This is a genomic window from Azospirillum sp. A1-3 (assembly GCF_023806445.1).
GTDB lineage: Bacteria > Pseudomonadota > Alphaproteobacteria > Azospirillales > Azospirillaceae > Azospirillum.
Genome location: NZ_JAMSLU010000005.1, coordinates 225,568 through 282,501, shown reverse-complemented (window position 1 = coordinate 282,501; position 56,934 = coordinate 225,568). Strand labels below are relative to the sequence as shown.

Annotated in this window: 50 protein-coding genes and 2 pseudogenes (1 of these 52 only partly in view); 33 read left to right on the top strand and 19 right to left on the bottom strand. The window is 67.5% G+C overall.

Features of this window, described 5'->3' with window-relative positions:
* Positions 1-588: 588 nt before the first annotated feature.
* The 3 genes from M5E06_RS25845 (at position 589) to M5E06_RS25835 (ending at position 3,900) form a co-directional block, all read left to right on the top strand.
* On the top strand, positions 589-1,929 hold the full coding sequence (locus M5E06_RS25845) for a ferredoxin reductase family protein (RefSeq protein ID WP_252140665.1): 1,341 nt from the start codon (positions 589-591) through the stop codon (positions 1,927-1,929).
* A 209-nt stretch (positions 1,930-2,138) separates the two neighbouring features.
* Positions 2,139-3,599, top strand: a complete 1,461-nt coding sequence (locus tag M5E06_RS25840; RefSeq protein WP_252140664.1) for a permease — start codon at positions 2,139-2,141, stop codon at positions 3,597-3,599.
* A gap of 52 nt (positions 3,600-3,651) precedes the next feature.
* Positions 3,652-3,900 carry a thioredoxin family protein gene (locus tag M5E06_RS25835; RefSeq protein WP_252140663.1) on the top strand — a complete coding sequence of 83 codons (249 nt, stop codon included), beginning with the start codon at positions 3,652-3,654 and terminating at the stop codon, positions 3,898-3,900.
* Between the two features lie 176 nt (positions 3,901-4,076).
* On the opposite strand, the gene M5E06_RS25830 is transcribed toward M5E06_RS25835, so the two are convergent.
* Positions 4,077-4,391 carry a DUF1330 domain-containing protein gene (locus tag M5E06_RS25830; protein ID WP_252140662.1) on the bottom strand — a complete coding sequence of 105 codons (315 nt, stop codon included), beginning with the start codon at positions 4,389-4,391 and terminating at the stop codon, positions 4,077-4,079.
* Positions 4,392-4,459: 68 nt separating this feature from the next.
* Positions 4,460-5,674 carry an MFS transporter gene (locus tag M5E06_RS25825; protein WP_252140661.1) on the bottom strand — a complete coding sequence of 405 codons (1,215 nt, stop codon included), beginning with the start codon at positions 5,672-5,674 and terminating at the stop codon, positions 4,460-4,462.
* Positions 5,675-6,069: 395 nt separating this feature from the next.
* Between M5E06_RS25825 and M5E06_RS25820 the strand changes: the two genes are divergently transcribed.
* From M5E06_RS25820 to M5E06_RS25795, 6 genes are all read left to right on the top strand, one after another.
* Positions 6,070-6,768 carry a TetR/AcrR family transcriptional regulator gene (locus tag M5E06_RS25820; RefSeq protein WP_158282010.1) on the top strand — a complete coding sequence of 233 codons (699 nt, stop codon included), beginning with the start codon at positions 6,070-6,072 and terminating at the stop codon, positions 6,766-6,768.
* Between the two features lie 184 nt (positions 6,769-6,952).
* Positions 6,953-7,630, top strand: coding sequence for an SRPBCC family protein (locus tag M5E06_RS25815; protein WP_252140660.1), 678 nt, complete (start codon positions 6,953-6,955; stop codon positions 7,628-7,630).
* A gap of 63 nt (positions 7,631-7,693) precedes the next feature.
* On the top strand, positions 7,694-9,193 hold the full coding sequence (locus M5E06_RS25810; protein WP_502802009.1) for a CoA-acylating methylmalonate-semialdehyde dehydrogenase: 1,500 nt from the start codon (positions 7,694-7,696) through the stop codon (positions 9,191-9,193).
* A 17-nt stretch (positions 9,194-9,210) separates the two neighbouring features.
* Entirely contained in the window at positions 9,211-10,080 is an 870-nt protein-coding gene (locus tag M5E06_RS25805; protein ID WP_252140658.1) for an FAD binding domain-containing protein, read from the top strand.
* A complete protein-coding gene (locus tag M5E06_RS25800) occupies positions 10,077-10,592 on the top strand; it encodes a (2Fe-2S)-binding protein (protein WP_252140657.1) in 516 nt (171 codons plus the stop codon). Before M5E06_RS25805 ends, M5E06_RS25800 begins: the two co-directional genes overlap by 4 nt.
* Positions 10,585-12,969 (top strand): xanthine dehydrogenase family protein molybdopterin-binding subunit, encoded by a 2,385-nt coding sequence (locus M5E06_RS25795; protein ID WP_252140656.1) that lies wholly within the window; start codon positions 10,585-10,587, stop codon positions 12,967-12,969. The genes M5E06_RS25800 and M5E06_RS25795 overlap by 8 nt, the downstream gene beginning before the upstream one ends.
* Positions 12,970-13,005: 36 nt before the next feature.
* On the opposite strand, the gene M5E06_RS25790 is transcribed toward M5E06_RS25795, so the two are convergent.
* Together M5E06_RS25790 and M5E06_RS25785 are read right to left on the bottom strand one after the other, a co-directional pair.
* A complete protein-coding gene (locus M5E06_RS25790; protein WP_252140655.1) occupies positions 13,006-13,626 on the bottom strand; it encodes a response regulator transcription factor in 621 nt (206 codons plus the stop codon).
* Positions 13,616-15,229 (bottom strand): MASE1 domain-containing protein, encoded by a 1,614-nt coding sequence (locus M5E06_RS25785; protein WP_252140654.1) that lies wholly within the window; start codon positions 15,227-15,229, stop codon positions 13,616-13,618. The genes M5E06_RS25790 and M5E06_RS25785 overlap by 11 nt, the downstream gene beginning before the upstream one ends.
* Before the next feature lie 167 nt (positions 15,230-15,396).
* Between M5E06_RS25785 and M5E06_RS25780 the strand changes: the two genes are divergently transcribed.
* The 12 genes from M5E06_RS25780 to M5E06_RS25725 all read left to right on the top strand — a co-directional run bounded on the left by M5E06_RS25780 (position 15,397) and on the right by M5E06_RS25725 (position 31,238).
* Entirely contained in the window at positions 15,397-16,251 is an 855-nt protein-coding gene (locus tag M5E06_RS25780) for a universal stress protein (RefSeq protein WP_252140653.1), read from the top strand.
* Positions 16,252-16,357: 106 nt separating this feature from the next.
* The gene (locus tag M5E06_RS25775; RefSeq protein ID WP_252140652.1) at positions 16,358-17,413 is read left to right on the top strand and encodes a universal stress protein; all 1,056 of its coding nucleotides are present in this window, start codon (positions 16,358-16,360) and stop codon (positions 17,411-17,413) included.
* Entirely contained in the window at positions 17,410-17,910 is a 501-nt protein-coding gene (locus M5E06_RS25770) for a PTS sugar transporter subunit IIA (RefSeq protein ID WP_252140651.1), read from the top strand. The genes M5E06_RS25775 and M5E06_RS25770 overlap by 4 nt, the downstream gene beginning before the upstream one ends.
* A 53-nt stretch (positions 17,911-17,963) precedes the next feature.
* Positions 17,964-20,933: a monovalent cation/H+ antiporter subunit A gene (locus M5E06_RS25765; protein ID WP_252140650.1), complete on the top strand. Its 2,970-nt coding sequence runs from the start codon at positions 17,964-17,966 to the stop codon at positions 20,931-20,933.
* A complete protein-coding gene (locus M5E06_RS25760) occupies positions 20,933-21,277 on the top strand; it encodes a Na+/H+ antiporter subunit C (RefSeq protein WP_252140649.1) in 345 nt (114 codons plus the stop codon). The genes M5E06_RS25765 and M5E06_RS25760 overlap by 1 nt, the downstream gene beginning before the upstream one ends.
* A complete protein-coding gene (locus M5E06_RS25755) occupies positions 21,274-22,905 on the top strand; it encodes a monovalent cation/H+ antiporter subunit D (protein ID WP_252140648.1) in 1,632 nt (543 codons plus the stop codon). The genes M5E06_RS25760 and M5E06_RS25755 overlap by 4 nt, the downstream gene beginning before the upstream one ends.
* The gene (locus M5E06_RS25750; protein WP_252140647.1) at positions 22,902-23,390 is read left to right on the top strand and encodes a Na+/H+ antiporter subunit E; all 489 of its coding nucleotides are present in this window, start codon (positions 22,902-22,904) and stop codon (positions 23,388-23,390) included. Before M5E06_RS25755 ends, M5E06_RS25750 begins: the two co-directional genes overlap by 4 nt.
* The gene (locus M5E06_RS25745) at positions 23,387-23,668 is read left to right on the top strand and encodes a K+/H+ antiporter subunit F (protein WP_085082767.1); all 282 of its coding nucleotides are present in this window, start codon (positions 23,387-23,389) and stop codon (positions 23,666-23,668) included. The genes M5E06_RS25750 and M5E06_RS25745 overlap by 4 nt, the downstream gene beginning before the upstream one ends.
* Complete coding sequence (mnhG, locus tag M5E06_RS25740; protein WP_252140646.1) at positions 23,665-24,009, top strand: monovalent cation/H(+) antiporter subunit G; 345 nt, start codon at positions 23,665-23,667, stop codon at positions 24,007-24,009. The genes M5E06_RS25745 and mnhG overlap by 4 nt, the downstream gene beginning before the upstream one ends.
* A 245-nt stretch (positions 24,010-24,254) precedes the next feature.
* Positions 24,255-24,527: a hypothetical protein gene (locus M5E06_RS25735; RefSeq protein ID WP_252140645.1), complete on the top strand. Its 273-nt coding sequence runs from the start codon at positions 24,255-24,257 to the stop codon at positions 24,525-24,527.
* Between the two features lie 31 nt (positions 24,528-24,558).
* Positions 24,559-25,761 carry a response regulator gene (locus tag M5E06_RS25730; RefSeq protein ID WP_252140644.1) on the top strand — a complete coding sequence of 401 codons (1,203 nt, stop codon included), beginning with the start codon at positions 24,559-24,561 and terminating at the stop codon, positions 25,759-25,761.
* Between the two features lie 95 nt (positions 25,762-25,856).
* Complete coding sequence (locus M5E06_RS25725; RefSeq protein WP_252140643.1) at positions 25,857-31,238, top strand: PAS domain S-box protein; 5,382 nt, start codon at positions 25,857-25,859, stop codon at positions 31,236-31,238.
* Positions 31,239-31,635: 397 nt separating this feature from the next.
* Here the strand turns inward: M5E06_RS25725 and M5E06_RS25720 are convergent, their stop codons facing one another.
* Positions 31,636-33,342, bottom strand: a complete 1,707-nt coding sequence (locus M5E06_RS25720) for a methyl-accepting chemotaxis protein (RefSeq protein WP_252140642.1) — start codon at positions 33,340-33,342, stop codon at positions 31,636-31,638.
* Between the two features lie 274 nt (positions 33,343-33,616).
* On the opposite strand from M5E06_RS25720, the pseudogene M5E06_RS25715 reads away from it, so the two are divergent.
* Positions 33,617-33,801: pseudogene (locus M5E06_RS25715) on the top strand (transposase); the annotation flags it as partial.
* 288 nt (positions 33,802-34,089) lie between these two features.
* Here the strand turns inward: M5E06_RS25715 and M5E06_RS25710 are convergent.
* On the bottom strand, positions 34,090-34,842 hold the full coding sequence (locus M5E06_RS25710) for an SDR family NAD(P)-dependent oxidoreductase (RefSeq protein ID WP_252140641.1): 753 nt from the start codon (positions 34,840-34,842) through the stop codon (positions 34,090-34,092).
* Between the two features lie 282 nt (positions 34,843-35,124).
* On the opposite strand from M5E06_RS25710, the gene M5E06_RS25705 reads away from it, so the two are divergent.
* Together M5E06_RS25705 and M5E06_RS25700 are read left to right on the top strand one after the other, a co-directional pair.
* On the top strand, positions 35,125-36,138 hold the full coding sequence (locus tag M5E06_RS25705; protein WP_252140640.1) for an AAA family ATPase: 1,014 nt from the start codon (positions 35,125-35,127) through the stop codon (positions 36,136-36,138).
* Positions 36,128-37,003 (top strand): ParB/RepB/Spo0J family partition protein, encoded by an 876-nt coding sequence (locus M5E06_RS25700; protein WP_252140639.1) that lies wholly within the window; start codon positions 36,128-36,130, stop codon positions 37,001-37,003. Before M5E06_RS25705 ends, M5E06_RS25700 begins: the two co-directional genes overlap by 11 nt.
* A gap of 75 nt (positions 37,004-37,078) precedes the next feature.
* Here M5E06_RS25700 and M5E06_RS25695 read toward each other — a convergent pair whose 3' ends face one another.
* Genes M5E06_RS25695 through napE form a run of 6 tightly spaced genes read right to left on the bottom strand, consistent with a single transcriptional unit; the run spans position 37,079 to position 41,882 of the window.
* Entirely contained in the window at positions 37,079-37,750 is a 672-nt protein-coding gene (locus tag M5E06_RS25695) for a cytochrome c3 family protein (RefSeq protein WP_252140638.1), read from the bottom strand.
* Positions 37,747-38,232 (bottom strand): nitrate reductase cytochrome c-type subunit, encoded by a 486-nt coding sequence (locus M5E06_RS25690; RefSeq protein WP_252140637.1) that lies wholly within the window; start codon positions 38,230-38,232, stop codon positions 37,747-37,749. The genes M5E06_RS25695 and M5E06_RS25690 overlap by 4 nt, the downstream gene beginning before the upstream one ends.
* A gap of 15 nt (positions 38,233-38,247) precedes the next feature.
* On the bottom strand, positions 38,248-40,740 hold the full coding sequence (napA, locus tag M5E06_RS25685; RefSeq protein ID WP_252141032.1) for a periplasmic nitrate reductase subunit alpha: 2,493 nt from the start codon (positions 40,738-40,740) through the stop codon (positions 38,248-38,250).
* A 55-nt stretch (positions 40,741-40,795) separates the two neighbouring features.
* A complete protein-coding gene (locus M5E06_RS25680; RefSeq protein ID WP_252140636.1) occupies positions 40,796-41,107 on the bottom strand; it encodes a chaperone NapD in 312 nt (103 codons plus the stop codon).
* Entirely contained in the window at positions 41,094-41,639 is a 546-nt protein-coding gene (gene napF / locus M5E06_RS25675; RefSeq protein ID WP_252140635.1) for a ferredoxin-type protein NapF, read from the bottom strand. Before napF ends, M5E06_RS25680 begins: the two co-directional genes overlap by 14 nt.
* A gap of 15 nt (positions 41,640-41,654) precedes the next feature.
* Positions 41,655-41,882, bottom strand: coding sequence for a periplasmic nitrate reductase, NapE protein (gene napE, locus M5E06_RS25670; protein ID WP_252140634.1), 228 nt, complete (start codon positions 41,880-41,882; stop codon positions 41,655-41,657).
* A gap of 320 nt (positions 41,883-42,202) precedes the next feature.
* Between napE and M5E06_RS25665 the strand changes: the two genes are divergently transcribed.
* From M5E06_RS25665 to M5E06_RS36095, 8 genes and pseudogenes are all read left to right on the top strand, one after another.
* Positions 42,203-44,536 (top strand): NosR/NirI family protein, encoded by a 2,334-nt coding sequence (locus tag M5E06_RS25665; RefSeq protein WP_252140633.1) that lies wholly within the window; start codon positions 42,203-42,205, stop codon positions 44,534-44,536.
* An 86-nt stretch (positions 44,537-44,622) separates the two neighbouring features.
* Positions 44,623-46,572, top strand: a complete 1,950-nt coding sequence (nosZ, locus tag M5E06_RS25660; protein ID WP_252140632.1) for a TAT-dependent nitrous-oxide reductase — start codon at positions 44,623-44,625, stop codon at positions 46,570-46,572.
* A 76-nt stretch (positions 46,573-46,648) separates the two neighbouring features.
* Positions 46,649-48,013: a nitrous oxide reductase family maturation protein NosD gene (locus tag M5E06_RS25655; protein WP_252140631.1), complete on the top strand. Its 1,365-nt coding sequence runs from the start codon at positions 46,649-46,651 to the stop codon at positions 48,011-48,013.
* On the top strand, positions 48,010-48,936 hold the full coding sequence (locus M5E06_RS25650; RefSeq protein ID WP_252140630.1) for an ABC transporter ATP-binding protein: 927 nt from the start codon (positions 48,010-48,012) through the stop codon (positions 48,934-48,936). Before M5E06_RS25655 ends, M5E06_RS25650 begins: the two co-directional genes overlap by 4 nt.
* On the top strand, positions 48,933-49,757 hold the full coding sequence (locus tag M5E06_RS25645) for an ABC transporter permease (protein WP_109075753.1): 825 nt from the start codon (positions 48,933-48,935) through the stop codon (positions 49,755-49,757). The genes M5E06_RS25650 and M5E06_RS25645 overlap by 4 nt, the downstream gene beginning before the upstream one ends.
* A complete protein-coding gene (locus tag M5E06_RS25640) occupies positions 49,757-50,290 on the top strand; it encodes a nitrous oxide reductase accessory protein NosL (protein ID WP_252140629.1) in 534 nt (177 codons plus the stop codon). The genes M5E06_RS25645 and M5E06_RS25640 overlap by 1 nt, the downstream gene beginning before the upstream one ends.
* Complete coding sequence (locus tag M5E06_RS25635; protein WP_252140628.1) at positions 50,290-51,312, top strand: FAD:protein FMN transferase; 1,023 nt, start codon at positions 50,290-50,292, stop codon at positions 51,310-51,312. Before M5E06_RS25640 ends, M5E06_RS25635 begins: the two co-directional genes overlap by 1 nt.
* A gap of 18 nt (positions 51,313-51,330) precedes the next feature.
* Positions 51,331-51,477 (top strand): annotated as a pseudogene (locus M5E06_RS36095) (twin-arginine translocase TatA/TatE family subunit); the annotation flags it as partial.
* 199 nt (positions 51,478-51,676) lie between these two features.
* Here the strand turns inward: M5E06_RS36095 and ubiV are convergent.
* The 4 genes from ubiV to M5E06_RS25610 form a co-directional block, all read right to left on the bottom strand.
* Entirely contained in the window at positions 51,677-52,573 is an 897-nt protein-coding gene (gene ubiV / locus M5E06_RS25625; RefSeq protein ID WP_252140627.1) for a ubiquinone anaerobic biosynthesis protein UbiV, read from the bottom strand.
* A gap of 13 nt (positions 52,574-52,586) precedes the next feature.
* Positions 52,587-53,585, bottom strand: a complete 999-nt coding sequence (gene ubiU, locus M5E06_RS25620) for a ubiquinone anaerobic biosynthesis protein UbiU (protein WP_252140626.1) — start codon at positions 53,583-53,585, stop codon at positions 52,587-52,589.
* Between the two features lie 6 nt (positions 53,586-53,591).
* Positions 53,592-54,269 carry a ubiquinone anaerobic biosynthesis accessory factor UbiT gene (gene ubiT, locus M5E06_RS25615; RefSeq protein WP_252140625.1) on the bottom strand — a complete coding sequence of 226 codons (678 nt, stop codon included), beginning with the start codon at positions 54,267-54,269 and terminating at the stop codon, positions 53,592-53,594.
* A 101-nt stretch (positions 54,270-54,370) separates the two neighbouring features.
* Complete coding sequence (locus M5E06_RS25610) at positions 54,371-54,817, bottom strand: hemerythrin domain-containing protein (RefSeq protein WP_252140624.1); 447 nt, start codon at positions 54,815-54,817, stop codon at positions 54,371-54,373.
* A 263-nt stretch (positions 54,818-55,080) separates the two neighbouring features.
* Here M5E06_RS25610 and M5E06_RS25605 point away from each other — a divergent pair, with 263 nt between their 5' ends.
* Positions 55,081-55,233 carry a hypothetical protein gene (locus M5E06_RS25605; RefSeq protein ID WP_252140623.1) on the top strand — a complete coding sequence of 51 codons (153 nt, stop codon included), beginning with the start codon at positions 55,081-55,083 and terminating at the stop codon, positions 55,231-55,233.
* 10 nt (positions 55,234-55,243) lie between these two features.
* Here M5E06_RS25605 and M5E06_RS25600 read toward each other — a convergent pair whose 3' ends face one another.
* From M5E06_RS25600 to M5E06_RS25590, 3 genes are all read right to left on the bottom strand, one after another.
* A complete protein-coding gene (locus M5E06_RS25600; RefSeq protein ID WP_252140622.1) occupies positions 55,244-56,146 on the bottom strand; it encodes an SDR family oxidoreductase in 903 nt (300 codons plus the stop codon).
* Positions 56,147-56,256: 110 nt separating this feature from the next.
* Complete coding sequence (locus M5E06_RS25595; RefSeq protein ID WP_252140621.1) at positions 56,257-56,769, bottom strand: DUF2249 domain-containing protein; 513 nt, start codon at positions 56,767-56,769, stop codon at positions 56,257-56,259.
* A gap of 109 nt (positions 56,770-56,878) precedes the next feature.
* Positions 56,879-56,934 carry the final stretch of a hemerythrin domain-containing protein gene (locus tag M5E06_RS25590; RefSeq protein ID WP_252140620.1) on the bottom strand. It continues 448 nt past the right edge of the window, so the window shows 56 of its 504 coding nt (coding positions 449-504); the start codon falls outside the window, past its right edge; the stop codon is at positions 56,879-56,881.

Genomic DNA, 56,934 nt, shown 5'->3' with positions numbered 1-56,934 from the left:
GACAGCCGGCAGCTCGCTCAACGTCGAGTCGACTCAAGGCGCCGGGCGACCGATTGGCGCGGCGGCGTGAAACTACCGAACACCGGACCGGTTCCCCTGCCACCCCCGAGGGGTTAAGCCCCTGGGTGTCGGCACCGGATCAATCATCACCATCGATGCAATCCTGACAAATGCAGTGTCCGCATCCGTAAAGGACAGCGCAAAGAAAGGCCGACCGCAGCGGAGCTGTCTCGCATTGTGCAGATGCCGCTGCCCTTTACGACGAATGGTGGGTTTCATTGCCTTGACGTGGATCAAGGACACGGCATGAGTTGCGCCTATCATCCGTTCGCTTGGCGGTGCGTCCGAGCACATCGGGGTCCATCGCCGTAACACACGCGATGCAGAATCGCATTTGAGACGTCCAAAGCTGTTGCCGCCCGCCACGCACCGTTGCTTTCGATGAATCCCGTTCTGTGATCACGAGCTTCGAACGTCTCCTGGGTTTGAATGGCTGCATTGTCGCAAATCGGCTTGCCGCCTGCCCCCCTTCGGAGAAGCATCGACACAAGACCGCTTCATCGGCGGTGCGACACGGAGAAGGTCGCCATGCGCACGATCAAGATTTCCCTGTGGGGCCTGCTGGCATTGCTGACCGTACTGTGGCTCGCGGCCGAGCCCTCGGTGTTCCAGTGGGCCGGCTACTTTACGCTCCGCGGCAGCATGGTCCAGTACAGTGGTGTGATTGCCATGGGCTGCATGAGCGTGGCCATGATCCTGGCGCTGCGTCCCCGCTGGCCCGAAAAATGGTTCGGCGGTTTGGACAAGATGTACCGCCTGCACAAGTGGCTGGGCATTGCCGCCCTCGTGGTCGCGGTCATCCATTGGTTCTGGGCGCAGGGAACCAAGTGGGCGGTGGGCTGGGGCTGGCTGGTCCGGCCGCAACGGGGGCCACGACCGGTGCCGGAGAGCCCGATCGCGCAACTGTTCATGGACCTGCGCGGCTCCGCTGAAGGCATCGGCGAGTGGGCGTTCTACGCCGCCGTTCTGCTGATCGCGCTGGCGCTGCTCAAGCGCTTTCCTTACTGGCTGTTCTACAAGACGCACCGCCTGCTGGCGGTCACCTACTTGGTGCTGGTGTTCCACGCCGTCGTGCTGACCAAGCTCGATTACTGGACCGCGCCCGTTGGCTGGGTGATGGCGCCGCTGCTCGCCGGCGGAACCTGGGCCGCCATCGTGGTTCTGCTCCGGCGGGTCGCCGCCGACCGGCGGGTTCCGGGCCGGATCGCGGCCATCCATTACTACCCGGGTGTGCGCGTGCTGGAGGCCGCGATCGAGGTGCCGCGGGGCTGGCCGAGGCACAAGGCGGGCCAGTTCGCTTTCGCCACCTCGAATGCCGCGGAGGGTGCCCATCCCTACACGATTGCCTCCGCCTGGAACGACACCGACCGCCGCATCACCTTCGTGGTCAAGGAACTGGGCGACCACACCCAGCGGCTGCGGGAGACGCTGCAGGTCGGACAGGCCGTGACGGTCGAGGGGCCGTACGGCTGTTTCACCTTCGATGACTCCTGCCCAAGCCAGATCTGGGTGGGCGGCGGCATCGGTGTCACGCCCTTCATCGCCCGCATGAAGTTCCTGGCGGCGAGCCCCGAGCGACCGCCGCAGACGATCCACTTCTTCCACACCACGCACGACTACGACGAGGGGGCGATCGCCAAGCTCACCGCCGACGCCGCGGCGGCGGGCGTGCGCCTGCATGTCCTGGTCGATGCCCGCGACGGCCGCCTGGACGGGGAACGCATCCGCGCGGCGGTGCCGGAATGGCGAGACGCCAGCGTCTGGTTCTGCGGCCCAGCGGGCTTCGGGCAGGCGCTGCGGCACGACTTCGCGACCCAGGGCATGCCGGTGGACCGGCGCTTCCACCAGGAACTCTTCGCGATGCGGTGACCTCCCAGCCACCAGTCACGGCTTCCTGCGAAATCGTCCGGAGCTTCTGATTGCCGTTTCGGAATTCGCCGGCAGGATCTGCCAGGACTCAGACCCGTCATCCGAAATAACCATCCTGATTGCCCCCCGTGATTGACGTGCATCAGGGCGGTTACCGCTCCACCACGGCATGCTGATTTTCGGACCTTGCCACACGGAAGGAAGGTACCATGGAGACATCCGCCCTTCCTGTTCAGATCGTTCAGAGTGGACTTGGCAGCCTGGCCGCCTATCTGGCCGCTCATGTGCTGTTGTGCCTCGTTCCGGCATTCTTCATCGCAGGCGGTCTGGCCGCACTGATACCCAAATCGGCAATCACGCGCTATCTGGGGCGCGGCGCGCCGAAGGCCGTCGCCTACCCGGCGGCGGCGGCGGCGGGAAGCCTGCTGGCCGTCTGTTCGTGCACCATCGTCCCGTTGTTCGCCGGCATCTACAAGAAGGGGGCCGGGCTGGGGCCGGCCGTCACCTTCCTGTTCTTCGCGCCTGCCGCCAACATCCTGGCGCTGACCTACACGGGCGCGGCGCTGGGCGCCGAGTTCGCGGTGGCGCGCCTCGTGCTGTCTCTGGCCTTCGGCGTGGGCATCGGGATGATCATGGCGCTGATCTTCAGCGAGGACGACCGCGCCCACGCCGGCGAGGCCGACAGCAGCTTCGCCGGGAGCGATCGCCTGCAACCCGCCTCCCTCCTGCTGATGGTGCTGTTGGTGGCGCTGCTCATCGCCGGGACACTGAAGGTCGGCTTCCTGCTCGACAGCTACGCCAGCGTCACATTGCCGATCCATGGCATGGACGCGTTCGACGCGACGCTGCACCGGCTGGTGCCCTTCGACCCCGCGAAAGGCGAGGAGGGAATTGGCGCGCAGGGGGCGATCCTCGTCCTGCTGCTCGGTATCATTGCGGCCGTGGCGCCGCGCGGCCTGGGACGGGTGGACGAGGGCTTCAACCGCTGGACTTGGGCGGCATTGGCGCTGGTCATGCTGACCCTGGCGGTCGCCGCGATGGGCATGCAGCCGCACGCCAATGGCGTCACGCTCCACATGACCGGCAAGCTGGTCGGTGTCCTGGCGACAATGGCAGCGATCGCCTGGATCGCGCATCGCTCCATCGATCGGTTCGAGGTGCAGCAATGGCTGTGGGAAAGCTGGCGCTTTGTCCGGCAGATCTTCCCGCTGCTGATTGTCGGCGTCTTCGCGGTGGGCGTGCTGCGCGTCTTCATCCGGCCGGAGTGGGTGGAAACGATGGCCGGTACCAACAGCGTGCTCGCCAATCTGGTGGGCGTCGTCTTCGGCGTGTTCATGTATTTCCCGACCCTGGTCGAGGTGCCGGTCGCGCAGATGTTCCTGTCGCTCGGCATGCACCCGGGGCCGCTGCTCGCCTACCTGATGGCGGATCCCGAGCTGAGCCTGCAGAGCATCCTGATCACCGCCACCATCATCGGTCGCACGAAGGCCTGGGCCTATGTGGGGCTGGTCGCGCTGTTCAGCACAACGGCGGGCCTGACCTTCGGAGCGTGGAAGGACGGAGCCAGTTTGTGGCTGCTCGGTGGATGGCTTGTCCTTTTCCTTGTGGCCCTTGCCGCAGCCCTCTACGCCATCCATCGCCGGAGCGGTCCGATGGCGAAGGCCGCCTGACCGAGCAAACCGCGTCTATCGCCAATCATCTACCGGGAAGGAGGATCGAGCCATGCACGTCAAAGTCCTTGGGCCGGGATGCGCCCGCTGCAAACGCCTGGAGGAACTGACACGGGAGGCGGCGCAGGAGACCGGCATCCCCGTCGAGATCGAGCACGTCACCGACCCGACCCGATTCATCGACTACTCGGTCATCACCACGCCGGGTCTCGTTGTCGAGGAGCAGGTCAAGATGTCCGGCCGGCTGCCGCGCCGGGAAGAGATCGTGGCGTGGCTGAAGGAAGCCGCCGGCAGCCAATGAAGAAGTCCAACGCCGAAGCCCTTCGGATTGCCGTTTCGGAACTCGCCATCGGTGTCGTGGACGGCCGATGGCGGGACCGGCAGCCTGCCGCTGCACCCTGGTCGACCACGCCGGTTACAAACAAATTCCCAACATCCGCCAGAACCAGTTCGCTGGACACGGGTTCACGCAGAGTGTCACTCGGCCTGTTCGGAGGGTGATGGCTCCAAGCCTTCGACGAGCACCAGATGGAAGTCGGCTGCGCCCTCGCGGTGGCGCCGCGCGTCCTGGTATTCAGACGACTGATAGCAAGCCTGCGCAGCCTCCATCGAATCGAACTCAATGATGACGCCGCGGGGCCGCTCGACGCCTTCCAGCCAGTGCAGCCGGCCGCCACGGGCCAGCGCCCGGCCACCGTGCTTGGCGAAGGCCTCTCCCGCGCCCTTGGCGTAGAGCGCGTAGCGATCGGGGTCGTGAACCTGGACCTGGGCGACCCAGTAGGTCTTGGGCATGTGATGTTTCCGCCTCAAAAGGGGTTCCGTCGACGCCGGCCCGAAGGCCGGTGTCACGCAAAGGGGACTCACGCCTCGGCAGCGCTGGTCCGGGTTCCGTTGTCCAGGGCTCCGTTGCCGGCGTTGGCCGATTGCGCGGTCTTGGCGACCAGCGTTTCCGGCATGAAGAACAGGATGACCACGCCCATGAAGAAGATGATGGAGCAGGCACCGATGCCGAAGCCCAGGCCATAGGTCTTGGCCATGGCCCCGATCGTCACCGGGGTGACCACCGCGCCGATGCCGCGCCCGATGTTGAAGGCGAAGCCGCTGCCCATGGCGCGGATGTGCACGGGAAACAGTTCCGCGAAGTAGGAGCCGAACAGGCCGAACACGCCGCCGAAGCTGAGCCCCATGATCGGGCTGATCCAGAACAGCAGGACGCCGTCGGGGATGAGCACGTAGAGCGGCACGATGATCGAGTCGGCGAGGAAGGCCAGCATCAGCGCCTTGCGCCGGCCGATCCGGTCGGCCAGGGCGGCGAACAGGAAATAGCCGAGAAACGCGCCGGTGAAGATGACGATGCTGAACACGCTCATGTATTCGATGCTGAGGCCGCGCACCGTCACCAGATAGGTCGGGATCCACGCGCTGACGCCCCAGAAGCCACCCATCTGGCACGCGGCGGCGATGGTGGCGCCGATGGTCAGGCTGGCGACGCCGGGCTGGAAGAGCTGGCCCAGGTTGATGCGGGGCTTGTCCTGGCGGACCATGGGCTTCTCATCGGCCGGCACCACCACCCAGAACAGCAGGCCGACCACGATGGCGGTGCCGGTCAGGGCGAAGAGCATGCGCCAGCCGACCTCGGTCAGCAGGAAGCGGCCCATGACCGAGGCCAGGATGCCACCCAGCGCGAAGGTGCTGAGCATGAAGCCGGCGGCGCGCGCCCGGTATTTGGGCGCCCAATGGTCGGCGATCAGGGCGACGATCGGCCCCCACAGCCCGCCCATGCCGATGCCCTGGAGGAAGCGCAGGACCATCAGCTGTTCCCAGGAGGTGCACCAGTAGACCGCCAGGGTGAACACGCCGAACTCGATCAGCGAGATCACCGCCGCGTTCTTGCGGCCGAAATTCTCGGCGATCCAGCCGAACAGCACGCCTCCCAGCGCGGTGCCGACCATGGTGGCCGAGGCGAGAAGGCCGGCGTCGGTCAGGGAGATGTTCAGGGACGCAATGATGACGGGCATGCAGATCGCCAGGATCTGCAAGTCCAGGCTATCATAGAGATAGGCCAGAAACGTCATGATCAGGACTTTCCAGCGGTGCTGGCTGCCACTCGCGCTTGCATGCATGTGCGGACCTCCCGTGTCTGATTCGGCTTTGGTTTTTTTGAGCAACGTTCACCCGACCCGCGATGCGGCGCGCTCACGACCGGGGGCGCCCATCAGCGGGATTCCCACCAGCCGGTGGGTTGACGTTCATGCACTGGAAGCGGAGAATTGACGATCCGCTTTTGACCATCTGGTAAATTGTTAGGATGACCCCGGCGGCCTGTCAATAAAGATGTGTGGGCCAACGAATGGAATGTTGGGGCCAGACTGTTGGGGCCACCCCACGGCGGCCACCGCAAGGTAGGGTTTGACGCCACCGGCGTCATCGCCTAAGCAGGACCATCCGCTCACAGCCACGCCGGGCCCTCGTGTCGCCCTCCTCGCCGCCTTCCTCCAAGACTCCCGCCGACGCCCCCCGCACCGCCGCACCGCGCCGGCGCCAGCGCCTGTCGACCGAGGAGCGGGAGCGCCAGATCATCGAGGGCGCCATCCAGTTCTTTTCCGAACATGGATTGGCCGGACAGATGCGGGAACTGGCGACGACGATCGGCGTCAGCCATCCGTTGGTGTTCCACTACTTCCCCAGCAAGAAGGCGCTGATCGAGCGGGTCTACGCCGAGGTCTATCTCGGGCGCTGGAAGCCGGAATGGGAGCATCGGGTCAAGGACCGCAGCGAACCGTTCGAGGAGCGGGTGACGCGGGTCTACATCGACTACGCCCGCACCATCCTGACCAAGGAGTGGGTGCGTATCCTGATCCATTCCGCCCTGGCCGACGGCTACATCAACGACAACTACCTGACCCTGGTCGGCGAACGGCTGCTGCGGCCGATCATCGGCGAAACCCGCATCGAACTCGGCCTCGACGACGATCGCGAGCCGACCGAGGCCGAGAACGAGCTGATCTGGGGCCTGCACGGCGGCATCTTCTACATCGGCGTGCGCCACTGGATCTACGGGCACAAATTCCCGGAGAACCTGCCCCAGGTCGTCACCGACCGGGTGCGGGCCTTCGTGCTCGCCGCCCGCGAGATCTTCCCGCGCGAAGCCGGCAAGCCGGCCGGCTGACCGCCCTCCCCGTCCTTCCGTCCTGACCGTTCCAGCGCCGGCGGCGCGGCCTGCCGGGCCGCCCTCGCGACCGCACGCGCGATTGATTATTGACCAAGCGGAAAATAGCTTGACCCGTATTGACCATGTGGTAAATACTGCCCGGCAAGCAAGGGCACCCGCCCCATAAGATCGGAGGAAGCCAGTGGAACTCACCGGCGAACAGAGGATTGCCGCGCCGCGCCTGCGCGTGTGGGAATCGCTGAACGACCCGCAGGTCCTGAAGCACTGCATTCCAGGCTGCGAGGACGTCATCCGCCACAGCGACACCGCGTTCGAGGCCAGGGTGCTGACCAAGGTCGGCCCGCTGCGCGCCCGCTTCTCCGGTCAGGTGGAGATGTGCGACATCGACGCGCCGGCGGGCTGCACCCTGCGGTTCGAGGGCGGCGCCGGGTCTGTCGGCATGGCGCGCGGCCAGTCGCGGGTGACGCTGGAGGAGGCGCCGGACGGCACCCTGCTGCGCTACACCGCGGAGGCCGCTATCGGCGGCAAGCTGAGCCAGATCGGCGGACGCCTGATCGACGCCTCGGCCCGCAAGATGGCCGACGATTTCTTCCGCGCCTTCAACGACCGCCTCACCGGTCCGGCCGAAGCTGCCGCCGACAGCCCCCCCGCCGCACCCGCCGATATCCAGAGCCAGCCCACCCCCCTGCCCCACCCCCTGCCCCTGCCCGGCCTCCGCACCGATGCGCCGCGGCCGCCGGCGGCGACCGCCGCCGCGCCGGTCCATCCCGGCGGCTGGGGCGGCGAGTTCCAGCGCTTCTTCTGGCTGGCCACCGGCGCGGTGCTGGGCGGCGTCATCGGCTACCTCATCCACATCTGACACGCCCACATCGGGCCCTTACCGCGGGCCCTTACCGATCGCTCGACGCGAAAAGGAATGACGATGACCATCCATGACGCCGTGCCCCACTGGATCGGCGGCAGCGAACATCGCGGCACCGGCAACCGCCGGGGCGACGTCTTCAACCCGGCCACCGGCGAGGTCGTGCGCACCGTCGGCTTCGCCGACGCCGCCGACGTCGATGCCGCCGTCGCCGCGGCCAAGCGGGCCCTGCCGGGCTGGCGCGCGACGACGCCGCTGCGCCGGTCGCGCATCCTGCAGACCTATCTGACGCTGCTGCGCGAGAACGAGCGCGAACTGGCCGCCGTCGCCTCGCAGGAGCATGGCAAGACGCTGGACGACGCGCTGGGCTCGGTCCGCCGCGGCATCGAGGTGGCGGAGTTTGCCTGCGGCATCCCCCACTTGCTGAAGGGCGAGCACGCCGGCGTCGGCACCGGCATCAACGCCTATTCCCTGCGCCAGCCGGTCGGTGTCTGCGTCGGCATCACGCCGTTCAACTTCCCGGTCATGGTGCCCATGTGGATGTTCCCCATGGCCATCGCCTGCGGCAACACTTTCGTGCTGAAGCCGTCCGAAAAGGTGCCGACCTGCAGCGTGATGCTGGCGCGCCTGTTTGCCCAGGCCGGCCTTCCCGACGGCGTGCTGAACGTCGTCCATGGCGACAAGGCGGCGGTCGACGCCCTGCTGGAGCACCCGGACGTGGCGGCCGTGTCCTTCGTCGGCTCCACCCCGATCGCGCGCAGCATCTACGAGACCTGCGCCCGCAACGGCAAGCGCGTGCAGGCGCTGGGCGGCGCCAAGAACCACGCCGTCGTCATGCCCGACGCCGACCTGGACTTCACCACCGAGGCGCTGATCGGCGCCGCCTTCGGCTCGGCCGGCGAACGCTGCATGGCGATCTCGGTCGCGGTGGCGGTGGGCGACGTCGCCGACGCCCTGGTCGAGCGGCTGGCCACCCGCGCCCGCGCGCTGAAGACCGGCCCCGGCGTCGAGCCCGGAATCGACATGGGGCCGCTGATCACCGGCGCGCACCGCGACAAGGTGAGCGGCTACGTCGACGCCGGCGAGCGCGAGGGCGCCGCCCTGGTGGTGGATGGCCGCAGCGTCGAGGTCACCGGCGGCGAGCGGGGCTTCTTCGTCGGGCCGACGCTGTTCGACAAGGTCGACCCGTCGATGAGCATCTACCGCGACGAGATCTTCGGCCCGGTGCTGTCGGTGGTGCGGGTGGAGACGCTGGAGGCGGCGATCGCGCTGATCAACCGCAACGCCTTCGCCAACGGCACGGCGATCTTCACCAGCTCGGGCGCCGCCGCCCAGCTGTTCGAGGACACCGTCGAGGTCGGCATGGTCGGCATCAACGTGCCGATCCCGGTGCCGATGGCCTTCTTCTCGTTCGGCGGCTGGAAGAACTCGCTGTTCGGTGACCTGCACGTCCACGGCACCGAGGGCATCAAGTTCTACACCCGGACCAAGGCGGTGACCGCGCGCTGGCGGGTCGGCAACGCCACCGCCCCCACCCTCGTGATGCCCACCCTGGGCTGAACAGGAGACCAACGGCCATGAAGGCGCCCCCCTTCGCATACCGGCGCGTCGACAGCGTCGCCGCCGCCGCCACCCTGCTGCGCGAGCACGGCGACGAGGCCCGGCTGATCGCGGGGGGGCAGACCTTGCTGGCCACCCTCGGGATGCGCCTGTCCGAACCGTCGCTGCTGATCGACATCCGCGGCATCGCCGAGATGCAGGGCATCGCGGTGGCCGACGGGCATCTGCGCATCGGGGCGCTCGCCCGCCATGTCGATGTCGAGCGTTCCGCCCTGGTCGCCCGGCATCTGCCGCTGCTGTCGCTGGCGGCCCCCCACATCGCCCACGCCGCCATCCGCAACCGCGGCACCTTCGGCGGGTCCATCGCCTTCGCCGATCCGGCGGCGGAATGGCCGGCCTGCACCGTGGTGGCCGACGGCGCGCTGATCCTGAGCGACGGCACCCGCAGCCGGACGGTGGCGGCGGCCGACTTCTTCCTCGGCCTGTACCAGACGGCGCTGCGCCCGGACGAACTGATCACCGCCGTGCAATTCCCCCTGCCCGGCCCGCAGCGCCGCTTCGCCTTCACCGAGCTGGCCCGCCGCCACGGCGACTACGCCACGGTCGGGCTGGCGCTGGCCGGCGACGTGACGGACGGACGGCTGGACGATCCCCGCATCGTCTATTTCGGCGTCGGCGGCACGCCGGTGCGGGCACGGGCGGCGGAAGCGGCGCTGGCCGGCGGGCAGGCCGAGCCTGCGGCGCTGGACCGGGCGGTGGCCGAACTGGGCGGCGAACTGGCCCCGGCCGGCGATCTCTACGCCGCCGCCGCGACCAAGCTCCACCTCGCCGGCGTGCTGCTGCGCCGCGGCATCCAGTCTCTCATGGCGGAGGACGCACAATCGTGACCGACAGGATCCTGGTCAACATCACCGTCAACGGCATGGTGTACGAGCGCTGGATCGAACCGCGCCTGCATCTCGGCGACTTCCTGCGCGAGGAACTGGGGCTGAAGGGCACCCATCTCGGCTGTGAGCACGGGGTGTGCGGCGCCTGCACCGTGGTGGTCGACGACGAGATCGTGCGCTCCTGCCTGACGCTGGCGGTCCAGGCCGACGGCGCCATGGTGGAGACCATCGAGGGCAAGTCCGAAAGCGGCGCGATCCGCGACCTCCAGGACGCTTTCCTTGAGCGCAACGCCCTGCAATGCGGCTTCTGCACGGCGGGGCTGCTGCTGACCGCCGACGCCCTGCTGCAGGCCGAGCCCGACGCCGACCGCGCCCGCATCCGCGAGCATATTTCCGGCAACTACTGCCGCTGCACCGGCTACCACGCCGTGGTCGACGCCATCGAAACCGTGGGCGAGCGCCGCCGGGCCGGCGCAAGGGGGCACAGTGGACGGGGGCACAGCCATGAATAACATCACCCCCCGCGCCGCCACCGTCGAGAAGGTCGTCGGCCGCGCCGTGCCGCGTCCCAACGCCCGCCGGCTGGTTGAAGGCCGCGGCACCTATGTCGACGACGTCGAGCTGCCGCGCATGGTCCATGTCGCCTATCTGCGCAGCCCGCACGCCCACGCCCGCATCCTGCGGATCGACGCCGCCGCCGCGCTCGACATGCCGGGTGTGGTCGCCATCGTCGACGGCCGCCAACTGGCGGAGATCTGCGCGCCCTTCGTCGGCGCGCTGTCCCATCTGGCCGGCATGCGCTCGCCGCCGCAGCACGCCATGGCGGTCGACCGCGCCTGCTGGCAGGGCGAGGCGGTGGTGGCGGTGGTGGCGCAGACCCGCGCCCAGGCCGAGGACGCCATGCAGGCGGTCGTGGTCACGTGGGAGGTGCAGCCGGCGGTGACCCGCATGGACACCGCGCTCGATCCCGGCACCCCGGTGATCCACCCCGAGCTGGGCGACAACCTGTGCTTCCACCGCGAGGTCGACAGCGGCGGGGTGGACGACGCCTTCGCCGCGGCGGACGTCGTGGTGGAGGAGACCTATGATTTCGGGCGCCACACCGGCGTCACGCTGGAGCCGCGCTCGGTCCTGGCCGACTACAACCCGGCCGAACGGCGGCTGACCGTCCATCATTCGCATCAGGCGCCCCACATGATGGGCGACCTCTACGCCCGGCTGATGGGGATTCCCGAGGCCGACGTCCGGGTGCTCTGCAAGGATGTCGGCGGGTCGTTCGGCATCAAGGTCCACGCCTACGCCGACGATTTCGCCACCGTCGCCCTGTCGGTGCTGCTGGGGCGGCCGGTCAAGTTCGTCGCCGACCGGCTGGAATCCTTCGTCACCGACATCCACGCCCGCGAGCATCGGGTCAAGGCCCGGCTGGCGCTGACCCGCGACGGCCGTTTCCTCGCCTTCGACATCGCCGACCTGACCGGCATCGGCCCCTATTCGATGTACCCGCGCACCAGTGCTGTCGAGGGCAACCAGGTCATCAACCTGTGCGGCGGACCCTACGACCATCCGCACTACCGCGCCACGCTGGACGTGGTGTTCCAGAACAAGGTGCAGACCAGCCAGTATCGCGGCGTCGGCCACCCCATCGCCTGCGCCGTGACAGAGGGCATCGTCGATCTCGCCGCCGCGACGCTGGGGATGGACCCGCTGGAGCTGCGCCGGCGCAACCTGATGGCCGACGACAGCTTCCCCCGCAAGGGGGCGTCGGGCATCCTGTTGGAGAGCCTGTCGCACCAGCGCTGTCTGGCCCGTCTGGAGGAGATGGTGGATTTCCCCGCGCTCCGCCGCGAACAGGCCGAGCTGCGCGCCAAGGGCATTTATCGCGGCATCGGCATCGCCGTGCTGATCGAGCTGACCAACCCCGGCGCCGCCTTCTACGGCACCGGCGGCGCGCGCATCGCCTCGCAGGACGGCGCCACCGTCCGGCTCGATCCGACCGGCATCGTCCATTGCGCCAGCGGCGTCGGCGAGCAGGGCCAGGGCACCGAGACCATCTTCGCCCAGATCGTCGCCGACGAGGTCGGGGTGCCGATGGACCGGGTCCGGGTGCTGACCGGCGACACCGCCGCCACCCCCTATGGCGGCGGCACCTGGGCGTCGCGCGGCGCCGGGATCGGCGGCGAGGCGGTGCTCCAGGCCAGCCGGCAGCTGCGCGCCAACCTGCTGGAGTTCGCCGCCGTCCATCTGGGCCTGCCGGTGGAGCGGCTGCGCATCGCCGGCGGCGCGGTGATCGACACGGCCGAGGGCGTCGCCCTGATGGATCTGGCCGAGCTGGGCAGCCTCGCCCATTTCCGCCCGGACCTGCTGCCCGCCGGCTTCCAGCCGGAACTGGTGGTCACCCGCCATTACGCCCAGCGCGACTATCCCTTCATCTTCACCAACGGCATCCAGGTTTCCCACGTCGAGGTGGATGTGGAGACCGGCGTGGTGACGCTGCTCAAGCACTGGGTGGTCGAGGATTGCGGCCGGGTGCTCAACCCCCTGCTGGTCGACGAGCAGATCCGCGGCGCCGTCGTGCAGGGACTGGGCGGCGTGCTGTTCGAGGAATGCCTGTATGACGAGAACGGCGTGATGCGCAACGGCAGCATGGCCGACTATCTGGTGCCGATGGCCGGCGAGATGCCCGATATCGAGGTGGCCCACATCGAGACGCCGACGCGCTCGTCCGAACTGGGCGCCAAGGGCGCCGGCGAGGCCGGGACCGCCGGGGCGCCGGCGGCGGTGATGAACGCGATCAACGACGCCCTGCGGCCCTTCGCCGTCCGCCTGACCGCGCAGCCGATCACCCCGGAGAAGATCCTGCACGCCCTGCACCCCAACCTCACCGGCTGACCCGGAGCGGTTTTGTCCGGCGTTTGCGCCGGAGCCTCAGCCGCCCCCCTGCTCCAGCCGCGTCAGCGCGCGGGCCAGTTCGGACGCGTTGCGCATGCCCATCTTCTCCAGGACGCGGGCGCGGTGGGTCTCCACTGTGCGGATCCCGATGTCCAGCCGGCGGGCGATGGTCTTGTTGGGAAGGCCTTGGGCCACCAGTTCGACCACCTCGCGCTCGCGCGGGGTGAGCAGGGTCATCCGGTGACGGATCTCTGCCGCCTCGACGCCCGCCTGCCGTTCGATCCGGTCGCGTTCGCAGGCTTCGCGCACCCGCTCGATGAGCAGGTCCTCGTCGAACGGCTTCTGCAGGAAATCCACGGCGCCGGCCCGGAAGGCACGGACGGCGGCCGGAACGTCGCCATGCCCGGTGATGACGATCACCGGCAGGCTCAGGCCACGCCGGATCATCTCCTGCTGCAGCGTCAGACCGTCCATGCCCGGCATCCGGATGTCGATCACCGCGCAGCCCGGCTGGTCGGGATCGGCGGCGGCCAGGAACTCGGCGGCCGACGCACAAAGGCGGACGGTCAGCCCGGCCAGTTCCAAATGCACCGCCAGCGCGTCGCGGACGGCCTCGTCGTCATCGACGATGAAGATGACGGGAACATCAGGCGTCATCGAAGTCGGTCCCGGATCCGTGGATGGGCAGGGTGAAGCGGAACACCGTCTCCCCGTGGGACAGGCGCTCGCTGGTCAAGGTGCCGCCGTGCCCCTCGACGATGCTGTGGGCGATGGACAGGCCCAGCCCCATGCCCGTGGCTTTGGTGGTGACGAACGGGGCGAACAGGTTCCGCTCCACGACATCCGACAGCCCCGGCCCGCTGTCGCGCACGCCGACCGAGACGAAGCCCGCCTCGGTTGCGGGGTGAGCGAAGACGACGATGCGCCGCAGGCGGGGATCGGGGGAGTCCATCGCCTCGGCGGCGTTGCGCACGAGGTTGAGGATCACCTGCTGCAGCTGCACCGCATCGCCGCTGACGGCCGGCAGGCCGGGCGCCACCTCGGCCTGGATGGATACGGAATGCTGCCCGGCGACGGGGGCGGCCAACGCCAGGCAATCGGCGATCAGCGCACCGACCGACAGCGGCGCAGGGTCGCTGCGCCCCTTGCGCACGAAATCGCGCAGGCTGCGGATCACCCTGTCGGCCCGTTCGGCCTGGACCACGGTCTTGTCGAGGATCTCATTCAGGCGGGGCGAGGCCTGCTCGAGCTTGGCGATCTTGCGGGCGGCACGGGCATAGCTCATGGCGGCCGACAGCGGCTGGTTCAGTTCGTGCGCCAGGGCCGCCGCCATCTCGCCGGCTTCGGTCAGGCGCGACGCGCGGTCGAGGTCCGATTGGCGCTCGCGGATCACCGCTTCGACCCGGCGGCGCTCGCTGACCACGGCGCCCAGCAGCAGCGCGGTGACCGCCAGGGTCAGCATGAGAAGCTGGAAATGGGTGGTCCGCGCCGTCTCCACCCCGGTCACCTGGATGGCGACGATCAGCCCGCCCTGGGTGACCGCCGAGGCGAGCGCTGCCCCCGCCAGCCCGTGTCTTACGGCGACCGCCACCGCCGGCAGGAACAACAGGTAGAAGTGCTCGTACTGGGCCGAGGCGAGCGGGCCGAAATCCAGCCACAGCGTGACGCCGATGAGCAGGCCGTACGCCGCCATCTCGGCCGCACCCCTCCAGGATGCCCGGGGCACCGTGCCGCGCAGGGCGACCAGCACGACGGGTGTCAGCACCGCGATTCCGATGACCTCCCCGACCCAATAGCGCAACAGGGCTCCGGCGAAATCCGACCAGGGGAACAGGCCGATCAGTGTGTGGAGAGCGATGTAACCCGCACCCACCGCCAGCGGCGTCATCGCCGCGCCGACGAGCAGCAGCACGATGTCGCGCAATTTGGCGAGGCGGGGATCGAGGCCGAGCCGCCGGCGCAGCACCCAGGCCGCCCCGCCGTAACCGGCGGCGAGAATGCCGTTCGCCACCGCCGTCACCCACAGGGCGACGGGCAGGTCGCGCACCATCAGGTCGGCCACCATCAACCCCAGCCACGCCAGCGGCACGGCACGGAAGCCGACGACGATCAGCATCCCCATCATCAGCCCGGCGGGGGGATTCCATGGGGTGATGTTGAGCGGCGCGACCTCGTGGATGAAGCTGATCCAGTCCAAGGCCAGATGAGCGGCCAGATAGGCCGGCACGAAGACCCAGCGGCCCCGGAAATCCTTCGGCATGTCCTCCCGCCCGATCGATGTGGTGAGCCCGCCTGTAACGATAGGAACGGCCGGGCGCGATGCAATCCGTATTAGCCGGCATAGACAGGGCCGGCGGCCATTTCCGATCATGTCCTGAACATGAATGCCCGAATGCAGCACGCCCGTTTGGGGCGGGGAGTACAGCCATGACGAACCTGCGACGAATTCTGCTGGCCACCGATCTCGAACCGAAATCGGATCGGGCGATGGAGCGCGCGGCGCAACTCGCCCGCCAGTCCGGTGCCGAGCTGACCGCCCTGCACGTCGTCCATGACGGGGACGGTCCGTACGCCCATTTGCCGCTCCACCATATCGAGGCGGAACTGCATCGCCACCTGCTCGCGGTTCCGGGCGCCGCTGGCCTCACGATGCGGGCGGTCGCCGTACGGGGTGATGCAGTGGAACCGCAGGTCGCCGGTTATGCCGGGTTGTGGTGGCCCGATCTGGTCGTGGTGGGCGTCCATGCGCATGACGGCCTGGCAGACGTGTTCCTGCCGCCCACCGTCGAAAGGATTGCCATCGCCGACGAAACCCCCGTGCTGATCGTGCGCAACAAGCCGCACGGCCCCTATGCCCGTGCCCTGGTTCCCATCGACTTCTCGGGACGGTCGCGCGCTGCGGTGGAGACCGCGCGTCGGCTGTTGAGCCATGGCAACCTCCATCTGCTGCATGTTGCGGACCTCCCGCTCGTCTCCCGCTCCCCGACGGGGCGGTCCACAGCCGGGGATATCACCCACGAGTTCACTGGCGAGTTCGGGGAGATGCTGAGGGGAATGGCTCCCGATGGTCCCGCCGTCACCCGCGAGGTGCGGATCGGTCACCCCGTTCCGGAGATCGTCCGGGCTGCACGGTACGGGCGCTACGATCTGGTGGTGATGGGATCGGCGCGGCGCGACGGTCTGATGCGCGCCTTCCTGGGCAGCGTCACCCAGGACGTGCTCGCTGACCTGCCCTGCGACGCCCTGCTGGCGGGCGATTCTGTCAGGGACCGTCGTCGTTGAGTCCCGGCGCTGTGGGAGCCGAGATGCCACCCGCTTCGATTGCGGGCAGAAACACCGGAGATGACCGATGGACGTAGACCGTGAACCATGGCCGCCGGGATGGCGCATGGAGAATGAACAGTCCCGGGACAACGTCGTGCCGCTCAGGGCAGAGTCCGGGACGGGCGCACTCGCCCGGCGCCCGGCTGCGCGGCGGGCGCCGGACGGTGTCCGCCGCATGGGCGGCCGGCCGGGCCGGTCGGAGGGACCGCCTCACAGGATCCTGCTGGCCACCGACCTCAGCTTCCGCTGTGAACGCGCGCTGGAGCGGGCGGCGTCGCTGTCCGCCCAGTGGCAGTCGGCGCTCGTGGTGCTGCATGTGCTCGACACGCCCGCCTCCTGTCTTCCGGAGCCCGACTGCCGGCCGTCATGGTCTCCCGTCGCGCCGCGCAACCTCGCCTGGAAGAGGCTGCTGGCCGACGTCGGTGACGTCACCAAGCAGGCCACCTTGCTGATCCGGGAGGGCGATCCGGCCGAAGCGATCGCGCACACTGCGGAAACGGAGCATTGCGGCCTGATCGTGTTCGGCATCACCCGTGGCGCCGTTCTCGACCGCATATTCCTGGGCAGGACCATAGACCGTCTGCTGCGCCGGTCCCGCGTGCCCCTCCTCGTGGTGAAGGAGCGCCCACGCAGGCCGTATCGCGACATCGTCGTCGCCACGAACTTCTCCGACGCGTCGCGCGAGGCGCTGGAAACGGCAGCCCGCATGTTTCCCGGTCAGGCGCCCACGGTCTTCCACGCCTACGAGGCCCCGTTCTCCGGGCTGGCCGCGGATCCGCGCGCACGCCGGCAGGAGTATCGGGACATCGCCATGCAACAGTGCCGGGCCTTTCTCGCGAGGGGACGGCGGCCGGCCGCCTGGCGGGCGGAGCGCGTCGTGGTCGAGAGTGGATCGCCGGAGTTGCTCTTGCGGAATTACGTCCGCGATCTCAACGTTGATCTGGTGGTCCTTGGCATGCACAGGCGCAACGCCATTCTTGAACTGATCGCCGGCAGTGTCGCCAAGACGATCATGGACGATGTGCCATGCGATGTTCTGGTCGTCCAGCAGATGTCGGATGTCCGTGAAAGGACTGAAAGCGGAGGCCAGCCAATGGAAACCGCGGACAGTCCGCCATGATGGAGACGGCGATGAGCATCCCGGAGTTGCTACCGGCACCCAACGTCATTCTCGACGCCGAGCCGCCCAACAAGGCGGCCCTGCTCGACCTTCTGGCGGAGGAAGCCGGGCAGCGGCTTGGACTTCCCAAGCCGGAGGTCCTCAGCGCGCTTCAGGCGCGCGAGAAGATCGGCTCCACCGGGCTCGGCCGGGGGGTCGCGCTTCCCCATGCCGAGATCCAGGATGCCCGGGCGCCGCTGGTCCTGTTCGCCCGGCTCCGCCGCGCCGTCAACTTCGACGCCCGCGACGAGGAGCCCGTGGATCTCGTCTTCCTGGTGCTCTGGCCCGCTGCGGCCCGCAAGGGCCTGCTGCCCACCATGTCGGAAATCTGTCGTGCCCTGCGCGAACCGCAGACGCTGCGCCGGCTGCGCGCCGCGGAGACGGCCGAGGACGTGGTCCAGCTGGTGCTCCAGGCAGTTCCGCCCGAAGCGGCCCAGGACGATACGCCGCCCGGGTAATGACCGCCGTCGTCGACCACCCCCACCGCAACGACGATCAAGTGTAAGAACGCATGCCTGACGCCCTCCTGCTCCTGACCCTCGTCGGTCTTCCCTTCCTCGGCGCAATTGCCGCCGGGCTGCTGCCGACGCACGCCCGCAACGCTGCGGCGTGGCTGGCCGGTGGGATCGCCGCGGCCGGGGTCGCGCTGGTGTGGGCCGGCTATCCGACGGTGGCGGCGGGCGGCGTGCTCCGCCACGAGATCGCGTGGATGCCGTCCCTCGGGCTCAACCTCGTCCTGAGAATGGACGGCTTCGCCTGGCTGTTCGCGGGAATGGTGTCCGGCGTCGGCGCGCTCGTGATCGTCTACGCGCGGTATTACATGGCCGAGGACGACCCGGTCCCGCGCTTCTTCGCCTTCCTCCTTGCCTTCATGGGCTCGATGACCGGTGTGGTCATCTCCGGCAACCTGATCCAGCTCGCCTTCTTCTGGGAACTGACCAGCCTCTTCTCCTTCCTGCTGATCGGCTATTGGCATCACTTGGCGGCGGCGCGCGACGGCGCCCGCATGGCGCTGACCATCACCGCCACCGGCGGGCTGTGCCTGTTCGCCGGCGTGCTGGTGCTCGGCCACATCGTGGGCAGCTACGACCTCGACGCCGTGCTGGCCTCGGGTGACCGGATCCGTGCCCATCCGCTCTATCTGCCGGCACTGGTCCTCATCCTCCTGGGCGCCCTGACCAAGAGCGCGCAGTTCCCCTTCCACTTCTGGCTGCCGCACGCCATGGCGGCGCCCACGCCGGTCTCCGCCTACCTGCATTCGGCGACGCTGGTGAAGGCGGGGGTCTTCCTGATGGCGCGTCTCTGGCCGGTGATGGCGGGGACCGATGCCTGGTTCTGGATCGTGGGCACGGCCGGGGTCACCACCCTGATCCTCGGCGCCTACATCGCCATCTTCCAGCACGACCTGAAGGGCCTGCTGGCCTATTCGACCATCAGCCATCTCGGTCTGATCACGCTTCTGCTCGGCCTCAACAGCAAGCTCGCCATGGTGGCGGCGATCTTCCACATCATCAATCACGCGACGTTCAAGGCGTCGCTGTTCATGGCCGCGGGCATCATCGACCACGAGACCGGCACGCGCGACATCCGGCGCCTGTCGGGCCTGAACCGCTTCATGCCGTTCACCGCGCGGCTGGCCCTGGTCGCGGCGGCGGCCATGGCCGGCGTGCCGCTGCTCAACGGATTCCTGTCCAAGGAGATGTTCTTCGCCGAGGCGCTGTCGGCCGAGGGGCCGCTGCCGTTTCTCCTCGACGTCCTTCCGGCCGCCGCCACGGTGGCGAGCGCCTTCAGCGTGGCCTACTCGCTGCGCTTCATCCACGGCGCCTTCTTCGGCCTCGACCCGGTGGACCTTCCGCTCACTCCGCACGAGCCGCCGACCTGGATGCGGTTCCCGGTGGAGATCCTGGTGCTGGCCTGCATCATCATCGGCCTCCTCCCGGCGGCCACCGTGGGGCCGTATCTGGATATGGCGGCGCATGCGGCCTTGGGCGCCGCCACGCCGGATTACAGCCTCGCGGTCTGGCACGGCTTCACCCTTCCCCTGCTGATGAGCCTGATCGCCCTGGTCGCCGGCGTCTCGCTCTACCTCCTGCTCCAGCGGCATCTCAAAAAGGGCGTGGAAGGGGCGCCGCTGATCGGCGGCCTGCAGGGCCAGCGCATGTTCGAACGCACCATGGTCTTCCTGTCCTGGCGTCTGGCGCGGACACTCGAGGGGCTGCTCGGCACCCGGCGCCTGCAACCCCAGCTGCGGCTGGTGGTGTGCGTGGCGGTTCTGGCCGCGGGCTGGGCGGTCTGGCTGCGCGGGCTCGGCCCCGGCAACCTCATCCCCTCCGGCATCGATCCGGTGCTGGCGCTGATCTGGGCGATCGGAGCGGCCTGCGCCGTCGGCGCGGCGTGGCAGGCCAAGTACCACCGGCTCGTCGCCCTGATCCTGCTCGGCGGCACGGGACTGGTCACCTGCGTCACCTTCGTCTGGTTCTCGGCGCCCGACCTCGCCCTGACCCAGTTGCTGGTCGAAGTCGTCACCACCATCCTGCTCCTGCTCGGGCTGCGCTGGCTGCCCAAGCGCCTGGACGTGCCCGGCGCGCGTTCGCCGGAGGTCATCACCACGACGCGCCGCCTGCGCGATCTCGCCATCGCCGTCGCCGCCGGCCTCGGCATGGCGGCGCTGGCGTTCGGCGTCATGACTAGGTTCCCGCCCGAGATCCTGGCGGAGCATTTCCTGGAGCGCTCCTACACGGAAGGGGGCGGCACCAACGTGGTCAACGTCATCCTCGTGGATTTCCGCGGCTTCGACACGCTGGGCGAGATCACCGTCCTGGGCGTGGTGGCGCTCACCGCCTATGCGCTGCTGCGCCGCTTCCGCCCGGCCCCCGACAGCGTCGATGTTCCGGAACAGCAGCGCGACCAGAGCGCCCACGACATCGCCCGGCCGGGACGGCGGGAGGGCGACACCGTTGCCGACTGGCTGCTAATCCCGTCCATCATCGCCCGGCTGCTGTTCCCGGTCATCGGTCTGGTCGCGGTGTACCTCCTGCTGCGCGGCCACGATCTGCCCGGCGGAGGCTTCGCGGCTGGCCTGACCGCGTCCATCGCCCTGATCCTGCAGTACATGCTGGGTGGGACGCAGTGGGTCGAGGCGCGCCTGCGGGTGCTTCCGCTGCGCTGGATGGGCCTCGGCCTCCTGCTGGCGACGGGCACCGGCCTGGCCGCCTGGGCGTTCGGGCGTCCTTTCCTGACGACCTATTTCAGCTACGCGGAACTGCCCCTCGTCGGCACGGTTCCGGTGGCGAGCGCCCTGATCTTCGACATCGGCGTCTTCGCCCTGGTCGTCGGCGCCACGATGCTGACCCTGATCGCGCTCGCCCGCCAGTCGGTTCGCGGACACCGCGCCGCGGCGCCGCGCCCTGCCGACGAGCCTGCCACCCCCTTGGCCGCCCCCATGGCGGGACCAGCCGCGACAGCGATGGGAGACGATTGATGGAACTCATCCTCGCCCTTGGGATCGGCGTGCTGACGGGGTCGGGCGTGTGGCTGCTGCTGCGGCCGCGGACCTTCCAGGTGATCATCGGCCTCTCGCTGCTCTCCTACGCCGTCAACCTGTTCATCTTCTCGACCGGCGGACTGCGCACGGGGGCGGCCCCCGTGCTAGAACGGGGGACCGTGGGCCACCTCGCCACCTACGCCGACCCTGTGCCCCAGGCGCTGGTGCTCACCGCCATCGTCATCAGCTTCGCCACCACGGCGCTGTTCCTCGTCCTGCTGCTCGCCGCGCGCGGCCTGACGGGGACCGACCACGTGGATGGCCGGGAGAAGGACCGATGAGCGGCTGGATGGACCATCTGACGATCGCCCCGATCATCATCCCGCTGCTCGCTGGGGCGCTGATGATGCTGATCGACGAGCGGCGGCGGACGCTCAAGGCCGCCATCGGCCTCGCGTCGGCCCTGGCTCTGCTCGTCCTGGCGATCCTTCTGCTTCTGCTGGCCGACGGCATGCCCGCGGGCGGCGGGGAGGCCGCCGTGCGCGTGTACCGGCTGGGCGACTGGCCGGCGCTCTTCGGCATCGTGCTGGTGCTGGACCGTCTTGCCGCGTTGATGCTGGTGCTGACCGCCATCCTCGGGGTCGCCGCGCTGATGTTCTCGCTGGCGCGCTGGCAGAACGCGGGGGCGCATTTCCATTCGCTGTTCCAGTTCCAGCTGATGGGGCTCAACGGCGCCTTCCTCACCGGCGACCTCTTCAACCTGTTCGTCTTCTTCGAGATCATGCTGGCCGCGTCCTACGGCCTGGCGCTGCATGGCTCCGGCCTCGCCCGTGTCCGGGCCGGGCTGCATTATCTCGTGATCAACCTCGCGGCCTCCCTGCTCTTCCTGATCGGGGTGAGCATGATCTACGGCGTGGCCGGCACCCTCAGCATGGCCGACCTCGCAAGCCGCATCGCGGTCGTCGCCAACGAGGACCGGGCGCTGCTGGAGGCTGGCGCGGCGATCCTGGGCATTGCCTTCCTGATCAAGGCGGGGATGTGGCCGCTGGGCTTCTGGCTGCCGAACACCTACGCCACGGTCAACGCCGCGTCGGCGGCCATCATCTCGATCCTCAGCAAGGTCGGCATCTACGCCGTTCTGCGGCTGTGGCTGCTGATGTTCGGCGAGGGCGGCGGGGCCTCGGCAGGTTTCGGCGGTGTCTGGCTGCTGGCCGGCGGGCTGCTGACCATCGCCTTCGGCTCCGTTGCGGTATTGGCGACGCAGAACATGGCGCGGCTCGCCGGGGCCAGCGTGCTGGTCTCCTCCGGCACCCTGCTGGCGGCGGTGGGGACGGGGCAGGTGGCGGTGACCGGGGGCGCGCTGTTCTACCTGACCGGCTCGGTTCTGGGGATCGCCGGCTTCTTCCTGCTGATCGAGCTGGTCGAACGCGGCCGGGAGCTGGGCGCCGACGTGCTGGCCGTCACGCGCGAGGCGTTCGGCGAGGACGAGGAGGCGGACGAGGATGATCAGGTCGGCGTCCCCATACCGGCGACGATGGCGATCCTCGGGTCCAGCTTCGTCGCCTGCGCCATTCTCCTGGCCGGGCTGCCGCCGCTGTCCGGATTCCTGGCTAAGTTCGCCATGCTGAGCCCCCTGCTGTCTCCGGGCGGCGCCGGCGTGTCCGCGACGACCTGGGCGCTGCTGGCGGCGTTCGTGCTGTCCGGGCTGGCGACGGTGGTGGCCATGACCCGCACCGGCATCGACGTCTTCTGGGCGTCGCCGGCGGTCACCGTCCCGCGCGTGCGCGTCGTCGAACTCGCCCCGGTCATGCTGCTCCTGGCGATGTGCGTGGCGCTCTCCGTCCAGGCCGGACCCGTGATGCGCTACATGGAGGCCACCGCCCGGTCGATGCACGCGCCGGACGGCTATGTCCACGGCGTCCTGCCGACGCCATCGCCGTCCGGGCCACAGGAAGGAGACATCCGATGACACGGTGGCTGCCCTTTCCCCTGCTGACCGCAACGCTGCTGGCCGTGTGGCTGATCCTGAACGAGAGTGTGTCGCCGGGTGCGGTCATCCTGGGCGGCGTCCTGTCGATTGCCGCTGTCCGGGTGCTGATGCCGCTGGAGCCGCCGGAGGGGCGCTTCCGGCGGCCGCTGGCGGCGCTGACGCTCACGCTGGTGGTCCTGGGCGACATCGTCCGGTCGAACAACGCGGTCGCCCGGATCATCCTGCGGCCCGGCACCAGGAACCGGACCTCGGGCTTCGTGCGCATTCCGCTCGACCTTCGCGCGCCCTATGGCTTGGCGGCGCTCGCCTGCATCATCACGGCCACGCCGGGCACGATCTGGGTGGAGTACGATTCCGCGGGCAACACCGTGCTCCTTCACATCCTCGACCTTGTCGACGAGCGCGTGTGGATCGAAACCATCAAGGAACGGTACGAAAAGCGCCTGATCGAGGTGTTCGAATGATCACGACCATACTGATCTGGTCCATCCTCATAGCGCAGATCCTGCTGGTCCTCGCCATGGGCTGCGCGGTGGTCCGCATCTTCCGGGGTCCGCGGGCGCAGGACAGGGTGGTCGGGCTCGACGCCCTTTACGTCAATGCGACGATGCTGCTGCTGATCTTCGGCATCCGCACGACAAGCACATTGTATTTCGAGGCGGCGCTCATCATCGCCCTGCTCGGGTTCGTCTCGACGGCGGCGATCGCCAAGTTCCTCATGCGTGGAGAGGTGATCGAATGACGCACTTGGCCGAACTCCCGTCATGGGCAGCGCTGCTGACCGCCCTGCTCCTCCTGCTCGGCGCCGCCCTGGCGTTGATCGGTTCGTTCGGGCTGCTGCGGTTCGGCAGCTTCTACGAACGGATCCACGCCCCGACGCTGGGGTCGACGCTGGGCATCGGCTTTGTGCTGATCGCGTCCATGCTGTTCTTCTCGGTGCTGCAGTCACGCCCCGTGCTGCATGAGGTGCTGATCACGGTGTTGATGGTCGTCACGACGCCCATCACCCTGATGCTGCTGGCCCGCGCGGCGCTGTATCGCGACCGCACGGAAGGCAACGACGACGTGCCGCCATCGGCTTGAGGGCGGTCCCCCGAGCTAAGGCCGCCTCCAGCCGGGTTCGTCACTGGTTGTATTCACCGGGCAGAGCGCCTTGCAGGGCCGCGAAGTCGCCTGTCCAACACTCGGCTGGATCAACTCTGCCGCCTTGCAGAGTTTCGCACCAACGCCGGCATGATGGAACATGCCTATGGTCACGGTTACGCTTCGTTCATTGGTTGGTGGAATGCTTGACGAGAGTAGGAAGCTCCCGAGAGCGTGAACTCAAGATGAACATCTTTGATCGCCTGTTCGGACAGGGAAAGAGCACGAAGCCCTACCCGACGCAGAGCCGGGAAAACTCTACCTCTCCCTCTGACGGTGAGGGGGCGGAGGACTCCGCTTTCAAGGCGAAGCAGGATGAGTTCTTGCTCCGGCTGCGCAATGTTCTTTCTGATCGCGGAGATGTCATTTCTGGCCGGCTGCATATGATCGGGTTGGAAACGGTCAAGCCATCCTTCGGCGCCCGCCATTGCCTGCCGACGACGGGAGGGGAGCCATGACGATGCGGCGGCCGGTCCGATGGATCAGCCCATGAACACCGATCATCCCGCCTTGGACGGATCCGCTCCGCCCTCAACGATCCTGATCGTGGACGACACGCCGCAGAATCTGCTGATCCTGGGCGAATTGCTGCAGCCGCATTATCGTGTCCGGGCCGTCAATTCCGGGGAACGGGCCCTTCGTGCCGCGCACAGCGAACCGCGCCCCGACCTGATCCTGCTGGACGTGATGATGCCCGTGCTGGACGGTCACGAGGTGCTGCGCCGCCTGCGGGCCGATCCCGCCACCTGCGGCATGCCGGTGATCTTCGTCACCGCAATGGGCGCGACCGAGGACGAGGAACTGGGCCTGTCCCTGGGGGCGGTCGACTACATCACCAAGCCGATCACCCCCGCCATCGTGCTGGCGCGTGTGCGCACGCATCTTGAACTGAAGCACGCCCGCGACCGGCTGACCCGCCAGAACGACTGGCTGGAAGCCGAAGTGGCGCGGCGGATGAGCGAGAACCTGCTGATCCAGGATCTTGGCATCCGCGCCCTTGCCTGCCTGGGCGAAGCGCGCGACAACGAGACCGGGCTCCATATCGTCCGCACGCGGAGCTATGTCGAGGTCCTGGCGCGGCATCTTGCCGGGCATGTGCGATTCCGGGATGCGCTTGCCGGCCCGCTTCTGGACATGATCGTGAAGGCCGCTCCCCTGCACGACATCGGCAAGGTGGGCATATCGGACGCCATCCTGCGCAAGCCCGGCCGTTACGATCAGGCCGAATTTGCGATCATGAAGGAGCACCCCAGAATCGGGGCCGACGCCATCGAAAAGGCGATGAGGGGCACCCTGGCCAGCGCCGATGCCGCTGCGGTGGCGCAGGCTTCGGGAGCCTTCGCCTTCATGCGGGTCGCCCAGGAGATCGCCCTCCGCCACCACGAGAAATGGGATGGCAGCGGTTATCCCTCCGGGCTGGCGGGCGACGCCATCCCGGTGTCGGCCCGCCTGATGGCGCTGGCCGACGTTTTCGATGCGCTGATGTGCCGGCGCATCTACAAGCCGGCCATGAGCCTGGAGGAAACGACCCGGATCATCGTCCAGGGGCGCGGCACGCATTTCGATCCCGATGTGGTCGACGCCTTCCTGGCCTGCCGCGAGCGCTTCGCCGATATCGCCCGGCGCTTCGCCGATCCCGAGACGGACATGACGGTCGAGCCTCGGAGTGGAAACGCAGTGAGTCGCGAATGAACACGATCCTTCCGTCCGAAGGGGAATGACGCCATGGATCACGGTGCCGGCATACCGGCTTCCCGATGGCTTGAACTCGCGCAGTAGGAGAGGGCATGCCGACGCGCCGGACCTCGTCCACCCCGTATTTCCGCCTGCTGCTGCTCCCGGTCCTGGTGATCGTGGCGCTGTCGGTGGCGATCAACCTGCTGTCCTTCTGGAGCCTGAGCGAGAGCCAGCGGGCCGTCAATCTGGAGTCCGAACGCGATGCCCAGGCCATCGAGGCGGCCAGCCGCTTCAATGCCGCCCTGGATGAGGTGCAGGCGCAGGTGGCGACAACGCTGGACGATGCCGTCGGCGGGCGCCTGGATGAAGGCGAGGTCTATCGCATCCATGCCGGGTTCGTCGAGACGCTGGCCGCCATGGCTGACCAGCTGAGGTCACTGGAGCGGGTTTCCGAACACACGGATATGGCGATCAGGTGGTTCGACGACTATCGCAACTACATCGTCATGGCAACCGATGTGGCTGCCATCGACCCTCCCCGTGCGCGCGACTTCGCCTATAGCGCGGCCGCCATTTTCGCCAACCTGTCGCACCATGCCCATGCCGTCGTCGAGGGAATCGTCCGCTCCTCCGGCGAACGCGAAGCGCGCCAGACTAGGATGCTGCATGACCGGACCTCCCGCCTGATGATCGCGGGAGTCGGCCTGAACCTGGGGCTCGTGGTGATGTGGGTGCTTCTCGCCCGCTGGACGTTCCTCCGGGTCCGCTTGATCAGCCATGCTCTGCTCGATCTGGCCGACGGCAACGTCCATCCCGCCGGGTTCGACCGCGTGCGGTCCATCGCCTCCGATAGCCGGAGCGTGCTGCGCGACATGGGCCGGGCGGTGCTCAGCTTCCGGGATTCCCTGATGCTGCGCCAGAAGGCCGAAGCCGACCTGGGCGAGCGGATGAAGGAGCTTTCCTGCCTGTATGAGGTCGCCCGCATCACCGAACGCACCGATCTGGACGTGCCGACGATCTTTGAAATGGTTGCGGCGTCGCTGCCTGCCGCCATGCGCTATCCGGAGCATGCCGCCGGGCAGATCGTTTACGGGACCGTGCTGTTCGGTGAGGAGGTGGACGGACAGCGGCTGGCTGCCACGTTCGTCGACGGAGACGGCGTGGCCGGTACTGTCGCCGTTATCTACCGCGCCCCATTGCCCGCCGAGGCCGGCGCTCCGTTCCTGGACGAGGAAGCCGCCCTGATCGAGGCCGTCGCCCTGCGCCTGCAGATGGCGGTGCGCAGAAAGCGGGACGAAGCCAAAAAGCAGGACCAGCAGGCGCTGATCAACGCCGTCGTCGAATTCTCGCCGCTTGCCGTCGAGGTGATCGATCCGGTTTCCCTCAGGTTCCTCAAGGTCAATGCCGCGGCCTGCCGCCAACTCGGTTACAGCGAGGAGGAACTTCTGGCGCTCGACCTCCCCGCCATCCAGGATGAGATTCCGCGCGACCAGTTGCAGCGCAATGCCCAAAGAGCCCGGAGGGACGGCGGATTTCAGCTCGAGAGCCGCCATCGACGGAAGGACGGCTCGGTTTTCGACGTCCGCGTCAACGTTTCGGCCTTCCGGCAGGGTGATCGCGAGTATCTGCTGGCGCTGTGGGAGGACATCTCCCAAGCCAAAGTGGCGCGCGACGAAATCCGCAAACTCTCCCTGGTCGTGGAGCAGAGCCCCAATCTGGTGGTGATCACCGATCTCTCGGGAAACATCACTTACGTGAACGACGCCTTCACCCGCGCCACCGGCTACAGCCGCGAGCACGCCCTCGGCCGCAATCCGCGTTTCCTCAAGTCCGGGAAGACGCCGAGCGCGACATACGAGGCCATGTGGAGTGCGCTGACCCGTGGCGAGGCCTGGAGCGGCGAGTTCATCAACCTCACGCGCGACGGCCGCCAGGAGATCGAAGCGGCCTCCATCGTGCCGCTGCGTGACGACACCGGCGTGGTCACGCATTACGTGGCCGTCAAGGAGATCGTCACCGAACGCCGCCGGCAGGAGGATCTGCTCCGCAAGCTGTTCCTGGCGGTGAACCAGAGCCCCGAAAGCATCGTCATCACCGACCTCAACGCCCGTATCGAGTATGTGAACGACGCGTTCTGCCGCAACACCGGTTACGACCGCGACGAGGTGATCGGTCAGAATCCGCGCGTTCTGCAGTCGGGCCGGACCGACCCGGCCGCCTACCGCGCGATGTGGGACGCGCTGACCAGCGGCAACATCTGGAACGGCGAACTGGTCAACCGGCGCAAGGACGGCAGCGAGTACATCGAACTGGCCCATATCGCTCCGGTGCGTCAGCCCGACGGGAGTGTGAGCCATTATCTCGCCATCAAGGAGGACGTCACCGAGAAGAAGCGGATGGCCGAGGAACTCGAGCGGCATCGCCATCAGCTGGAGCAGCTGGTTGCCGAACGAACGGCCGAGCTTCTTGCCGCCAACCAGCAGCAGGAAGCCATCTTCGATGCCGCGAGTGTCGGTATTGCCCTGATCAGCGACCGTTACGTCCACCGCTGCAACCACCGCATGGAAGAACTCTTCGCCTGCCCGGCCGGCGCCATGATCGGGACGTCCACCCGCCAATGGTACGAAGACGAAGCGGCCTGGATTGCGGCGGGCGACGACATCTACCCGCAACTCCGGCTTGGCCAGACCCACGTGCGTGCGCAACGATACGTGCGCCACGACGGCAGCCGGTTCTGGGCGCGCATCTATGCCCGCGCGATCGATCCGGCCGACCTCGACCGCGGGCTGGTCGCCATCCTCGAGGACATCACGGCCGAACGTGAAGCCGCCGAGGCCTTGCGCATTTCCGCGGCGGAACAGCAGGCCATCTTCGAGTCCGCCACCTCGGGCATCGTGCTGATCAAGGACCGCATTCTGCAGCAGGGCAACAAGAGGCTGCATGAGATGTTCGGCTGGCCGCCGGGCGAAATGATCGGCAAGCCGACGCGCATCTGGTACGCGGACGAGGATGCCTGGAACCTGGGCAACGAGTGCTATGACCAGATCTGGCACGGTGAAGCCCACCGGCGGGAGCAGCAGCTGTCGCGTCGCGACGGTAGTCTGTTCTGGGCCCGGATGAACGCCAGGGCGGTCGATCCCAACGATCACGACCGGGGATCGGTGTGGGTCATCGACGACATCACGGCGGAACGCAAAGCCATCGAGGAAATGGCCCGCGCCCGTGCGCTGGCCGAAGATGCGGCCCGTGCGAAGTCGGATTTCCTCGCCAACATGAGCCACGAGATCCGCACGCCGATGAACGCCATCGTCGGCACCACTCATCTCTTGCGCCGCAAAAGCGCCGACCCGGATCAGGCCAAGAAGCTCGACACCATATCCGATGCCGCACACCACCTTCTCTCTCTCATCAACGACATTCTTGACCTCTCGAAGATCGACGCCGGAAAGCTGGAACTCGAACTGGCCGACATCGACGTCGAGCGGGTTGTCGAGCGGGTCTGCGCGCTGATCCGCGACAAGGCCGCGGCGAAGGGTTTGGAAATCGTTCTCGATCTGCGGGATGTGCCCCACATGTTGCGCGGGGACGAACTGCGCCTTGGGCAGATCCTGCTCAACTTCATGAGCAATGCCGTCAAGTTCACGGACGCCGGCAGCATCAGCCTGCGTGGCCGGGCCGTCGCGACCACCGCACAGGGCGTTGTCGTCCGCTTCGAGGTCACCGACACCGGCATCGGGTTGACCCCCGAGCAGAAGGATCGCCTGTTCCAGCCCTTTCAGCAGGCCGATACCTCGACCACGCGGCGGTACGGTGGAACGGGGCTGGGGCTGGCGATCAGCCGCCACCTCACAGAGCTGATGGGCGGGCGCATCGGCGTCGAGAGCAGCCTGGGCGTGGGCAGTACCTTCTGGATCGAGTTGCCTCTGGGCATTGCGAGGAGCGTCGCGTCGGAGCGGACGCCAGTGATCGACCTGAAGGGGCGGCGGGTGCTGGTGGTCGACGATCTGCAGGAAGCGCGGGAGTCGCTCTCCGACATGCTTGACCAAATCGGCATCCTGGTCACGGCGGTGTCGAGCGGCCAGGACGCACTGGCTTGTGTGGCCGCCGCGGACGCGGCCGGCAGGCCGTTCGACCTTATGCTGGTGGACTGGCTGATGCCGGGGATGGACGGGCTGGAGGTCGGCCGCCGCCTCATGGCCATGCCGCTGGCACGGCCGCCCTCCTGCCTGCTGGTCAGCGCGTATGGCGACGGCGTGTCCAGGGACGAACTGGTCCGCACCGGCTATGCGAGCGTGCTCATCAAGCCGCTTTCACCCTCGCGTTTGACCGACGCCCTTCAGGAACTGCTGTCGGGACGCACGGCCCCCGTCCATGAGCTGGCGCCAGGCGAAGCTGAGGCGCGTTTGCGCCAGCGACCGGGCAGCCGTGTGCTTCTGGCCGAGGATAACCCGGTCAACCAGGAGGTCGCACTCGAATTGCTCAACGAGGTTGGCCTTGAAGTCGACGTCGCCCCGGACGGACGGCAAGCCGTGGACATGGCGCAGGCTGCAGCCTACGACCTCATCCTGATGGACATGCAGATGCCGGAAATGGATGGTCTGACCGCGACCCGCGCCGTCCGTGGCTTTCCGCTGCACGCTCGGACGCCGATCCTCGCGATGACGGCGAATGCCTTTGACGAAGACCGGCAGGCCTGCCTGAACGCGGGCATGGACGACCACATCGCCAAACCGGTCGATCCCGAGGCGCTGTACGCGGCGCTGCTCCGTTGGTTGCCGCAAAGGCCTGTCACGGCGGGGAAAGGCAGTTCACCCTCGTCGGGACGGGCGGTCGATTCTTCTGACAAAGATGTATCGGATGCCGTGCGCAGGCAATTGGAAGCGGTGCCGGGGCTTGAGGTCGGGTTGGGACTGAAGGCGGCAAACGGACGGCTGGATCTTTACCTGCGTCTGTTGTCCCGCTTCGTCCAGGACCACCAGACGGATGATGCTGCTGCGTCTCTCGTCGTCGGCGATTTCATCGGAGCCCGGCGGGCGGCACACACTCTGAAGGGTATCGCCGCAACCCTTGGTGCGCTCCACCTGCGCGATGAAGCGGCGTCGCTGGAAGCCGCCATTGCTGCCTTGCCCGAACCCGGTGCCGGCCCGGAAGCACTGAACGAACTGATAACGCGCGCTCGAGCCGTCGGGCAGAGCGTAGAGACGCTGAAAGCCGCGATCGCGCTGGCCCTGCCTGCGGCGTCCGGGCAGGAAGTCATGGCGGCGTCGGTCGACCGATCACGGATGCGTGTGGTCATCAAGGACCTCGAGGCACTTCTTGCGGCTGATGATATGGCGGCGAGCACCCTCTTTCACGCACATGAGGGTGAATTGCGTTCGGTGCTCGGCCGCCATGCCGACGCCGTCGCACGGTTCATTGAAGACTTCGCTTTCGACGAGGCTCTCAAGGCACTGCAGGTCGGTGTCGCCAAGTGTCTGGAAGATGGAGAGTGAGCAAGATAGGGGGCGTGCATGGATGAAAAAGGCAGATCCACTATCTCGTATACGTCAGCACTGCGGTAAACCTGTTCAGCAATGAGGAGCTTATTGAATCGCTTCGTAAAGCACGAGAAACTTTCCCGATCCGTCGTCCCCGCGAAGGCGCTACGGGATGCACACAACTCAGAGCGATATTAAGCCTCTGGAATAAAAGGTACTTTGCGTCATCCCCGCGAAGGCGGGGATCCAGAAAACTCCGCATTGAAGCGGCTGAAACGACCGGATTCCCGCCTTCGCGGGAATGACAATGGAAAGGCGTTGAATGTTGGACGACGGACTTTTCAAACAGGCTATTACAGAGCATCGACCGCCAAAAGGCGGCCGAGCTTCGCACCTAACCCCTTTACAACGTTCATGCAGTTCTGATGCGCTTGACAAACTCATCCACGGATGACTGCAGGCTCTGCGCCTGAAGTCCGAGGTTGTTGGCAGCGTGCAAGACTTCCGAAGCCGATTGACCAGCTTGATTGGAGGCTTCGTTGACACCAACGATACTGCGAGACACCTCAGAGGTACCTTGCGCGGCCTGCTGGACATTGCGTGATATCTCGCCGGTGGCGGCGGTCTGCTCCTCCACCGCCGAGGCGATGGTCGCAGCGATCTGGTTCACCTGCAGAACCGTGTCGGCAATACCCCGGATCGCGCTGACGGCACCCTGCGTCTCCTTTTGGATTGCTTGTATTTGGCTGGCGATCTCTTCAGTGGCACGCCCGGTCTGGTTGGCGAGACTCTTCACCTCGGACGCCACGACGGCGAAGCCCTTGCCCGCTTCACCGGCGCGAGCCGCCTCAATCGTAGCGTTCAGCGCCAGAAGGTTGGTCTGACTGGCAATTTGCTGGATGAGCAACACCACGCTACCGATCTTCTCGGCAGCCTGGGCGAGGCTCTCCACGGTGGCGTTGGTGCGTTGCGCTTCATCCACCGCAGTGCGGCTGATCTGTGCGGCGGATTCTACCTGCCGAGCGATTTCAGCGATCGAACTCGACAACTCCTCGGCCGCTGACGCGACGGTTTGGACATTGCTGGACGCCTGTTCGGTTGCCGCAGCCACAGAGGAGGCTTGCCGTGTCGTCTCCTCGGCAATTGAGGACATGCTCTGGGCATTTCCTTGAAGCTGGGTGGCCGAGGACGATACGGTGCTGACCACACCCTGCACGCTGGCTTCAAAGCTGTCGGCCAACTCGTTCATGGCCCGCTTCTTCTCAGCCACTGCGCGCTGCTCGGCCTGCTTGGCTTCCTCTTCCATGGTACGGGCACGTCGGAGGTTCTCCTTGAAGACCTGCATCGTGCCAGCGATATCGCCGATCTCATCCTTGCGCCCAACGCCATAGATATCGACGTTCAGGTCGCCGTCGGCGAGACCGCGCAGACTGGTGACCGACGCGCTGATCGGGCGGCTGATGCCGTACCGGGCGATTAGCAAACCGACGACGATACCGCTGAGAATGCCCAGCACCGCCACTGCAATCAGCATGTTGTGGACAGATTGGGCATTGATGCTGGCGTTCTGCGAAACAGAACTTGCCTTGTCGTCGGTGTATCTGTTGTAAGCGTTGATGGCGGCCTGAAGTTGGTTGGCGGCAGTTCGCGACGTCACGACAGAGTCGAGGACAGTCTTGCGTGCCGCATCCATACTAATCTGGTCCCCGACGTTGCGAGCCTGGATGATCGTATCGTCCAGTTCCTTCAGATAGGAGGCATAGGCTCCTTCGATGACGCTGAGCAACTCCGCTTGGCGCGTGTCGGCGGTCTTCTTCAGAACGGTGAGGCGCTGTTCGAGTTCGCGCCGCTGAGCGGCGACCTCCTTCTCCGCCTCACTGAGCGCAGCGCGCGAGGGATCGGCGGCAATGTAGTATTCTGCGCGATTCAGACCAACCACGTTGCGGTTGGCGCGCGCGCCGGTAAGCGCCTCACGGCCAGCCTGCTCGATCTCATCGGCGTCCTGATCGAGTGTCGTAAGCGCTCGTACGCCCATTACGCTGATCACAGCAGTAACTGCTGACATCAGAACTACCAGGACGAGAATCTTGGCAAAAATTTTCACATTACTGAACTGCATCACTCATATCATCCTGTGAGTCACGGCCTGGAGCATCTGAAAAGAATTGACACATTATAACTTAATCAATGGTTTAAAGATATTTCATGAGGTCACAAAGATTTCGCTATTTATTTAAAATATTCGGCAAAATTGTTTATTTGCGATTGCAGTGGGTCCCTGATTGTTCTGAAAGGCTATGATGGGATGGACGCCCCCCATTTCTGGTGAGTGACACCACCTGAAGGGGATCGACCCTCTGGAAACGGAGATCCTTCCCATGCAGCCCACGATCCTCGGCCCGATCGTTGCAGCGGCGTTGGTGGACACCACGGTGATGCGAAGACCTTCACCTCAGCGCGCCACTTGGCGGCTTGGCTCGGATTGGTGCCGCGGCAAAATTCCAGCGCTGGCAAGGAGCGCCTGGGCGGCATCTCCAAAGCGGGGGATGGCCGTCTACGCCGCATGCAGGTGCACGGCGTCGGCCGGTGAATGTCGCGAACGTGGCGACAGCCTCGTCCGGCACCGCGCGGCGCTGTTAAGACTGACCGGTCGGGACGGAGAGGTGGGTACCGGACGGGGCGCTCGGAGCAGGCCATTCGGCGCGTGCTCCGGCGGGCGGGCGCCCCGTGGGGACGACCGCGGCTAGACCGAAGCCGCATCACCGCGATCGCTGCCGAGACAGGGTGCGCGGCAGGCTCGGTCTACCGCATTTCGCTCCAAAAGGGCGTCAGCACCGCCGGCGTGGCGCTGCGGGCCGAGGAACTCTCATCCCACCGTATAGCCGCCGTCGACCACCAGCTCCTGGCCGTAGATGTTCTTTGCCTGATCGGAAGCGAGGAACAGCGCCGCGTCGGCGATGCTCTCCGGGGCGCCGAACGCGCCGGGGAACAACCGGGCCGTGACGGTGGTGGCGACTTGGCCCAGCACGTCCTCGGGCAGGCCGACCTTGCTCCAGATCGGTGTGGCGATCGGGCCGGGGGCGACGGCATTCACCCGGATGCCCTGCGGTGCCAGCTCAGCCGCCAGTGTCTTGGTCGCCGAGGTCAGCGCCGCCTTGCTGGCGCTGTAGATCGCCAGACCGGGGAAGCCGACCTGCACCAGGAATGTGGTGACGAAGATGATCGAGCCGCCCCGGCGCACGTGCGGCAGGAACAGCCGCGCGGTCTGCAACGCCCCGACGAAATTGACCGAGAATTGCTCGTCGATGGCCTGTTCGTCGCTGTCGGCGAAGGAGACCACCTTGGCGACGCCGGCGTTCGGCACCACCACGTCCACCCCGCCGAAGCGCTCGACCGTCGCCGCGACCAGACGCTCGAGGTCGGCGCGCACGGTGACGTCGCCGGGCACGGCCAGCACCTGATCGGGGTTTCGTGCGGCGAGGTCCTGAAGCGCCCCGGCGCTGCGGGCGAAGACGGCGACCTTGGCGCCCTCGGCCAGATAGCGCTCGACAATGGATGCGCCGATGCCGCTGCTACCGCCGGTGACGACGGCGACCTTGCCGTCCAGAAGCTTCGCCATGAAGGGTCTCCCTGTTCGAAATCGAGACCGGGAGCCGTGTGGGTCCCGACGTCGGAAGCATCGGAGAAACCGGGTCCGGGAGTCTTGATCTTGGTCAAACAATTGGGCGATCGCGGACGGCGAGTTCGACGGGATAAGCCCCGTGGAGGCGCTCAGTGCCGGCCGGGCCACTTCTTCTGGAAGGTCTGCAGCCACGCTCTCCCAACGGCCTCCCAACGGCCTCCTTGACCATTGTAGCATCTACCCCTACCCTCCCGCCCTGTTCATGCTGGGGAGGGGACGGTGAAGGGCGAGGAGTTGCGGACCCAACGGGAAGCGAAAGGACTGTCGCAGTCCGAATTCGCCGTCTGGCTGAACGGGCGGCTGCAGCGCCGCTATGACAAGCAGAAGATCAGCCGCTGGGAAAACGACGCGGAGCGCATCCCGGCGGCCGTCGATGCGCTGATGACGCGCGAAATCAACGGGCCGGAGCCGGAACGGCTGGGCGGCCCTGCCCTGGTCGTCGTCGTGGCGAACCAGAAGGGCGGCTGCGCCAAGACGGTGTCGGCGGTGAACATCGCCTCGGCCCTGGCGCTGAAAGGCTATTCGACCATGCTGATCGACTGCGATCCGCAGGCCAACGCCACCCAGCATCTCGGCATCGATTCCTACACGATGGAAACGGAGGGCAAGACCCTCTACTACGTCATGCATGGCGACCTGGAACTGGACGATATCCTGGTCACCGTGCCGGAAAGCGGTCTGCGCGTCGCCCCCTCCTCCATCCGGCTTGCCGAAACGGAGGTGGAGCTGGGCAAGGAAGCCGGCGGCGACTTCATCATGAAGGAGAAGATCGCCGCGGCGAAGCGCAGCTTCGACTTCATCGTCATCGACACGCCGCCCAACATCGGCGAGCTGACCAAGAACGCCATGGTCGCCGCCCACACCGCGGTCATCCCCTGCCAGACCGAGAAGTTCAGCCTGCTCGGCATGGCCTTCCTGCTGGAAAACGTCGCGAAGATCCGGCGGCGGATGAACACCGCCCTGGGCGTGCTCGGCATCGTGCCGACCATCTTCAAGCAGCGGGAACGCAACGACCGCGAGGTTCTGGAGCAGATCCAGGAACAGTACGGCCCGCATCTGCGGGTGTTCGATCCGGTGCCGAAGGCGTCGGTCTATGCCCAGGCGACCTCGGTCGGCCGCGCGGCGGTGGAAGCGATGCCGGACGTGGCCGGCGCCGCCGTCTATCGCGACGTCGCCTCCGCCCTGGTCGAGGAACGCACCGCCCGCATCAAGGAGGTCGACCGTGTCGCGTAGTCTTCTCGGCAAGGCAACCAAGCCGGCGCAGAGCGCCACCGCAGCCGCAAGGATGAAGGACGCGCTGTTCGGCCTCAGCCGCCACGCGCCGCATCTGGTGGAGGTGCCGGTCGACCGCATCGCCCCCAACCCGAACCAGCCGCGCCGCGAATTCGACGAGGAGGAGCTGCGCGGGCTGTCCGCCTCGATCGAGCGTCACGGGTTGCAACAACCGATCGGCGTTCGCCAGACCGCCGACGACAGCTGGCAGCTGGTCTATGGCGAGCGGCGGCTGCGGGCGATGCGGCTCTTGGGACGGGAGACCATCTTCGGCATCCTGTTCACCGGCGACGACGATGAGGAGATCGCCATCGTCGAGAACCTCCAGCGCAGCGACCTGAACCCGCTGGAGGAGTCCGACGCGCTGGCCCGGCTCGCCGAACGGCACGGCTATTCCCACCGCCAGCTTGCCGAGGCGCTGGGCCGCAAGAAGACCTACGTCACCATGATGCTGTCCTTCCAGCGTCTGGCCCCGGCGATCCGCGAGGACTATCCCCTGCTCCGCCCGACCAAGGCGAAGCTGGAGGCGCTGGCCGCCATCGACGACCAGGACGAACAGCTCCGCGCCTGGGAAAAGCTGAAGCGCGCCGAGGCCGGTTCCCCGCCCTCCCCGGCCGCCGCCCAGCCCAGGCGCGAACCGGTCAGCGTCCCCTCCGGCATCGCGTCCAGCGCCCTGCCCAAGCGCGTCTCCAAGCCGGTCTTCCAGGCCCGCGACGTGCTGCAGGAACTTCAGGCCAAGCCGCAGCCGCTGTCCGACACCGACCGACAGGCGCTGGCCGACATGCGCACCGCCATCGACGCCATCCTGGCCGGAGCCGAAAAGTAAGACTGGTCGGAATCCGACCACCGCGCGAAGGGTGGTCGGATTCCGACCAGTGATGTCGCGGAACGGGAGAGGGACCTACTTCCCCTCCCCGCTCGCATTCGCCAGCCAATGCCCGATCGGCTTCTGCGGATTGTCGGACGCCTCGCTCCAGCCCGGCGGCACGCCCTGCATGTCGGGCAGGCGGTGGGCGATGCCCTTGTGGCAGTCGATGCAGGTGCGCTCCCCGGTGAACAGGTACTGTTCATGGATGCGCGCCGCCCGCGCCCCCTGCTTGGTGATGTCCATCGAATCGGCGCTGTGGCAGTTGCGACATTCCAGCGAGTTGTTCGCCTTCAGCCGTGCCCACTCATGCTCGGCCAGCTCGCGGCGCTTCGCCAGAAACTTGTCGCGCGTGTCGATGGTGCCGAAGATCTTGCCCCAGACCTCCTTCGACGCCTGCATCTTGCGGGCGATCTTGTCGGTCCACTGGTGCGGCACATGGCAATCGGGGCAGGTCGCCCGCACGCCGGAGCGGTTGGTGAAGTGGATGGTCTGCTTCATCTCCTCATAAGGGTTCGCCTGCATCTCGTGACAGCTGATACAGAAGGCTTCCTTGTTGGTGGCCTCCAGCGCGGTGTTGAAGCCGCCCCAGAACATCACGCCGGCGATGAAGCCACCCAGCGTCAGGAAGCCCAGGCTGAAGGTCCGGCTGGGACGGGAGAAGGTCTGCCACGCCTTTTTCAGCGACACCGGGACCCGCGGCTTCATCGGTGATCCCCCCGGTCCGACGGCCGGCTGACCAGACTGTCGAGATCCTTGAACGTGTTGGGAACGATGGGCTGGGCCGTGGTCTGCGGCACATGGCACTGCATGCAGAAATACCGACGCGGCGACACCGCGCCCAGCGTCTGGCCCTCACGGTCGACGTAATGGGTGATGCTGACCATCGGCGCCTGCACCGCCTCGGTGAAGCGGCGGCTGTGGCAGGTCAGGCATTGGTTGTTGTTCAGCGTGATCTGGTAATCGCGCACATTGTGCGGGATCACCGGCGGCTGCTCAGGGTAATTGCGGGCGACGCGGCGGTCGTCGGTGACGTCCGGCGGGATCGGCGGGGCAGGGTTCTGCTCGACGAAATTCACCGGCGGCCGGAAGGGCGAGTCCAGTCGTAGCGGTGGCGTACTTTGCGCCGACAGCACCGCCGGCACGAGGAAGGGCAGGGCCGCCAGCGCGGCAAGGTGATGGGGTCGCATGGCTCAACTCCTCCCTCAGGCAGCGACGATCTTGACGGCGCACTTCTTGAAGTCGGTCTGCTTGCTGATCGGGTCGGTGGCGTCCAGCGTGCACTTGTTGATGAGCCGGGCGGAGTCGAACCACGGCACGAACACCACGCCGCGCGGCGGCTTGTTGCGCCCGCGCGTCTCCACCCGCGTCATCATCTCGCCGCGGCGGGAGACCACCTTCACCTCCGATCCGCGGCGCAAGCCCCGCGCCTTGGCATCGTCGGGATGCATGAAGACCAGCGCCATCGGCATCGCCTTGTACAGCTCCGGCACCCGCATGGTCATCGACCCGCTGTGCCAATGCTCCAGCACACGCCCCGTCACCAGCCACAGGTCGAAGTCCTGGTCGGGCGCCTCCGCCGGCGGCTCGTAGGGGAAGGCGAAGACGTTGGCCTTGCCGTCCGGGTTGCCGTAGAACCGCACGTCCTCGCCCGTCTTCACGAAGGGGTCGTAGCCCTCGCGGTAGCGCCAGCGCGTCTCCTTGCCGTCCACCACCGGCCAGCGCAGGCCGCGCACCTGATGATAGGTGTCGAAGGGCGCCAGATCATGGCCGTGCCCGCGTCCGAAACCGGCATACTCCTCGAACAGCCCCTTCTGGACGTAGAAGCCGAAATGCTTGGCTTCGTCGTTGGCATAATCCGCATCGACGTCCGACAGCGGGAAGCGGTCGACGGTGCCGTTGCGGTACAGCACGTCGAACAGCGTCTTGCCGCGATAGGAGGGGTTGGCATCCAGCACCGCCGCCGGCCACACCTCGTCGGTGGTGAAGCGCTTGGAGAACTCCATCAGCTGCCACAGGTCCGACCGCGCCTCTCCCGGTGCGGTGACCAGCTGGTGCCAGAAATGGGTGCGGCGTTCGGCGTTGCCGTAGGCGCCTTCCTTCTCCACCCACATCGCCGCCGGCAGGATCAGGTCGGCGGCCGACGCGGTGACGGTGGGATAGGCGTCCGACACCACGATGAAATTGTCCGGATTGCGGTAACCGGGATAGGTCTCGTTGGCGCTGTTGGGCGCCGCCTGCAGGTTGTTGTTCACCATGATCCAATAGGCGTTCAGCTTGCCGTCCTTCAGCATCCGGTCCATCAGCACGGCGTGATAGCCGATCTTGCCCGGCAGCAGGTCCTTCGGCAGCTTCCACGCCTCCTCCGCATGGGCGCGGTGGGTCGGGTTGGTCACCTGCATGTCGGCGGGCAGCCGGTGGGCGAAGGTCCCCACCTCGCGCGCCGTGCCGCAGGCCGACGGCTGGCCGGTCAGCGAGAAGGGACCGTTGCCGGGCTGGGAGATTTTCCCGGTCAGCAGATGGATGTTGTAGACCATGTGGTTGGCCCAGACGCCGCGGACATGCTGGTTGAATCCCATGGTCCACAGCGACATGACCTTGGTCTTCGGGTCGGCATACAGCTCCGCCAGCGCGGTCAGCCGCTCCTTCGGCACGCCGGTCAGCTCCGCCGTGTAATCCAGCGTGTAGGTGCTGACGAACTTGGCGAAGGCGTCGAAATCGATGGGCTTGGAATCGGTCGGGTCCTTGGCGTTGGCCGCCCGCACCTCCAGCACATTCTCCGGCCGCAGCCCATAGCCGATGTCCTTCTGGCCGAGCCGGAAGTTGCAGTGCTTTTCGACGAACTCCTTGTTCACCCGGTTGGTCTGGATGATGTGGTTGGCGATGAAGTTCAGGATCGCCAGATCGGTCCCCGGCGTGAAGATCATCGGGATGTCGGCCAGCTCGAAGCTGCGATGCTCGAAGGTCGACAGCACCGCCACCTTTACATGGTGATGTGCCAGCCTGCGGTCGGTGATGCGGGTCCACAGGATGGGGTGCATCTCCGCCATGTTGGAGCCCCACAGCACGAAGGCGTCGGCATTCTCGAAATCGTCGTAGCAGCCCATCGGCTCGTCCATGCCGAAGGTGCGGATGAAGGCAACGGCGGCCGACGCCATGCAATGGCGGGCGTTGGGGTCAAGGTTGTTGGTGCGGAACCCGGCGCGCATCAGCTTCGTCGCGGCATAGCCCTCCCAGATCGTCCACTGGCCGGAGCCGAACATGCCGACCGCCTCCGGTCCCTTCTCCTTCAGCACCCGCTTCCACTGGCGGGCCATCTCGTCGAAGGCGCGGTCCCACGACACCGGCTGGAACTCGCCCTCCTTATGATAGTGCCCGTCGCGCATGCGCAGCAGCGGCTGGGTCAGCCGGTCCTCGCCATACATGATCTTCGACAGGAAATAGCCCTTCACGCAGTTCAGGCCGCGGTTCACCTCTGCCTGCATGTCGCCGTGGGTGGCGACGACGCGGTTGTCCTTGGTCGCGACCATCACGCCGCATCCGGTGCCGCAGAAGCGGCAGGGCGCCTTCGACCATTTCAGCGCCGTGTCCTCGCCCGCCACCAGCGAGCTTTGGGCGGCCGCCGGCAGGCTGATGCCCCCGGCGGCGGCAGCGGCGGCCACCGCCTGGGCCTTGATGAAGTCGCGACGGTCCAACATGGGCATCCCCCTTCTTCTTCTGGTGTTCGGATCCGGCTGGCAAGGCAGGGCAGGGCTAGCTCCCCTCGGCGGCCTCCACCTCCGCGCGGTCGATGTGCCCCCGGTCGATGTGGTGAAAGACCATGACGGCGGAGAACACGCCGTCCAGCAGGTGCAGCGCGGTCATGCGGTCGGCGATCCAGCCCTCATGCGGTCCCTCGACGGTGACCACCATCTTGCCGGCCTGCTCGATGTGAAGTTCGGTGCCGGGCAGGGTAGCGATGGCGGCGCGCACCATCGCCTGCCGGTCCGGCCGCACATGCAGCAGCAGCGAGGCGAGATGCCGTTCGGTCCCCGTCGTTACTCCAGTGATGTCATCGAACGGCATGGACTGGACTCCCGGTCTTGTGAGGGGCGGTCTGGTGGGTGAGGGTAACGGCACCGGGCGGGCAGGCGGCGACGCAGGCGCCGCAACCGGTGCAGGCCGTGTCGTCGATGCGGGCATGGGCGGCCCCGCCGGGCGCCGGCTGGAATCGGATCGCCCCTTCCGGGCAGACGTCCTGGCAGCTCCGGCACACCACCCTCTGCACCGCAAGGCAGGACGGCGCGACGCTCGCCCGTAACGCCCAGGGCGGCGCCGTCCGGTCGAAGATCGGCTCGGCGCAGGCATCGGCGCAGGCGCCGCAGAAGCTGCATTCCCCGCGCGTGAAATCGGCCTCGGGATAGCCGCCGTCGCCGGGCCGCAGGATCGCCTCCGGACAGGCCGCGGCACAGGCGCCGCAGCGGGTGCAGAGCGCAGTGAAATAATCGGGACGGGACCAGGGGGGATGGATCGGCGCCGGCCCTGCCGCCGGCCGGCCGCGCAGGAGGCACCGCCTTCCCCGGTCTATGGATCCACCATCTAAGCCACCGTCGGTCATGGGACGGTCCCTCCGTCAGACCGGCGGCGGACCGGGCGGACCCAGGATCATCTGCGACATCCAGACGATGAAGCCATAGCCGCCGACCACCGCGATCGACAGCACCGGCCAGATGAACACCGCCAGCAGCAGGAACATCGCGATCTCGCGCCGGCGGGTCCCCGGATCGACCGGCGGGCGCGGGTCGGCAGAGGTGGAGGCATCGACGTTGCGGGCTGGGCTGGCTTGCCGGGCTGCGCTCATGGGATGCGGCCTTCCGCTTTATCTCGGGCTGACCGTTCCAACCGCAAATTGCTGGAAACGTCTCGCAGCGGCCCACTGCCCCTAGGGAGTATGCCATCAGGCGAGAGACGCGCTATTCCCCTTCCATCTCTGGGGATAAAGGAAGCCACACAGCCAGAGAGGGTATCTTTTTCACCAAACCACAACCCCAGCCAAAAGTTGTTGATCTGGCGCAATTCGTGCGGCGATCCGCCGAACTCTTGATCTTGGTCAAGTCCTTACGCTCTGGCTGGGTATTTGATCCGCCCGAAACACCGAAGCCAATTGGCGAAAGCCGGAGGATGGCCGTCGTGAGGTTCACGCGTTTGCAACGTTGGGTGGGATCGGCCCTTGTCGCCGTCCTTTTGCTGCTGACCGGCATTGCCGCGGCCGAGGCCGCCGAGAGCGGCCGGTTGCTGCCTTATCTGGCGAAGCTGCAGCCTTCCGATCTCGTCCCCGGCGCCGACCGCTTCGGCAAGCCGACCCCGAACGCCCCCACCGTCCCCGTCTACAAGGGCGACGCCGTGGTGGGCCACGCCTATCTGACGTCGGACTATGTCAACACCACCGGCTATTCGGGCCGGCCGATCGACGTGGTGGTCGGGCTGGCGGCGGACGGCACGGTGACCGGCGCCCGGCTGATGGACCATCACGAACCCATCGTGCTGATCGGCATCCCGCCGGCCCGCATCAACGGCTTCATCAACGGTTATGTCGGCAAGAACGTGCTGCAGCTCGCCAGCCAGAGCGCCGCCAGCCCGCCGGTCGACATCGTGTCGGGTGCGACGGTGACCGTGATGGTCATCGGCGATTCCATCATCCGCTCCGGCAAGAAGGTGATGCAGTCGCTGGGGCAGGGCGGGACGGACGCGGAACCGGTCGTGACCAAGACCATCGACCTGTCGAAGACCGGGGTCGAGGACTGGGCGACCCTGATCGGCGACGGATCGGTGCGCCGGCTGACCCTGACGGTGGGGGAGGTGAACGCCGCCTTCGAGAAGACCGGCAAGGCGGAGGCCATCGCCCGCGCCGAGGCCGGCAGCCCCGACGAGACCTTCATCGACCTCTATGCCGCGCTGGTGACCATTCCCACCATCGGCCGCTCGCTGCTGGGCGATGCGGAGTACGAGACCCTGACCAAGCACCTGAAGCCGGGCCAGCAGGCGATCCTGGTGGCGGGGCAGGGGCGCTATTCCTTCAAGGGCTCGGGCTATGTCCGCGGCGGCATCTTCGACCGCATCGAACTGGTTCAGCATGAGGGCTCCGTCCGCTTCCGCGACAAGATGCACAAGCGCCTGGGCAGCGTCGCCGCCGTCGGCGCCCCCGATTTCCCGGAGATCGGCCTGTTCGTCCTGCCGGAGAATGCGGAGTTCAACCCGGCCGACTCCTGGCGCCTGCAGCTGCTGGTCCAGCGCGCCATCGCGGCGCTCGACAAGGTGTTCGTCACCTTCGACCTCGGCTATCAGCCGCCCGACAAGTTCCTGAAGACCGAAAAGCCGGCCGCTCCGGCCCCGGCATCGGCCGCCGCGCCGGCGTCCGCCCAATCCGCCAGCCACAGCGCCGCCATCCAGGCCGCCGGTGCGGCGGAGGCGGAGGAAGCCGCCGAAACGCCGCTGTGGCAGCGCATCTGGCAGAACCGGAAGGTCGATGTCGCCATCCTGTCCGTCGCCATCCTGCTGCTGACCGGCATCTTCTTCTTCCAGGACCAGCTGACCAAGCGTCCGGCGCTGTATGAGCGGGTGCGGACGGCCTATCTGGTCTTCACCCTGGTCTGGCTCGGCTGGTACGCCACGGCCCAGCTGTCGGTCGTCAATGTCCTGACCTTCGCCAACGCGCTGCGCACCGATTTCCGCTGGGACTATTTCATGATGGACCCGCTGGTGTTCATCCTGTGGTTCTCGGTGGCGGCGTCGCTGCTGTTCTGGGGCCGGGGCGCCTTCTGCGGCTGGCTCTGCCCGTTCGGCTCCCTGCAGGAACTGCTGTCGAAGGCGGCGAAGAAGATCGGCATCCGCCAGATCACCGTGCCCTTCGGCCTGCACCAGCGCCTGTGGCCGATCAAATACATCATCTTCCTGATGCTGTTCGCCCTGTCGCTGCAATCGCTGGGCACGGCGGAAAAGGCGGCGGAGATCGAGCCGTTCAAGACCGCCATCATCCTGCATTTCGTCCGCGACTGGTGGTTCGTCGCCTTCGCCGTGGCGCTGCTGGCGGCCGGCCTGTTCATCGAACGCTTCTTCTGCCGCTATCTCTGCCCGCTGGGTGCGGCGCTGGCGATCCCCGGCCGGCTGCGGATGTTCGACTGGCTGCGCCGCTACAAGGAATGCGGCAGCCCCTGCCAGCGTTGCGGCAACGAATGCCCGGTCCAGGCCATCCACCCCGACGGCTCGATCAACCCCAACGAATGCATCCAGTGCCTGCACTGTCAGATGCTCTACCACCACGACCACAAATGCCCGGTCATGATCCAGAAGCGGCAGAAGCGCGAGAAGTGGCAGGCCGCCGAGGCCCGGCTGGCGGCGGAGAAGGAAGCCGCGGCTGCGGCCCAGCCCGCCCCCGCCGGCGCCGCCTCCCGCAGCACGGTGTCCACCGCCGATCCGGCCACCGGCCGGCTGACGATCCGGCCGCACCAGTCCTGACCGCCATCCCCTCATCCCCATAACGGGACCCGGTCGCAACGGGTCTCATGACAACCCCAAAAGCGGGGTCAGCGAAGGAGCAGACTATGTCGAGTGAGACCAACAACACGGCAGGCGTCAACCGCCGTGCTCTACTGGGCGGAACGGCGAAGGCCGCGGCGCTTGCCGGGTTGACCGGCGCGGTCGGCGGTGCGACCGCCAGCGGCATCGCGGGCAGCGCCCTGTTCGGTGCCACCGAAGCCCTGGCGGCCAACGCCCAGGCCGGCCACCTCAACGCCGAGGTGAAGCCGGGCGATCTCGACGAATATTACGCCTTCCATTCCGGCGGGCATTCGGGTGAAGTCCGCATCCTCGGCCTGCCGTCGATGCGCGAGCTGATGCGCATTCCGGTGTTCAACCGCTGCTCCGCCACCGGTTGGGGCATGACCAACGAAAGCCGGAAGATCCTGACTGAGCACATGCTCCCGGAAACCAAGAAGTTCCTGGAGACGCGCGGCGGCATCTACCTGAACGGCGACGCCCACCACCCGCACATGTCCTTCACCGACGGCACCTATGACGGCCGTTACATCTTCATCAACGACAAGGCCAACACCCGTGTCGCGCGCATCCGCTGCGACATCATGAAGACCGACACCATCATCGAGATCCCGAACGCCGCCGCCATCCACGGTCTGCGTCCGCAGCGCTACCCGCGCACCGGCTATGTCTTCGCCAACGGCGAGCAGCGCGTGCCGACCCCGAACGACGGCCGCGACCTGACCAACACGAAGGCCTACAAGTCGCACTTCACCGCCATCGACGGCGACACGATGAAGATCGCGTGGCAGGTCTGGGTCGACGGCAACCTCGACAACACCGACGCCGACTATCAGGGCAAATACGCCTTCTCCACCTGCTACGACTCCGAAGAGGGCGTCACCGCGGCGGAGATGACCAGCGCCGAGCAGGATTGGGTCGTCGTCTTCAACCTGAAGCGCATCGACGAAGCGGTGAAGTCCGGCAAGATCCCGTTGGTGAACGGCGTGCCGGTGGTCGACGGCCGCCACGGCAGCGCCTTCACCCGCTACATCCCGGTGCCCGCCAACCCGCACGGCATCAACGCCGCTCCGGACGGCATCCACGTCACCGTGAACGGCAAGCTGTCGCCGACCGTCACCGTGTTCGACGTGCGCCTGCTGGACGACCTGTTCGACGACAAGATCAAGCCGCGCGACGTCGTCGTCGCCGAGCCGCAGCTGGGCCTCGGGCCTCTCCACACCGCCTATGACGGTCGCGGCAACGCCTACACCACCCTGTTCCTCGACAGCCAGCTGGTGAAGTGGAACATCGACAAGGCGCGGCGTGCCTACAAGGGCGAGAAGGTCGACCCGATCATCCAGAAGCTGGACGTCCAGTATCAGCCCGGCCACAACCACACCTCCATGGGCGAGACCAAGGAGGCCGACGGCAAGTGGCTGGTGTCGCTGAACAAGTTCTCCAAGGACCGCTTCCTCAACGTCGGCCCGCTGAAGCCGGAGAACGACCAGCTGATCGACATCTCCGGCGACGAGATGCGGGTGGTGCATGACGGCCCGACCTTCGCCGAGCCGCACGACACGCTGATCGTCCACCGCTCCAAGGTGAACCCGCGCTCGGTCTACGACCGCAACGACCCGATGTGGGAAGAGGCGCGCCAGCAGGCCAAGAAGGACGGCGTGGTGCTGGAGGATGACACCAAGGTCATCCGCGACGGCAAGAAGGTCCGCGTCTACATGTGGCAGCGTGCCCCGGCCTTCGGGCTGGAGGAGTTCACGGTCAAGCAGGGTGACGAGGTGACCGTCTATGTGACCAACATGGACGACATCGACGACCTGACCCACGGCTTCAGCATCACCAACCACGGCGTCTGCATGGAAGTCGGCCCGCAGGCGACCGCCTCGGTCACCTTCACCGCCGACCGTCCGGGCGTGCACTGGTATTATTGCCAGTGGTTCTGCCATGCTCTGCACATGGAAATGGCCGGCCGCATGATCGTCGAGCCGTCCTCCACCTGACCCGCGACGCTCCACCCGCCTCCCCCCTCCAGGGGCGGGGCGGGTGGGGCACTCGTCACAGTTCCGAGAGCATCCCATGCGTCACCGCCTCTCCATCCTGCTCGGTGTCACACTTGCCCTGGTGACGGAACCGCTGGCCGCCGCCACGGTGACGGTGGCACCGGGCAGTTTGCAGGCGGCGCTGGCCTCGGCGGCTCCGGGGGATACGCTGGTGCTGTCCACCGGCGTTCATCCCGGGCCGCTGACGGTCCGCACCCCGGTCACCCTGACCGGCGAACCGGGCGCCATCATCGACGGCAACGGCAAGGACAGCACGCTCACCGTGCTCGCTCCCAACGTCACCGTGCGGAACCTCGAGATCCGCAATTCCGGCCTCAGCCTGATCGACCAGAATTCCGGCATCTTCCTCGGCAAGGAGGCGCGCGGCGCCGTGGTCGAGGACAACCGGCTGCGCGACAACCTGATCGGCGTCTATATCTGGGGCGCCGCCGACAGCCTGATCCGCCGCAATGACATCGTCGGCCGCACCGACCTGCGCGTGTCGGAACGCGGCAACGGCATCCAGCTGTGGAACGCGCCGGGCACCCGCGTGCTCGACAACAGCGTGCGCGAAGGGCGCGACGGGCTGTTCACCACCTCGTCCCGCAAGAACGTCTTCTCCGGCAACCGGTTCGAGCGTGTCCGGTTCGCCATCCATTATATGTACACGAACGATTCCGAGCTGACCGACAACGTCTCCATCGGAAACAATGTCGGCTATGCGGTGATGTTCTCCAACAACCTGCTGATCCGCAACAACCGCTCCAAGGCCGACCGCGAGCATGGGCTGATGCTGAACAGCGCCAACGGTTCGCGCATCGAAGGCAACGTGATCGAGGGCAGCTTCGCCGGCGCGGTCTCCGACAGCGGCGAGGCGCTGCCCGACAACGACATCCCCCGCGACAGCGAGGCGATGAGCGACCGTCTGCGCAGCGGCACCTGGAAGTGCGTCTTCATCTACAACGCCAACAAGAACCGCTTCACCGGCAACCGGTTCGAGGGCTGCGAGATCGGCGTCCATTTCACCGCCGGGTCGGAGCGCAACAGCCTGACCGGCAACGCCTTCATCGGCAACCGCACCCAGGTCAAGTATGTCGGCACCCGTTATCTCGACTGGTCGGAGGATGGGCGCGGCAACTACTGGTCCGACAATGCCGCTTTCGACCTGAACGGCGACGGCATTTCCGACGAGCCCTATCGCCCCAACGACGTGGTCGATCGGGTGATGTGGGCCTATCCGGCGGCCAAGCTGCTGATGAACAGCCCCGGCGTCCAGGTGATCCGCTGGGCGCAGAAGCAGTTCCCGGCCCTGCATCCCGGCGGCGTGATCGACAGCGCCCCGCTGATGGCGCCACCCCCCATGCCAAGTTCCGTCCAGACTGCCGAAAGGAAACAGCCATGACCGACTTCACCGCAGAGGTGCAGGGCGTCACCAAGCGCTATGGCGAGACCGAGGCGGTGCGCGGCGTGGACCTGACGCTGGCGCCCGGCGAATGCGTGGCGATGGTCGGCCACAATGGCGCTGGCAAAAGCTCCCTCATCAAGCTGATGCTCGGCCTGACCACCCCGACGGAGGGTCGCATCCGCGTGCTGGGCGGCGACCCGGCCAGCGCCGCCTGCTCCCACATCCGCCGCCAGATCGGCTTCCTGCCGGAAAACGTCGCCTTCCACCCCAACATGACCGGACGGGAGACGCTGGACTTCTACGCCCGGCTGAAGGGCGCCCCGCGCCGCGACAACGACGCGCTGTTCGAAAAGGTTGGGCTGGAACCCGCCGCGATCAAGCGCCGTGTCTCCACCTATTCCAAGGGCATGCGCCAGCGCCTGGCCCTGGCCCAGTCCCTGCTCGGCGGCCCGAAGCTGCTGTTCCTCGACGAACCGACCACCGGCCTCGACCCGGCGCTGCGCCAGAGCTTCTACGCCATCGTGGCGGAGCTGCGCGACCAGGGCACCACGATTCTGCTGTGCAGCCACGCCCTGACCGAACTGGAAGGACAGGCCGACCGCGTCGTGGTGATGAACCGCGGCCGCAAGGTCGCCGACGGCTCGCTCGCCACCCTGCGCAGCCTCGCCCAGCTTCCGGTGCGCATCCGCCTGACCCTGCCGACCGACGACATCGACGCGCTCGCGGCCAGGGTGGGGGAGGGTGCCGCCCTGACCCGTCTGGCCGGCGGGGTGGTGGAGTTGGCCTGCGCCAACGACGACAAGGTCGGTCTGGTCCGCCGCATCACCTGCGACGGTCCCACGGTCGCCGACATCGAGATCGTCCAGCCCAGCCTTGACGAGATGTACGCCCATTTCCTGCGCCGGGAGGCCGCCGAATGAACACGCTTCTGATCGTCGCCGGCAAGGAACTGCGCGAGGCGACCCGCAACCGCTGGGTCGTCGCCACCACCCTGCTGATGGCCGCGCTGGCCCTGACGCTGAGCTTCCTGGGATCCGTCCCCACCGGCACGGTCGGCGTCGGCCCGGTCGAGGTCACCATCGTCAGCCTGTCCAGCCTGACCATCTTCCTCCTTCCGCTGATCGCCCTGCTGCTGTCCTTCGACGCCGTGGTGGGGGAGATCGACCGCGGCACCATGACCCTGCTGCTGTCCTACCCGGTGGCGCGCTGGCAGCTGCTGCTCGGCAAGTTCCTCGGCCATGCCGCGGTGATCGCGCTGGCGACCGTGGTCGGCTACGGCGCCGCCGGGGTCGCACTCGCCATGGGCAACACCGCCATCGGTCCGGAAAGCTGGCGCGCCTTCGCCTCAATGATCGGGTCCAGCGTCATGCTGGGCGCCGCCTTCACCGCGCTCGGCTATCTCGCCTCCACCATCGTCCGCGACCGCGGCACGGCGGCCGGCATCGCCGTGGCGGTGTGGCTGGGCTTCGTCCTGCTCTACGACATGGCGCTGCTGGGCATCCTCGCCAGCGGCAGCGGCCTGGGGGTGGAGGCACTGAACTGGCTGCTGCTCGCCAACCCGGCCGACGCCTACCGCCTGTTTAACCTCACCGGCTTCAAGGGCGTCAGCGCCTTCGCCGGCACCGCCGGCCTCGCCGCCCATGTCCAGTTGTCGGTCCCGCTTCTGCTGGCGGTGATGGCCGGCTGGATCGCTGCCCCGCTGGCGCTGGCCGCCGCCCTCTTTTCGAGGAAGCAGATCTGATGCGTACCCTGCGAACCGCCCTTCTCGCCGCCGCCCTGCTGCTGCCGCTCGCCGCCTGCAAGCAGGAGAAGGCGGAGATCGCTCCGCCGCCGCCGGTCACCCTGACCGCCGACGCCGTCGGCCATTACTGCGGCATGAACCTCGCCGACCATCCCGGTCCCAAGGGCCAGATCCTGGTGAAGGGGGAGGCGCGGCCGATCTGGCTGTCCTCCGTCCGCGACACCTTCGCCTTCACCATGCTGCCGGAGGAGCCGAAGGAGATCAGCGCCATCTACGTCACCGACGTGGCCAAGGCGACCGATCCCGCCGCCCCCGACATGACCGTCTGGGTCGAAGCACGCCAGGCCTGGTACGTCCTCGGCAGCAAGCTCCGCGGCGGCATGGGCGACGCCGAACCCTATCCTTTCTCCGACAAATCGGCGGCCGAGCGTTTCGCCCAAGCCAACGGCGGCAAGGTCCTGCGCTTCGCCGACGTGCCCGAGGATCAGATCCTCGCCCCGCCCGCCGCCACCATGGCCGAGGGAGAGCATTGATGCAGACCGTCTTCACCCGTCCCCTGGCCAGACGCCGCTTCCTCGCCATCGGCGCCGTCGCAGCCGGCCTCTCGCTGTTGCCGCACCGCCTGCTGCGCGCCGAAACCATTGCCGACGGCGTTCCCGTCCGCGTCTGGCGCGGCGTGACGCTGGGTGCCGATGCCAGCCTGAGCATCGCCCATCCCGATCCGGCCGAAGCCGACCGCCTGATCGCGCTGAGCCTGGAGGAAGTCGCCCGTCTGGAGCGCGTCTTCAGCCTCTACCGCGCCGATTCCGCGCTGCGCCGCCTCAACCGCGACGGCGCGCTGGACTCGCCCCCCGCCGACCTCGTGCGGCTTCTCTCCGAGGCCACCGCCGCCGCCCGCAACACCGGCGGCGCCTTCGATCCCACGGTGCAGCCGTTGTGGCAGCTCTATGCCGGCCACTTCGAGCGCCCGGACGCCGACCCCGCCGGCCCGCCGGAGGGCGCCATCCGCGCCGCCCGCGCGCTGGTCGATGTCCGCGCCCTGCGGGTGGAGCCCGACCGCATCGCCTTCGCCGCCGGCGGCATGGCGGTGACGCTGAACGGCATCGCCCAGGGCTACATCACCGACCGTGTCACCGAACGGCTGAAGGCTGAAGGTCTGGAGCATGTGCTGGTCGACATGGGCGAGGTGCGCGCGCTGGGGCATCACCCCTCCGGCCGCCCCTGGACCGTCGGTCTGGCCGATCCCGGCAACCCGGACCGCACCACCGCCACGGTCGAGCTGACCGACGGCGCGATGGCCACCTCTGGCGGCTACGGCACCCGTTTCGACGCGGCGGGCCGTTTCACCCACCTGTTCGACCCGGCGAGCGGCACTTGCGCCGCCCAGTGGCTGGCGGTTACCGTGCAGGCACCGGACGCCACGACGGCCGACGCCCTGTCGACCGCGCTGTCGGTGGTGCCGGCGGATCGGGTTCCGGCCATCCTGGCCGCCTACCCCGGCGTCACCGCCCGCTTCACCCATCCCGACGGCCGCATCCTGCGGCTGCCGGCTTAAAGAGATCGGATCATCGTCATGGGAAGCTTCAGCCTGTTCCACTGGGCCATCGTGCTGCTGGTCGTCCTCCTGCTGTTCGGCGCCGGCAAGCTGCCGTCCGTGATGGGCGACTTCGCCAAGGGCATCAAGAGCTTCAAGGCCGGCCTGAAGGACGAGGAAGAGGATCGCAAGCCGATCGCGTGATGGCTTGAGCGCATGCGGCGGGCGCCCCCTCCCTAACCCTCCCCCACCTTCGGTGGGAGAGGGGACTGCCGCCGCTTTGGCAGATAAGACACGCTGACAAGCGTCCTACCCCCTCTCCCGCGAAGCGGGGGAGGGATGGGGAGGGGGCACCCGCCTAAGCACCCCCACCCCTCAGCCCCCCTCACGCCACCCGCAACGCCCCCGCGGTGTCGTGGTAGAACCCGTTCACCAGCGGCGCGTCGATCAGCCCGCCCAGTTCCGCGGCCACCTCCGTCCCGTCGCGCCGCCCATCCAGCACCGCCCGGAACGCCTCGGCGACGCGCACCATGTCCATCGCCTGCGGCGACAGGCGGAAGCGCGAAACCCCCATTTCCAGCAGCGCCGGCACTTCCGCCGCCAGGCACAGGCAGCCGTGCGACATCGTCTGCGTCCCGTTGACGGTCAGGAACGGCTGGCCGTCCATCGTCGTCACCGGCATGCCGTCCGGGTCGTTGCCGCAGACGAACTGGCAGCCGTCCTTGTGCAGCCCGTGGGCGCGCGCGTGGTAGCAGCGGGCCGAGATGGCGAGCGGCGCCCGCCCCCAGACCTGCACCTCGGTTTCTACCCCCAGTTCGCGCCCGGCCTTCGCCAGCACCGCGACGGTGGCCGCCGGCAGTTCCGCCGGCAGCGACACCGCCACCGCGCCGCGCCCGGCCATCCAGCCCAGCGTCGCCTCGTTGTAGACGTTGATCGTCGGCCCGACCGCATGGGGCCGCCCGGCCAGCAGCGCCAGCGCCCCCATGTCGTTCGCCTCGATGAACGCGGCATCGGACTCCACCAGATCGCGCATCGCCGACCGTTCGCGCTCGCTGCCGACCAGGATCGGGCTGGCGAGCCACACCGTCTTGCCGGCGGCGCTCAGCCGTTCGATCACGTCCCCCATCGCCTCGGCGAAGAAGGGCGCCCGCTTGAAGCAGACGATCTCGCCGACGATCACGGTGTCCACCGGCGCCTCGTCGGCGATGCGGGCGTAGAAGTCGCGCCAGCGGTCGACCGGCCAGTTGAACAGCACCGGCCCCAAAGTGAGTGACGCAGTCATTCCGTAAAACTCCTCACCGCCATCCGCGGGTATAGGCACCGGTGGTCTGGGTTCCGCCTTCGACCATCGCCTGCAAATCGATGTGCGGCACCGGCCGGCCGGCGGCGAAGGTCTCCAGCGCCTCGCGATAGGCGCGCACCACCGCGGCGATATAGGCCTTGCCGCGCTGCCGCCCCTCGATCTTCAGCGCCCGCACGCCGGCCGCCTTCAGCTCCGGCAGCAGGTCCATCGCGTTGAGGCTGGTCGGCTCCTCGAACAGATAGGCCGGGCCCTCCCCGACGCCGTCACCGGCGACGAAGCGGCCCTTGCACAGCGTCGGATAGCCGGCCTGCTCGCCCTCGCCGAACACGTTGATGGTGAAGCCGCCCAGCGTGGAGGCCAGCGCGCCGCCCCGCTGCTCGTAGCGGACATGGTTGGCCGGCGAACAGACGCCCTGCTTGTTGGGCGACAGGCCGGTGGCGTAGGAGGACAGCGAACAGCGCCCCTCCGCCATCGGGCAGAGGCCGCCGAAGACGAACACCTCGGTCTCGATGTCGATCTCGGCGTTCAGCTTGGCGATTTCCGGCACCGTCAGCACGCGCGGCAGCACGACGCGCCGCACGCCGAAGGCATCGCGGTACAGCCGGATCGCCTCGACATTGGCGGCAGAGGCCTGGACCGACAGGTGCAGCCGCAGGTCGGGATGGCGCTTGGCGGCATAGGCCAGCAATCCCGGATCGGCCAGGATGACCGCGTCCACCTTCAACCGCGCCGCATCGTCCACCGCCTTCTGCCAGGGGCCGAGATTGCCGGCCTGCGGATAGGTGTTGATGGCGACATAGACCTCGACGCGGCGCGCATGGGCGTAGTCCACCGCGTCGGCAACATCCTGCCGGGTGAAGTTCAGCCCCGGAAAATTGCGGGCGTTGGTTTCGTCCCGGAAGCCGAGATAGACGGCATCGGCCCCCGCATCGACGGCGGCACGCAAAGCGGCCGGCGTCCCCGCCGGGCAGATCAGTTCGAAATTGTCCATGATTCCTCAGGCCCTCGTGCCCGGCAGCGCCCCGGTGATGCGCGCCTCCACCCGCTCGATCCCCCGCCGCAGCGGCGGCGGCAGTAGCCGGCGCGCCGCCTCGATCCGGTCCAGCACCGGCCCGGCATTGCGCCGCAGCACCGGCAGGGCGCGGGCCAGCGGCCCGGCGATGGAAGCGGCGTCGGCCACCAGATCCATCTCCTCCTCGCCGTCCAGCGTGTTGCGCAATGCCAGGATCAGCGCGGTGTCGCCGGAAATGCTCAGCTCGCGCCGGAAGAACAGCGCATCGCCGTCGATCCGCCCCTCCAGCAGGTCGAGCAGCTTGGCATAAGGCCCGCGAACCACAGCGTCGGCCCCCGTCTCGTCCACACCGTCAACCCCACAGGGCAGGGCATGCAGCGACAGATCATGCCCGACACGCATCAGCAGGGCGACCGGCGCGTCCACCGGCTCGATCAGCACGCGGGCGTCCGGCATCTCGCGCAGTGCCTCGAAGGCACGCGGATGCCGCTCGGCCAACAGCCGCAGCAGCCGGGCGAGCAGCGCGTCGCTGGCCCGCCGCCCCAGCTTGGGCACCAGCCCCAGCCCGGCCCGGCTCAACCCGGTTTCGAACCGGCGGGCGCGCTCGTAGAAGGCAGGGGCATCGGAGGCGAAAACATTCGGTGCGACATCGGGATCGCGCATGGGCGGCTTCCCTCCTCATCGGTCATTCCGCCGCCCATGAAAGCCGGTAACCGCCTGACGTCATTGACCTCGGTCAAGTTCAAGCTTGAAAGGCTCCGCCGTCAGGCCGCACTCGCCAACCCGGCCCGGTCGATCAGGTCGTACAGCTCGCGGTCCTCGCGGCCGATGCGGTGTTTCAGCGCGGCGACCACCTCCCGCGTCTCGCGGATGAAGGCGGCCGGGTCCTTGGCGACGGCCACCGGGCCGGGCCAGCGCGTGCGGTACTGGTCGAACCGTCCCCGCAGATCGCCCATTTCCGTCTGGAACCGCGCCGCCGTGCTGCGCAGCGCGGCATCCGGATGGGCCAGCAGCCGGGGATAGAGCGCGCTGTCCTCCAGCGACAGATGGACGGCGAAGGTGCCGAACAACTCCCGCACTGCGGCGATCAGCGCCGCCGGGTCCGCCTCCACGGTGCGCGAGGCGAGCAGCGCCTCGATGCGCCCGACCAACTGGCCGACATTGGTATGGTGGTCGCGGTAGAGCGCGGTGCTGACGGTGACTTTGGACATGATGCTGTCTCCAACCGGGGCCGCCCTTCATGGGCCGCGTTGAAGCCAGAATGCCGGCCGGCGGGTCCGGCATCGTTGCGCCACCGCAAACAACTCCTATTCGCACTACTGTCAGTGATTGGCCCACAGCCCCGGCGTCACAAAGTCCCGAATGTGGTCCCACTCACAGCGCCCAGACGGCAATGCGCCCAGGATCGCTCCAACGCCGCAAACCACCCCCGGTCGGATGGACGGCGCCGAACCTCGCCGGACGGAGCGATCCCATGACCATCCTCTGCATCACCGCCGCCACGTCGATCCTGAGCCTGGGCCTGCTGGTCGGGTGCGATCTCTGTTTCACTCTGACGTCGGACATCGCCAGGACCAGGACCGCCCCATCCACCCGCCGGCGGTCCGGCGAGGACGTCATGGGGTAGGCTCCGCCGCTTACGGCTGACCGCTGCCGCCCGCCGCGCCATAGACATGGCCGGTGGTGAAGCTGGCATCCTCCGCGGCAAGCTGGACATAGATGCTGGCAAGCTCCGCCGGCTGGCCCGGACGGCCGAACGGGGTCTGGCTGCCGAACTGCTTCAGCTTCTCCTGGCTGGCACCGCCGCTGACCTGCAAGGGGGTCCAGATCGGGCCGGGAGCCACGCCGTTGACGCGGATGCCCTTGTCGGCCAGTTGCTTGGCCAGCGACTTCACGTAATTCATCGTCGCCGCCTTGGTCTGGGCATAGGCGTACAAATCCGGCGTCGGGTCATAGGCCTGTTCCGACGTGGTGCCGATGATGACCGACCCCGGCTTCAGGTGGGGCAGGGCGGCCTTGATGATCCAGAAGGGGGCGTAGATGTTGGTCTTCATCGTCGCGTCGAATTCCTCGCTGCTGACGTCGAGGATCGACGGGAAGGCCTGCTGCCGCGCGGCGTTGCAGACGACGATGTCCAGCCCGCCCAGGCCCGCGACCGCATCGGCCACCAGCTTTTGGCAGAAGCCCTCGTCGCGCAGATCGCCGGGGATCGCCACCGCCTTGCGGCCGGCCTTCTCGATCAGCGCGACGACCTCACGGGCGTCCGGCTCTTCGGAGGGGAAATAGTTGATGGCGACGTCGGCGCCCTCGCGGGCATAGGCGATGGCGGCGGCCCGGCCCATGCCGGAATCGCCGCCGGTGATCAGCGCCTTGCGCCCGGCCAGCCGGCCGGAGCCCTTGTAGCTGGTCTCGCCATGGTCGGGCGGCGGATCCATGTCGCGGGCCAGCCCCGGCCAGGGCTGCGACTGGCCGTTGAAGGGCGGGCGCGGGTATTTGCTGCGGGGGTCCTGCGGCGTGACGGTGTCGTCCTTGCGGTCCATACCTGTCTCCTGATTCGGCACTCTGTGTGCGACGCGGTGAAGCGCCCCACACAGAACCGGTCGGAACAGGAATGGTTGCCGCAACCCTGACCGTCAGCCAAACGGGGTCCTCAGCCGCACATGCCGCCGCAGCAGGAGCCGTTGCGCCGGGCCAGCAGCCGCTCATAGGCGATGCTGACCACGCCGGCCGGCGGGATCACGCCCTGCAGCAGCGCCATCACGTCGGCCTCCAGCGTGCCCGGCGGGATGTCCGTCACCTCGCAGACCGAGGCGCCGCTGCCGTCCGGCCCCAGCCGGGCATCCGCCGCCGTGACCGCCACATCGCCGTTGCGGGCAATGCACACGCGCAGGCTGGTCGCCACCGCACCCTCGGGCCGGGAGATGCGGACCTGCCAGACCTCGGGACCCTGCTGCAGATACTCCCAGGCGAAGCCGGCGCCGAACAGGCTCAGCAGCTGGTGGTGCAGCGGACGCGGGTCATGGTCGTTGACCAGCGAGAAACCGTCGCCGGGCGTCAGGTCCTGCACCGACTGGAAGATCAGCTGGTGGCGCTGATAGGGCGGGATGGCGCGGAGATCGAGAACCGGTTCGGCCTGGGCGGTGGGGGAGGTGGTGGTCGGCATCGTCGTCCGTCTGGTCTGTGGGGGAGCGGCAGGATCGCCATGCCCCCCTGTACCCCGGATCGCCGCCCCCTTCTTTGCTCCAGCACAAACGCCGGAGAGGGTGGGGCGCTCAGCCGGCCATCGCCCCTGTCAATGCGGAGGCGAAAGCCCGGTCCTCCTCGACCG

Bases quoted from the DNA above. Each gene is read 5' to 3' on its own strand.
- M5E06_RS25645 (WP_109075753.1), top strand. From the start codon at position 48,933: ATGAACACGCTTCTGATCGTCGCCGGCAAGGAACTGCGCGAGGCGACC.
- M5E06_RS25635 (WP_252140628.1), top strand. From the start codon at position 50,290: ATGCAGACCGTCTTCACCCGTCCCCTGGCCAGACGCCGCTTCCTCGCC.
- M5E06_RS25610 (WP_252140624.1), bottom strand. From the start codon at position 54,817: ATGTCCAAAGTCACCGTCAGCACCGCGCTCTACCGCGACCACCATACC.
- M5E06_RS25640 (WP_252140629.1), top strand. From the start codon at position 49,757: ATGCGTACCCTGCGAACCGCCCTTCTCGCCGCCGCCCTGCTGCTGCCG.
- M5E06_RS25795 (WP_252140656.1), top strand. From the start codon at position 10,585: ATGAATAACATCACCCCCCGCGCCGCCACCGTCGAGAAGGTCGTCGGC.
- napF (WP_252140635.1), bottom strand. From the start codon at position 41,639: ATGACCGACGGTGGCTTAGATGGTGGATCCATAGACCGGGGAAGGCGG.
- M5E06_RS25665 (WP_252140633.1), top strand. From the start codon at position 42,203: ATGGCCGTCGTGAGGTTCACGCGTTTGCAACGTTGGGTGGGATCGGCC.
- M5E06_RS25830 (WP_252140662.1), bottom strand. From the start codon at position 4,391: ATGCCCAAGACCTACTGGGTCGCCCAGGTCCAGGTTCACGACCCCGAT.
- M5E06_RS25825 (WP_252140661.1), bottom strand. From the start codon at position 5,674: ATGACGTTTCTGGCCTATCTCTATGATAGCCTGGACTTGCAGATCCTG.
- M5E06_RS25745 (WP_085082767.1), top strand. From the start codon at position 23,387: ATGATCACGACCATACTGATCTGGTCCATCCTCATAGCGCAGATCCTG.
- M5E06_RS25775 (WP_252140652.1), top strand. From the start codon at position 16,358: ATGGAGAATGAACAGTCCCGGGACAACGTCGTGCCGCTCAGGGCAGAG.
- M5E06_RS25845 (WP_252140665.1), top strand. From the start codon at position 589: ATGCGCACGATCAAGATTTCCCTGTGGGGCCTGCTGGCATTGCTGACC.
- M5E06_RS25790 (WP_252140655.1), bottom strand. From the start codon at position 13,626: ATGACGCCTGATGTTCCCGTCATCTTCATCGTCGATGACGACGAGGCC.
- M5E06_RS25650 (WP_252140630.1), top strand. From the start codon at position 48,010: ATGACCGACTTCACCGCAGAGGTGCAGGGCGTCACCAAGCGCTATGGC.
- M5E06_RS25720 (WP_252140642.1), bottom strand. From the start codon at position 33,342: ATGCAGTTCAGTAATGTGAAAATTTTTGCCAAGATTCTCGTCCTGGTA.
- M5E06_RS25605 (WP_252140623.1), top strand. From the start codon at position 55,081: ATGACCATCCTCTGCATCACCGCCGCCACGTCGATCCTGAGCCTGGGC.
- mnhG (WP_252140646.1), top strand. From the start codon at position 23,665: ATGACGCACTTGGCCGAACTCCCGTCATGGGCAGCGCTGCTGACCGCC.
- M5E06_RS25725 (WP_252140643.1), top strand. From the start codon at position 25,857: ATGCCGACGCGCCGGACCTCGTCCACCCCGTATTTCCGCCTGCTGCTG.
- ubiU (WP_252140626.1), bottom strand. From the start codon at position 53,585: ATGGACAATTTCGAACTGATCTGCCCGGCGGGGACGCCGGCCGCTTTG.
- M5E06_RS25655 (WP_252140631.1), top strand. From the start codon at position 46,649: ATGCGTCACCGCCTCTCCATCCTGCTCGGTGTCACACTTGCCCTGGTG.
- M5E06_RS25780 (WP_252140653.1), top strand. From the start codon at position 15,397: ATGACGAACCTGCGACGAATTCTGCTGGCCACCGATCTCGAACCGAAA.
- M5E06_RS25690 (WP_252140637.1), bottom strand. From the start codon at position 38,232: ATGCGACCCCATCACCTTGCCGCGCTGGCGGCCCTGCCCTTCCTCGTG.
- M5E06_RS25595 (WP_252140621.1), bottom strand. From the start codon at position 56,769: ATGCCGACCACCACCTCCCCCACCGCCCAGGCCGAACCGGTTCTCGAT.
- M5E06_RS25695 (WP_252140638.1), bottom strand. From the start codon at position 37,750: ATGAAGCCGCGGGTCCCGGTGTCGCTGAAAAAGGCGTGGCAGACCTTC.
- ubiV (WP_252140627.1), bottom strand. From the start codon at position 52,573: ATGACTGCGTCACTCACTTTGGGGCCGGTGCTGTTCAACTGGCCGGTC.
- M5E06_RS25735 (WP_252140645.1), top strand. From the start codon at position 24,255: ATGAACATCTTTGATCGCCTGTTCGGACAGGGAAAGAGCACGAAGCCC.
- M5E06_RS25730 (WP_252140644.1), top strand. From the start codon at position 24,559: ATGAACACCGATCATCCCGCCTTGGACGGATCCGCTCCGCCCTCAACG.
- nosZ (WP_252140632.1), top strand. From the start codon at position 44,623: ATGTCGAGTGAGACCAACAACACGGCAGGCGTCAACCGCCGTGCTCTA.
- M5E06_RS25840 (WP_252140664.1), top strand. From the start codon at position 2,139: ATGGAGACATCCGCCCTTCCTGTTCAGATCGTTCAGAGTGGACTTGGC.
- M5E06_RS25755 (WP_252140648.1), top strand. From the start codon at position 21,274: ATGAGCGGCTGGATGGACCATCTGACGATCGCCCCGATCATCATCCCG.
- M5E06_RS25600 (WP_252140622.1), bottom strand. From the start codon at position 56,146: ATGGACCGCAAGGACGACACCGTCACGCCGCAGGACCCCCGCAGCAAA.
- ubiT (WP_252140625.1), bottom strand. From the start codon at position 54,269: ATGCGCGATCCCGATGTCGCACCGAATGTTTTCGCCTCCGATGCCCCT.
- M5E06_RS25810 (WP_502802009.1), top strand. From the start codon at position 7,694: ATGACCATCCATGACGCCGTGCCCCACTGGATCGGCGGCAGCGAACAT.
- M5E06_RS25835 (WP_252140663.1), top strand. From the start codon at position 3,652: ATGCACGTCAAAGTCCTTGGGCCGGGATGCGCCCGCTGCAAACGCCTG.
- M5E06_RS25760 (WP_252140649.1), top strand. From the start codon at position 20,933: ATGGAACTCATCCTCGCCCTTGGGATCGGCGTGCTGACGGGGTCGGGC.
- napA (WP_252141032.1), bottom strand. From the start codon at position 40,740: ATGTTGGACCGTCGCGACTTCATCAAGGCCCAGGCGGTGGCCGCCGCT.
- M5E06_RS25805 (WP_252140658.1), top strand. From the start codon at position 9,211: ATGAAGGCGCCCCCCTTCGCATACCGGCGCGTCGACAGCGTCGCCGCC.
- M5E06_RS25770 (WP_252140651.1), top strand. From the start codon at position 17,410: ATGATGGAGACGGCGATGAGCATCCCGGAGTTGCTACCGGCACCCAAC.
- M5E06_RS25710 (WP_252140641.1), bottom strand. From the start codon at position 34,842: ATGGCGAAGCTTCTGGACGGCAAGGTCGCCGTCGTCACCGGCGGTAGC.
- M5E06_RS25765 (WP_252140650.1), top strand. From the start codon at position 17,964: ATGCCTGACGCCCTCCTGCTCCTGACCCTCGTCGGTCTTCCCTTCCTC.
- M5E06_RS25785 (WP_252140654.1), bottom strand. From the start codon at position 15,229: ATGCCGAAGGATTTCCGGGGCCGCTGGGTCTTCGTGCCGGCCTATCTG.
- M5E06_RS25680 (WP_252140636.1), bottom strand. From the start codon at position 41,107: ATGCCGTTCGATGACATCACTGGAGTAACGACGGGGACCGAACGGCAT.
- M5E06_RS25750 (WP_252140647.1), top strand. From the start codon at position 22,902: ATGACACGGTGGCTGCCCTTTCCCCTGCTGACCGCAACGCTGCTGGCC.
- napE (WP_252140634.1), bottom strand. From the start codon at position 41,882: ATGAGCGCAGCCCGGCAAGCCAGCCCAGCCCGCAACGTCGATGCCTCC.